We start from the raw sequence: 57,671 nt of genomic DNA, 5'->3' as shown, positions 1-57,671 counted from the left end.
AAGGAACACGTATCAGAGAAAGAGATCATCGGCATGGTGAAGGAATTATTACCGAGCTACCTTGTTCCGCAATATTGGATGGAATTGCAATCGTTTGCCATGGTCGGACCGAATAAAATCGACCGCAGTGCTTTGCCAGCCTTGAATGTCAACACGCCAAAGAGCTCCCGTACGGCTCCACCGCAAAATCGCATGGAAGAACTGCTCCTAAAAATATGGCAAGAAACATTAGGAAAAGAGCAGCTCGGAGTAGACGATGGATTTTTTGAGGTTGGTGGTCACTCGTTGATGTTGATGCAAGTTCAAAACAATCTGGAGAAGGAACTGCAAACAACGATTGAGATGGCCGATTTGTTCAAATATCCAACCATACGTTCGTTGGCTTTGTTTTTACAAGACAAGCAGCATAACAAAAATGATTATTTGCAGCAAAGCATGCAGCGGGGCGAGCTTAGAAAAAGCCTGCGCCAGCAACGGGGAAAACGGTAAAAGGCCATCGGGGAGACAGGAAATCGGGGCGCCTCGCGCTCCGGGTGACTCCTCCTGCTTTGGACATTTGAAGGGTAAAGGAGAAGGGTATGCAAAAAAGTGTCGTGTTTGACTTCGATGGAGTGATTATTGATTCGCTAGAAGTACAGCGTAAGGCATTCTTTGATAGCTTTCAGCTCGTTTCCGATGGTCCGCTTCCCTCTTTTGAGGAGTTTCTGGGACACAGTGGGGATTCCATTCCCAACATTTTCAGTAAAATGAACCTGCCACTTAGCATGGTTGAACATTATCGGAGAATAGCCAGCTCCAATATCCACCTGATTGAGATTGTGGAGGGGATGGAGGAGATTTTGCGCTTCATCCAAAACGAAGGATGGAAATGCGGATTATGTACAGGAAAAGATCGCAAGCGAACCATCCACATCCTGAAAGAATTCGAGCTGATTGATTATTTTGACACAGTAGTCTGTTCGGATGATGTAACCCATCCGAAGCCACATCCGGAAAGCCTTCTGCTCGCCATCGAGCAACTGCACTCCAATGTTGATCACTCTGTATTTGTTGGAGACGGAAAAAACGATCTCATCTGTGCCAGAGAGGCGCAAGTCAAAAGCATTGCGGTCGCATGGGGCCATAATTCAGTAGAAGTGCTCCAACAAGAATCGCCTAGCTATTTTGCCTATAGCGTCGATGAACTCAGACATGCGTTGCAAACCCTTTTTCATCATCCAAGAGTTTCATTATGAAAAGCGGGAGTGATGTGAGTGATGGATGAAGATGTAATCCATTCAAAAATTGCCATCATTGGCATGGCCTGCCGTGTTCCCGATGCCGACACCCCTTTGGCTTTTTGGCGAAATATCGTCAACGGTGTGGAATCCATCAAGACGTTTACAGATGAGGAGTTAAGGGATGCAGGTATTCCGGTCAATCTCCTCAACGACCCTCAGTATGTAAAGAGGGGAGCTATCCTCAAAGATACAGAGTATTTCGATGCAGGCTTTTTCCGTTATTCCGAAAAGGATGCAGAGATTACCGACCCGCAGCACCGTGTCTTTCTCGAATGTGCCTGGGAGGCGCTAGAAGATGCTAGCTGTGTGCAGGACATAGAGCAGCAAGTGGTAGGAGTTTACGCCAGCTCTTGTATCAGCAGCTATTTTTTACGTCTTTATTCAGATCCGGAACTTGTGCAAAGACTGGGGCACGTGCAAATCGGCATTGGCAATGAAAAAGATTTTTTGGCATCCAAAGTTTCGTTTAAATTGGGTTTGCGTGGGCCTTCCGTCAACGTGCAAACGGCATGCTCCTCCTCCTTGGTCGCAGTCCATTTAGCTAGTCAAAGTCTATTGAATGGCGAGTGTGACATTGCATTGGCAGGGGGCGTGACGATCCGAAGTGAGCAAACAGGAGGGTATGTCTTCCAAAAAGAAGGCATGGTCTCCCCAGATGGTCATTGTCGTGTCTTTGATACAGATTCCGCAGGCACTGTTTTTGGAAATGGGATCGGGATTGTTGTTTTGAAGCGCTTGGCGGATGCCATTCGTGATCGCGACAACATACAGGCTGTCATCTGCGGTACTGCCGTCAATAATGACGGAGATGAAAAGATTGGGTATACTGCGCCGAGTCCAATCGGACAAGCGCAAGTCATTCATGAGGCGCTGACGGTTGCCAACGTTTCTCCACGAGAAATCAGTTACATTGAAACGCATGGAACTGGGACTGAACTGGGTGACGCAGTTGAAATAAAGGCGCTTAAAGAAGTATTTCAAGCAGAAGCAACCCAGCCACAATTTTGCGCCATCGGGTCTGTCAAACCCAATATCGGCCACTTGGATACCGCAGCAGGCATCATTGGCTTGATCAAAACGACTCTTGCCTTGAAGCATCAAGTGATTCCGCCTTGCATTAACCATGAGCAGCCGAATCCCAAGCTGTCATTCGAGCAAAGTCCGTTTTATGTGAACACAAAGCCTCGTTTATGGAAAGAAGTGAGCCATTCCCCAAAGGGAGGCGTTAGTTCTTTTGGAATTGGAGGGACAAATGCCCACGTAATTTTGGAAGAGGCTCCTTCCTTTCTTTCAGATGCTTCTTTTAGGCAGCAGCATCTCTTATTGTTTTCAGCTAAAACGGAGAAGGCATTAGAGAATACTTGCAAGAAAATGGCGCAATTTTTCCGTGAGCATCCCCGACTTCCCCTTGCGGATGTGTCCTATTCATTGCAAACGGGGCGTGTTCATTTTCCTTATCGAAAAATGGTGGTTTGCTCTTCAGTCGCAGAAGCTGTTCACTCGCTTGAAACAGGAAGGGGCGACGTATCCAAAAGGGAAAAAGAAGAGCTGCGTACTGCGCTTCTGTTTTCGCCGCAAAGTCAAGCGATTCTCAAAATTGGGTACGAGCTGTACCGGACTGAAAAGGGATTTGCCCGTATCATTGATGGCTATCTCCATGCCTGGACAACATCAGGAACAGTTGATGTACCCAGCATCGAGAGCATCTTGAAGGGTAGTGGGCTTGATCATTATGAGGACAAGCTGGACTCTATGTATGTGGAAATGAGTCAGTTCATTTACCAAAGTGCATTGGCTGACTTTATGGTTTCTCTCGGAATCAAACCCCATGTAGCGATTGCGGAGGGGACAGGCATATTCTCCGCTGTCTATCACGCGAAGTTATTATCCATGAATGATCTGGTTAGAATCATTGTTCTAAAACACAAGTGGCTTCATTCTGCAAAGGAACAACAAAGCCGGATGGAAGAAGAACTCGCTTTTGTATTACGGACGATGAGAGTAGGGAGGAATGATCTGGAGGTTATATCCAGCGGATCTCCCATCACGAGCGAGCTGATTCGTGACACAGATTTTTGGTTGCACAACATGCAAAAACTCTCTGTTACATCCTCAACGGAGAACTACCTCATGGAGAGGGACATTCACCTTCTAATTGAGATGGGGATGAAGCATCGGGATTGGTCTGAATGCGAACCTCCACCTGTCATCCAATTGTTGCGTTCGCAAGAAATGACGGAATCGACAGAATGGTATTTTTATAACAGTCTAGGGGAGATATGGAAGCGAGGGGGCTCATTTCATTGGAAAGAACTGTATTCTGGCGAGAACAGAAACCGCCTGTCCCTCCCCACCTATGCCTTTGACAGAGACAAGTATTGGTTTGAGAAGAAAGATCGAGCGAAACAACAACATGCCATTCGCAAAAATGAGCTGGAGAATTGGTTGTATCGTCCCGTATGGAAACAGCTCAACGTATCGGGCCGTACACGTATGGACGAACAGTCTGATTCCTATTTAATCTTTACTGATACTAGCGGAATAGGAGAAGGAGTTAAGCAAGCCCTGTTAGCAAAAGGAAAACGGGTGTGCACCGTAAAGGCTGGCCGTACATTTTCCAAGCTGGCCCCACATGAGTACGAGATTCATCCGGAAGAGACCGAGCAGTATCTCACGTTGTTACGAGAAGTTTTTCAACCGGGACAGGTCTGGAAAATCGTTCACATGTGGAGTCTTTTAGATGAGCCCTCGTTCTTTGAAAAGGATGTCTCCCAGCATGTAAAGACGCCTACTTTTTACAGCTTATTGCATATGGGCAAATCTTTTGGGATGCTTGATCCCCAGCAGCCGATTCAGTTATTTGTTATCGCATCTGCGTCTCAGTCCATTATTGGGAACGAAGCTTTGTCGCCGTATTACGCTACTGCCTTCGGAGCTGTCCAGGTTATTCCACAAGAATTTGGAAATGTCCATTCTGCATATTTGGAAATTTCGGCGGAAGAGTTCCAGAAGCAGAAACAGATCGGCATGAAATTGCTCGTTGAGGAGCTGGTCAAACAAGACCCGGAAAAAATGATGGCCATCCGTTACCGTCACAAATGGGTACGAACGTACGAACCCATTCGCTTTGATCTGCCCGTTGCTTCCGATCGTAAAGCTAGAGGAGTTCATCTAGTTTTAGGAGGTTTGGGCGGGATTGGATTGACAGCAGCAAGCGCGCTGGCTCATCAGGGCCCAGCTACAATTATTTTGACTGGACGCTCACAGTTCCCTCGGGAAGAACAATGGCAGGAGTATCTGGCCAACTCTCCTGATAGCGATCCTACCCATCAGAAAATTCGCGAAGTCATGCAACTGAAAGCACTGGGCGCACAGGTTCATCTGTATCAGGTAGATGTAAGCGATGAAGCACAAATGAAGGCCCTATTGGAAGAGATCGACGAGAGGTTTGAACGGATTGACGGTGTTATCTTCTCAGCGGGCAGAGTCGTAAGCGATTTCTTCCAGCACTCGATTGCCCATATCAATCGGAACATGTGTGAAGCAGAGTTTTCTGTGAAAATAAGGGGTATCCTCATTCTTGAAAAGCTCATTAGAGATAGGGAGATTGCGTATTGCATGGTGAACTCTTCGCTCTCTTCGATTCTCGGTGGAATTGGACTGGTTGCCTATACGGCGGCCAACCAATTCATGGATAGTTTTGTCCAAAAGATGAATCAAGAGCAGAGTCAAACCAGATGGATGTCCGTCGGCTGGGATGCTTGGAACTTCTCGGTTTCTGATTCAGGCAATCGTACAGCTGCGAGTGAACGCATGGAACAACTGATCACTCCCGCAGAAGGTAGACAAATTTTTGCTTATTTGTTCTCTCTCATCCATCAAGAAGAGCATGTCATTGTTTCCACAACAGACCTGGAGCCAAGGCTCGCCCTCTGGGTCAACCGGCTCCGATACAAAGGGGAAGGGCTTAAGAATAAAGGGCGGAAAGAGTTGTCCATGGAGATGTTGCTGCAAGAAACGATTCAAGATTACATTGGGAATACGAAAATGGGCCTGGACGACAATTTCTTTGATGCAGGAATCACTTCGATGGATATTGTGGGGATCAATGATATCCTCCAGAAGAACATGGATAAGCCCGTTCTGATTTCTTCATGGTTTGAATATCCGACCATTCGCAAGCTGGCAGGATATTTGACAGGGCAAGACAAGGGAATGGAAGCAAATGATCACGGCTTTGATCGCTCCGAGATAGTCCATAAAGGGATCGATAAATTAAAAATGCTGCGAAAAAAGGGGAAGGAGGTTCGAAATGGCTGAGACTCGAAACTTCAACGGCTTGGAAATCGCCGTGATCGGCTTATCCTGCCGCTTTCCGGGAGCAAACAATCGCCAGCAATTCTGGAATAACATCAAGGATGGATTGGACTCTGTTACGTTTTTTACCGATGAGGAGCTCAAAGCAGAAGGAGTACCGCCTGAACTCATTCAGAACAAAAACTATGTAAAAGCCGGCGCGATCATCGATCAGTTTGAATATTTCGACGAGCGTTTTTTTGGATATAGCCCCAAAGATGCCCTGGTCATGGACCCGCAGGTTCGGCTGTTTCACGAGGTTGCCTGGGAAGCTATGGAAGACGCCGGTTATATTCCTGACAGTTATTCCGGATTAATCGGCGTTTTTGCAGGGGCATCGAGCAATTATAACTGGAATGCCAGAGTTTATTCCTATGAAGGAGAGCATCGCGATCTCTTCTCCGAAATCCAATTGAGCAACAAAGATTTTCTCGCCTCACGAATTTCCTACAAATTCAATTTAAAAGGACCCAGCTTGACACTAACGACCGCTTGCTCCACGTCGTTAACTGCCATTCATACTGCCTGCCGCAGTTTACTTAGTGGCGAATGTGACATGGCGCTCGCTGGGGGCATTTCCATTTTGATTCCGAATAAAAGCGGATATCTGTATGAAGAAGGGCTCTTTCTATCGAAAGACGGACGAATTCGTGCCTTTGACGAAAAGGCATCAGGCATCTTGTTTGGAAACGGGATCGGGGTGGTCGTGTTAAAGCCGCTAGAAAATGCACTGGCGGATAAAGACCATATTTGGGCCATTATCAAGGGAAGCGCCATCAACAACGATGGAAACCGTAAAGCGGGATATATGGCGCCAAGTGTTGAGGGACAGAGAGAAGTCATTCAAAGCGCATTGCAACTCTCCGATGTAGAGCCGGAGAGCATCTCGTACATTGAAACCCATGGGACCGGGACACAACTGGGTGATTCCATCGAGTTTACAGCGCTAAAACAAGTTTTTCCTGATCGGCAAACCAAATGTGTCTTGGGCTCGGTCAAAAACAATATTGGCCATCTGGATGCAGCATCGGGTGTGGCGGGCTTCATGAAGACCGTACTCGCTCTGAAACACCGCCAGATCCCTCCCATGATCCATTTTTCGAAGAGCAATCCGATTTTGGAAATGGAGAAAAGTCCGTTCACAATCAACACAAAGTTGAGTGAGTGGAGCGATGGGCCATTTCCGTTACGGGCAGGGATTAGCTCGTTTGGCGTTGGGGGGCAAAATGCGCATTTGGTTTTGGAGGAAGCCCCTGAGGCCGACGAGTCGGTGAAGGATGAGCAGCAGCCTCACCTTATTTTACTGTCCGCCCAAAACAGCGAATCGCTGGAAAAAATGGCCGAAAACCTGGCGAAGCATGTGGAGGAACATCCCCAGACAAGGTTGCGTGATATTGCCTATACATTGCAAATGGGGCGAAAATCCTTTGAATATCGCAAGCCAATCGTTTGCCAAAGCAGCGCGGAGCTGATCCGTGCTTTGAAAGATAAAAATCCCCATCAATCACAGACTTACCGGGCAGATGGACAGCCTGAACAAATCGTGTTTATGTTCTCCGGTCAAGGATCCCAATACGTCAGCATGGGACAAGAACTCTATGCAAAGGAGGAGATTTTCCGGAAGCACCTCGATCATTGTTTCGCTATCCTACAACGATACTCGGAGGTCGATTATCGATCCCTTCTGTTTCCAAAAGATAATGATCGGGATCAAGCTAGGGAAGCGATAGCCAGTTTGGATCATGGACAAGTCATTCTGTTTGCTTTTGAATACGCATTAGCCCGGTTATTGATGGAATGGGGAATACAACCAGATGTTGTGATCGGGTACAGTTTGGGCGAATATATCGCGGCGACGATTGCGGGGCTGTTTAGCCTAGAACAGGCGATTCAACTGGTTGTCAAACGTGGGCAGTTATTTCAGCTACTGCCGGATGGATTGATGCTCAGTATTCCGCTTTCGGTAGAGGAAGTGACTCCTTTCTTGTCTGAATCGCTGGAAATTGCGATTGATAACCAAGTGTCTTGCGTAGTTGGCGGACCCAAACATTTGGTATTGGACCTAGAAGAGAAGCTGAAACAAAACAAATGGATCTGCACACCTCTTCCTTTTCCGAAAGTGATTCATACCTCACGGGTCGAATCGATATTGGATGATTACCAGACGGCCTTTCAACCAGTTGCGTATCAGCAGATGCAGATTCCGTTTATCTCTAGTGTAACAGGAGACTGGGCAGGGCAAGAAGATCTGGGCACCAGCGAATATTGGATCAATCAGCTAAAAGATACGGTGCGGTTTACGAAGGCAATCCAGCTTCTAGCGGATCAACGTGCTGTTTTTATCGAAATCGGGCCGGGGCATGATTTGAGTGCTTTGGCAAAACGTACGTTGGGCTCAGATCCAGCTCCAAAAATACTGAACCTCATCCCGTTTGCAAACAGCAAAGTCTCGGAGCACCATCATTTATACAAGCGACTCGGCAAGCTGTGGCAATACGGGGTGACCATAGATTGGAACCAATTGAATCCACAGGGAACACGAATCCCATTGCCTACTTATCCATTTATGCGAAAGAAATTCTGGTTGGAAGGTACGGCGCTTCAAGCCAATGCTACAAATCAATCGAAACAGTTGGTTAGGAAAAACATCGAGGATTGGTATTACGTTCCGTCATGGAAGCGGCACACACCTATCCTTTCTTCTAAAAGCAATGTTCACAAAGAAAAGCGGCGATTGATTTTTGCCGAACAATCCCTGATCAGTAAGCTTTTGACGCAAAAAATAAAACAGTTGAGCGAACAATGTATCGTTGTTTATAAAAGCGAGCATCGACAGAAAATGAATGACAACGAATTTGCGATCAATCCGAGCAATGACGAGGATTATGGCTGGCTCTTTCAAGAATTGAAAGCGTGTTCGTTCACGCCAGATGAGACCATTCATATGTGGAGCTTGCTGCTTGAACAGGAAGAGGGCTTCACGCTATCCAATTTTGATACGTCTCTCGATAACGGGTACTATAGTTTGCTTGCCATTGCCAAGGAATTCGGCTTGCATTTCTATGAGCAATCGATGGAGTTGAAAGTCATATCAAATGGGGTCTGTGAGGTTACTGGCTTTGATGGGAAAGAACCGCAAAAGTCTATCATACTGGGACCAATCAAAGTAATTCCGCTTGAATACCCGGCGATTCGATGCAGCTTCTTTGATATTGACATCACACCGAGGTCCATGGATATGGACAAAGCTCTCGATTCATTCCTCCTGCCATTTCTTTCGCAAGATTGGAACGGTGTGGTTGCCTATCAAAACAAGTATTTTTGGCTGCCAGCATATGATGCCATCTCCACTCATGCCCAGGACGGCATAGAGCTGAAGCAAGGCGGCAAGTATTTAATAACAGGCGGTTTGGGCGGGATTGGCCTTGCCGTTGCCAAATTTTTGGCGCAAAAAGCGCAAGCGACCCTGATATTAGTGGGAAGGTCTGCATTTCCTCCGAAGGAAACATGGCAGGAGTGGCTTTCGGAACACCAGGCCGATGATGGGGTGAGCCGAACAATTCGCCAGTTATTGGAGATCGAGCGAGTTGGTGGGAACATTCACGTCATGAATGCTGATATCAGTGACAAGAGCCAAGTTCAAGAACTAATGAAAAAAGTTGATAGTCTACCTGGAGAACTGACAGGAGTGATCCATGCAGCAGGTGTGCCAGATGGGGAAATGATACAACGCTGCACACGAGAAAATGCTAAGAAGATGTTAGCAGCAAAGGTAGAAGGTACTTACTTTCTTTATGAGACTCTTCGCGAAAGGCCACTAGATTTTTTTATCCTGTTTTCATCACTGAGTGCATACATTCCCGCAATCGGGCAGGCGGGTTACTGCGCAGCAAACTCTTTCCTGGACTCATTTGCAATTTATTGCCATGGAAATAAAAGTAAATTACCTGTTCTGTCAATCAATTGGGAGAGATGGAGAGGGACCGGGATGGCCCGGCAAATTGAAGAGAAGCATAGGCAATTGACTGGTGAGGAGCTAGAGAATGCCATAACAGAAGAAGAAGGCCTGCACATCTTTTCCCGGATAGGCACGATTCAGCTTCCGCAGGTTGTCATTTCTGCCTATGACTTGAATGAACTCACGACCCGGTATCATGATGCGAAAATTCACCTTATTTCAGAGGAAATCGCCTTTGATTACCCTCAGCCTTGTAACACGGAGACGTATGAACGGCCTGATTTGACAACTGAATATACCGCTCCGCAAAACGAACGGGAACGAAAGATCACAGAGGTATGGGAAGCACAGTTTGGCGTGAGACCAATCGGGGTTCACGACAGTTTGTTTGAATTGGGTGGAGACTCCATTATGGCTCTCTCCATTCTGGGAAAAATCCAAAAGCTGTTCAACGAGCGCATTCCCATGGCGTATTTTCTTAACCATCCTACTGTTGGCGGCATTTCCGCCTATCTGCAACAAACCAATCCAAGTAGGGAGGGCGGGATACACTCTGTAGCGCGAAAGGACTACTATCCGCTGACATCGGTTCAAAAGCGAGTCTATTTCTTGCAAAAGATGCATCTTTTCACGACAGTATACAACAATCCCGGCGTGTATCAATTAGAGGGGGACATCGATCCGAACAGTATTGAGCAAATCTTTCAAAAGCTCATCGAACGTCATGAAATTTTCCGAACCTCCTTTGGCTTCGTAGGGCAAGAGGTAGTTCAGACTGTTCATGAAACCATTCCATTCACCATCGAGGAGCTGGTCCTGCCCGAGGAAGGAATGGATGCGGCAATCTCTGGGTTTATTCGGCCGTTTGAACCGGAAAAAGCGCCCCTTATTCGGATTGGCTATGAGCGAAATAAAAAGATGCTGCTCATAGATATGCATCATTTGATTTCAGACGAGATGTCCTATCAATTGTTGATCAGAGATTTCCTGTCTTTCTTTAAAGGTGAAGATTTGCCAGTTCTACCTGTGCAGTACAAGGATTACGCTGAATGGCAATCTTCGATGAAAGTAAGCCCTGCATTCGACAGACAGAAACAGTATTGGCTGGATCAATTCGCGAATGGTGAGCATGAGAATAAGCTCCAGTTGCCGACGGATTTCAAGCCGCCTCTCATTCAAAGTTTTGACGGGGACTTCATTCAGTTTCACATCGATGAACAAACAACAGAACGCTTCAAGCGTATGGTGAAAAAAGAAGCCGTTACAGTAAATATGGGTCTGCTGGCTCTTTATGCTGCTCTCCTATCCAAACTGTGCCAGCAAGAAATAGTAATCGTTGGAACACCTGTGTCTGGAAGGAAACAGACGGAGCTAGAGAACCTCATCGGACCCTTTGTTGATACGGTTGCCCTAAAACTATGCGTCGATCCAGCTACCTCCTTTTCAAAATTGCTGCAAGTCGTCAAGCAAACGATCTCTTCTGCATTGGATCATCAGGATTATCCATTTGAAGAGCTAATTAACAGCTTGGACATTCAGCGAGATTTGAGTAGGAACCCTTTATTTGAAACCATGTTCAGTTTTCGGGATGTCTACGACAAGACAGATCAGATCGGTGGAGTGAAGGAAATCACTTCGCTTTACAAGCATAAAACAGCCATGTTCAGCATTCGCTTTTCCGCTTGGGAGGAAGGTTCACAAATAGGTTGTGAGATTGAATATTCCACGAACCTGTTTGCAAGAAAAACGATGGAGCGTATGGCTCGTTATTTTGAAGATTTGATGAAACATGTTATAGACGAGCCATCAATAGCTTTGTCAGAAGTACAGATGGTGCCCGAGAACGAAAAACAGCAAGTGCTCGTAGGTTTTAACCAAACTCGACGTCAAGTAGACCCTGGGCAAAACGTCGTGTCGTTGTTTGAGAGCCAGGTTGAAAAAAATCCAGAAAAAATAGCGATAACCATAGGTACATCATCTTTAAGTTACCGAGAATTGCAACATGCGGCAAACAGGTTGGCTCGTTATTTGCAAAAAAAGGGAGGAATGCGGGGAAAACCAGTGGGAATATACATCGAGCGCTCATTGGAGATGGCCATCGCTATGATGGCTGTGTTGAAAGCGGGAGGCTCGTATGTTCCGATCGATGCCAGCATTCCTCTTCAGCGTCTGCAACAGATCAAAGAAGAAGCTGGATTAGACGTGATCATTTCCACCAGCGATTTGTTGGCAGACACCAAGCTCTATTTCCAAAGCACGGTGCTTCTAGATCAGGAGTGGGACGAAGTTTTGCAGGAGTCGTCTACTCCATTGAACATTACTGTCGAACCGTCACAGACGGCTTATATCATCTTTACATCCGGTTCCACAGGCAAGCCAAAAGGGGTCATGGTTCCGCATCGTGCATTAAGCAATTTTCTGCTATCCATGTCGAGAGAACCAGGCATGACAGCGGAGGATAAGCTTCTATCGGTAACAACCTTTTCCTTTGATATTTTTGGGCTGGAACTGTTCTTACCGCTCATTACCGGAGCAACGGTAATACTCGCAACCAAAACGGAAATGGGCGACGGCAACCAGTTAAGGTTATTACTCGAAACACACGGAATCACAGTAATGCAGGCGACACCAGCCACGTGGAAAATGATGATCATGTCGGGATGGTCAGGCAGTCCGCAATTGAAGGCTCTATGTGGCGGAGAAAGCCTGCCAACAGATTTGGCCCGGGAAATGCTCGAGAGGGTTGGATCTTTCTGGAATATGTATGGACCAACGGAAACCACAATATGGTCGACTGTTTCCGAGATTACAAATGCGGAACAGCAGACGATTGGCAAGCCCATTGACAATACGCAAATCTATATTTTAGACAGCTTCAATAAGCCCGTTCCATTGGGAGTATACGGGGAAATGTATATAGGCGGCATGGGTGTGGCCTCCGGGTATGTGAACAATCCGACGCTAACGGCTGAGAGGTTTGTAGCCAATCCATTCGATAGCGACCTGCACCCTAAGATGTACAGAACGGGAGACATCGCTCGGTTTTTGGCGGATGGCACTATTCAATGTGCGGGCAGGGTCGACGATCAGGTGAAGATCCGAGGTTTTCGCGTTGAGCTGTCCGAGATAAAAGCAATTATTTCCTCGTATCCAGGGATTCAGGACAATGTCGTGGTGCTAGATACGATAGTGGAAAGTGCCGGGAAATCCGGCGGGGTTGATGACAGGTGCTTAACAAGCTACCTGGTACTAGGGACAGATAAGGCTGTCAGTTTTGGTGAGCTGAAAGGGTTTTTGCTGGAGCGTTTGCCAGCTTATATGGTCCCGCAGCAATTTTTCGTCATTGAGAAAATCCCGTTGAACAGCAACCAAAAAATAGACAGGAAAAAGCTGAAATCCCTGCAACAAATCCAACTCGTCAGTTCCAATCCATTTAAACAGCCGACTACCGAAGTGGAAGAACAGCTTACTTCCATTTGGAAAGAGCTATTGCACTTGGAGAGAATCAGCACCGCAGATTCCTACTTCGATTTAGGTGGGACATCGCTTAGCGTTGTACTGATGCAGGAAAAAGTAAAAGAAGTTTTCGAGCTGCAAATCCATGTGGCGGATATTTTTACACATCCGACTATTGAAAAATTGGCTGCCTATATCGAGATGAGAATCTCAGCATCGCAAGGTGAGGAAATGCGTGGAGTGAAACTGCCCGTCAATTACTTCTTGTCAACAAATGATCGAGGTGAAAACCTTCCGTTGGCGTTGGAATTGGCCTCAACCACCGCACAGGGCTTATTCCAAATTTCCCGGTTCCATGAGATGCGGGTCGAGGAAGTCATGCTCTCTCTGCTTTTTTATTTGTTGAAACAAGTGTCAAATGAAGATTGCATTTCTATTCATCTGTTGAACAAGCATGAGCAGGTCCAGACAGTGACAATTGATTTTTCCAACATGACCGATTTTGACTCACTTTTCCTGACGGTCAAGGAAAGCATCAAAAACGATAATCGTCTGAATGTACTTGCAGATCCTTACCACATGGGACGGAAACAAGATAAAACCTTGTATTTCCTATATCCGTTAACCCCTTCTGTTCCTAGCAGAGCTTTGTCTTCATTTAATGCGATATGGAGATGGGAAGTGAACAATCAGGAAAGAATCAAGGTTTATCTGGACTACGACAGCTTGCAATTTAAAGCCACAGAATTGAAAAAATTGGTGCAAGGCTTTGCCCATTTGGCGAAGCAATTGGTTTCAAATGTTGTTAATACGTAACAGTGTTAGCCAAGTTGGGCACGTTCTCTTAAAAGCGTGCCCAGTATAACGTAACCATAAAGGGAGGAAACAGTTATGATTAAGATCGCCTTATTATTTCCAGGTCAAGGAAGTCAGTACAATATGATGGGGAAAGCTCTTTATGAAAGCTCTCCCGAGGTTAGGGAAATTTTTCATCGAACCAACGAAATTCTCGGATACGATTTGTTAGGCATAATCAACGAGGGGAATTTGGAAAAATTAACGCGGACTGAATATGCGCAGCCTGCGATTTTTGCATACAGCTATGCCATTTTCCAATCCATTTGCAAAGAGAAACAGTTTTTCCCTTCTTTTATGGCTGGTCACAGTCTTGGGGAATTTACGGCTCTTACGTGCGCGGAAGTATTCCGCTATGAGGATGCATTGCGATTGGTCATGGAAAGAGCAACGATCATGCAGCAAGCTACATCGGACGGGTTTGGCGGCATGGCTGCCATTAATGGCTTGCACCCACTTCTGGTCGAAGAGGAATGTGAGCGTGTATCGAACGGCGAGGATAAAATTGTCGTGGCCAATTACAATTCAACCAACCAGGTTGTGATTTCAGGCGCCAACTCTATAGTGAAAGTCGCCACGGAAAATCTGGCAAAAATCGGTGCCGTTACGATTCCATTGAAGGTCTCCGCTCCTTTCCACACACCGTATCTGGAGCTCAGCAATCAAATGTTCCAGAGGGCTATCGCTCAAACGCAAATGGCTGGGCTAAAATGGCCAGTTATCTCTAATGTGGACGCAAAACCATACTACAATCCAGCAGAAATCCGGGATAGGCTGAATGTACAAATGACCAGTGCAGTCAGATGGAAAGAGACCATCGATTATATGCTGAGACAAGGAGTGAACACCTTTATTGAGTTGGGGCCAAAAACAGCCTTGACTAATTTGATCAAACGCGACTTCTCTCATGTGCGTGCTTATTCCTATGAAGATAACTATGAGCAAATTATGTCTATTATCGATGAACAGGTGGCAGAAAAACGTCCATCCGTGGTTTCCCGTTCTTTAGGGATCGCTGTGTGCATGAGAAACGAAAACTGGGACGACGCAGAGTATCAAAAAGGCGTAATCGAACCGTACAGAAAAATACAGGCTTTGGGCAACAAACTAGAGGAAGAAGGAAGAGAAGAGTCCTTTGAGGATATAAAGCAAGCGATCGAGATGCTTCGTTCTGTGTTTGTGACGAAAAAAGTGCCGCTGGAAGAGCAAAAAGAGCGTTTCACACAAATTTTTGACGAGACGAAGAAGAGACATCTGTTTGATGACTTTGCCCCTATCATGTTTGCCGAAAAGGAGGTTGTCAATGAAAAGTAAGCCTCTATTTGACGATATCCACCTCAACTTTGAAGAGGATATCGCAGGTACTTGGGGGGAATTGGGGAAGTCGGCAGATGCTCCGAAAAAAGACGTAGCGATCATTGGGATAGCGGGAAAGCTGGCTGATGCGCGCAATGTCAGGGAGTTCTGGAGTAATCTTGTGCTTGGCAAGGATTCTATCCAACGAATCCCTTTGTCGCGTAAACAGGACTACGAAGAACTTCTGTCTTATTTTTTGCAGAAAGATGTTCGGAAAGAACAAAGTGAATATGCGGAAAGCGGATATTTGGATCAAGTTGATCTGTTTGATTGTGAGTACTTTTCTATCTCGCGAAAAGAAGCCAAGCTGATGGACCCGAATCAGCGGCTTTTTTTGCAAAGCTGTGTGGAAGCGATGGAAGATGCAGGGTATGGAAAAGCTCGGTTGCGCGGAAGTCAGACGGGTGTTTTTTTAGGATACAGCAGTGATTTTGGGGGAGAATACAAGCATTTTCTTGCTGTAGACAACGCAGAAATAGCAGACTTGGCGATGACTGGGAATATCAAATCGATCATGGCTGCCAGATTGGCTTATTTGCTCGATCTGCATGGTCCCAGCATGCTGATCGATACGGCATGCTCCTCCTCACTGGTTGCCGTTCATCTTGCGTGCCAATCGATTCGCCGTGATGAGTGCGAGATGGCCTTTGCCGGAGGAGTAAAAATTCAGTTTCAACCCTTTGAAAAGGCCAATACGGGGATCGGCATCGTATCCCCAACCTTCAGAGCGCGCACCTTTGATCGCGAGGCCGATGGTACCGGCTTGGGTGAAGGTGTGGGAGTAATCTTGCTGAAAGACGCGGAAAAGGCAATCCGAGATGGAGATCATATTTACGCCCTGATCAAGGGAAGTGCCATCAATCAGGATGGGCAATCCATTGGTATAACTGCGCCCAACTCCAAGGCCCAGGAAGACTTGATTATAAGGGCGTGGCAGGATGCAGGTATTCATCCAGAGACCATCTCACTGATCGAGGCTCACGGCACGGCAACCCGCTTGGGCGATCCGGTAGAGATAGAGGGCATCAAAAGAGCTTTTGACAGGTACACCACGAAAAAACAGTTTTGTGCGATTGGGTCGGTCAAAACCAATATCGGCCATTTGGATCATGCAGCCGGAATATCTGGCCTGTTGAAATGTATCCTCGCGTTGCAACACGAGATTGTGCCACCAACGTTGCACTTTCAAAGCCCAAACCAAGAAATCGATTTTGTGAATTCGCCTGTTTATGTGAACGACGAAGCCCGGTTGTGGAAAAAGGGGGAGCACCCCCGGAGATGCGGGATCAATTCTTTCGGGTTGAGCGGAACCAACTGCCATCTCATTCTGGAACAATATCACCAGACCGAAGAAGTGTCCTCACAAAAAAATAGAGAAGAACAATGGTACATGCTCGGGTTGTCAGCGAAAAACCCCACTGTGTTAGACAAGCTGGTCAGCGATTATGATCAGTGGGTCAAGCAGGCAGGAGACATCAATCTGGAGAGCTTATGCTACACAGCGAATGTTGGTCGGGATCACTTTGCCCATAAACTGGCGATCGTGTTTCAAGATCAAACCGATTTACTGGAAAAGTTGCATGCTGTTCGCAAATCCGGCGTCGAAAAGATTGTCAATGAGCATGTGTTTTATCGGGGGCTTTCGAGCCAGGAAGTAAGAGATGTCGACCTGGGTGGTAAAGAGAATCCCATTTTCGGCGAGATGATCCATTGGGCATTGAAGTACATCGAAGACGAACCAATTCCTTGGAACGACTTTTACACTGGTCAACGGCATCCATTGATCAGCTTGCCTACGTATCCGTTTCAGGATATTCGCTGCTGGATCGAGCCGAAAGATTTGGAGAAAAAACTCGCTTCTCTTGTCGACCAGTGCCTTGTAAGCAGTAATGGCGTTGATATTTATGAAACAAAGTTTTCAGTCGACACGCATTGGGTACTGGCGGAACATAAAATTGCTGAGCATTACGTTTTGCCTGGAACCGCTTATCTGGAAATGATGAGCCAGATTGTTCGAAAAACGATACCTCACCAGGACGTGTTGGCACTAGAAAACGTCATGTTTTTACAGCCGCTTCAAGTTAAAGAAGGGGAAAAAAAGAGCGTCCACATTGTCCTGCAAAAACAAAAGTCATCGTATGACGTCATGGTCACTTCGATGTTGGAACATTCGGACGAGTGGGTCGTTCACTGCCGAGCAAAAGTGCTTGTTCAGTCTGAACAGCAGCATCAGCAAAAGCATCTGTCTCTTCCCGAATTGCTGAGGGGAGCAAACAAGCAGTCGGTATCCGGGTATAAACCGGAGGCTGATGCCCCTGTTCAAACAGGCCCGCATTGGGAGTGCATGAAAGAGATTTATATGGATGCGGACAGAATTGTCGCCTTTTTTGAACTGCCTGTTCAATTTGCTCATGAGTTGCACACTTTTGTTCTTCATCCTTCTTTGTTGGATTGCGCGGTTAATATTCCGATCAGTCAAATTCGCGATGGATTGTTTTTGCCTTTTCGGTATAAAAAACTCATTTTTTCTGGGGCTATGCCGAGCAGATTTTACAGTTTGCTGCAAATGAAAGAGAAAGATGCGGCGACTATGCAGGAAGCAATCTCCTTTGATATCATGCTCCTCAACGAAAAAGGAGAGGTATTCGCTGAAATACAAGAATACACCTTGAAAAGAGTGAATATGGCAGAAGCATCTTCCGCCGCGCTCTCTTCCAAAGGGCTGTTTCATCAAATTGTTTGGGAAGCCAGGCCATTGCGTGAAGAAAATAAAAATCACGACACAACGCCACACACGCTTGTTTTTAGTGGTCATGACCCTTTCTCTCAACAACTGATGGAGGAACTCAAAAGGAACGGAACCCCTACTATTCTCGTTACGGTTGGTGATCATTTTGCCAAGCTCGATGACTTCCATTATGAGGTTACTGTCAATCAACAAGATTTCGATGCGCTATGGAAGGAAATCGGGAACAAGGCTGTGCAGCGCATCATCCACTGCTTTTCTCTGTCAAAGATCAACGGTGACCCGATTGGAGACGAAGGTTTGTTCAGTCTCTTCTATCTGACGAAGAGTTTGATTGCCTTAAACGTACGACACAAAATTGATCTGGTCCTGATTGGCGATCAGGCGTTTCCTGTTACAGATACGGAGCCTGCGCTAAATCCGATTCACAATGCTTTCTATCATCTCGGAAAAGTAGTCAGCAGTGAATGGTCTCACTTGCGCTGCCGTTCTATCGATCTGGATACAGATACAGATATCTCTGCGATTATTGCCGAACTGGAGCATCAGCCAGACAGTTACATTGCAGCGTACAGGAGCGGTCAGCGCTTCGTTCAAATAATGAAGGAGCTGGATCACCAGTCATCTCTACCACAAGAGCTCAGCCTGACTCAATCGGGCTGTTATTTGATCACAGGTGGAACGGGGGGATTAGGCTTGACCATTGCCTTGCACCTAGCAGGGAAGAAGCCGATCCATTTAGTCTTGATAAGCAGATCAGGCTTTCCGGCAGAAGGCGATTGGGAAGAGATTGTACAAAAAGGAGAGCAACAAGAAGTAATTCGAAGGATCAAGATGCTGCAAAAAATTACAGAGTTAGGCAGTACATATACGATCTACAGAGCGGATGTTGCGTGCAAAGAACAGCTAGCGGCCTTGCTCGAAGAAGTCAGAGAAACATTCGGCAGCATCAACGGAGTGATTCATGCAGCTGGAGTAGCCGGGGATCAATTTTTATTCAATAGGGAAGAGGATCGTTTTCGTGAGGTGATTCAAGCCAAAATAGCGGGGAGTTTGAATTTGGCCCAATTAATCACCGAGCCGCTGAAATTTTTCGTCTGCTTTTCATCTGTCTCTACGCTGGAAGGTACGCCAGGACAAGGTGATTATGTGGCGGCAAACGGCTTTTTGGACAGCTTCGTCCACAGCCTACCTGTCTATCAAAACGGAATTACGCTAAATTGGGCGCCGTGGGAAGAGATCGGTATGGCCTATGATTATGGAACCTTCCAAAAAGAGCTGATCTTCCACCTGCTGTCATCGAAAACTGCTGTTACTGCATTTGATGCTGCACTTGCCCTTGGCGAGAAACAAATAGTGATAGGTAGAATCAATAAAGAGGTGGCTATAAAGAATTTCCAAAGCAACTTCTTTTACGAGGGAAACAGACTGTTGATCGATTATGTGGAAAAGTCGAAGGGGCCTCGAGAAAACCATATTGCGCAGACGTCCCCAAGCGTGTTTCATGGGAATCCAAGGCACGCTTCCCTGCACGAAATCAAAGAGTTGATTCGCCAGTTATGGATCACACTGTTGGAATCTGATTCCATTCAAATGGATGATAATTTTACGTCCCTTGGAGGGAATTCCATTTTTGCTGTATATCTGCTCCAGGAATTGGAAAAATTCTTTCCAGATCAGCTGGGCATCTCGGATATTTTTACTTATCCCACGATTAATAAGATGGCCGAATATCTGTATTCCACAATGGGAAGTGAGCAACCACTAACATCCGGCAGTATGGGTCAGGAGGATGAAGATCAAAATCTCGATCAAATCTTGCATCGCTTAGCCAACGGTGAGCTCGATGTGGAAGAGATCGATCGATTGCTGGGAGAAGAGGAATGAAAGAAACGAGAAAATACATTTATCAGCAGATAAAGGATCAGCAATTAAGCGTCGAGAAGTCCAAGGTCATTCTGAAAGAGATCAAAAATGCAGGCTTGAAAAAAAACAAGGATATCGCGATTATCGGGATGGCTGGCCGCTTCCCGGGAGCTAGCAATCTAGATGAATACTGGCACAATTTGATCGCAGAGGTCGACTGCATCACGGATTTTCCGAAGAGCAGGCAAACGGGTGTCGAAGGATTTATCAGCAAGATGTATCAGGGAACTTCAGCAGATGTTGTCTATGAAAAGGGCGGATATTTGGACCATATTGATCATTTTGACGCGGAATATTTCAAGATTTCCAATAAGGAATCCGTCATGATGGACCCCATGCAACGCCTTCTCTTGACTACCGTTATGGAAACCGTGGAGGATGCTGGGTACGGAGGAAATCGAATCGTTTCATCCAAAACCGGCGTTTTTATTGGAAGAGACCACACTGTAGGGAACATGTACACGCATTTGTTGGACCAAACGGACGAGCTAGCGCTAACTGGTTCCTATACCGGCATTTTGGCCAGCCGGATTTCCTATTTTCTCGATTTAAAGGGACCTAGCGTGGTCGTGGATTCCGCTTGTTCATCAGGATTGTTAGCCATTCACAATGCGTGTCAAGCAATCAGGAACAACGAATGCGATATGGCGATTGCAGGCGGAGTCTCCCTGATTTTCTTCCCGGTTAAAAACCCTGCGTTTGGCTTGGTGGAATCCAAACTACATCTAGTTAAGCCTTTTGACAAAAATGCAGATGGAACGCTATGGGGAGAAGGGTTTGGGGCATTATTACTGAAGCCACTGGATAAAGCCATCCAGGATCGGGATCATATTCATGCCGTGATCAAAGGAAGTGCGGCTAATAACGACGGGAAATCGAATGGAATCACAGCACCCAATGCGATCGCTCAAGAACAAGTGTTCACAAAAGCCTGGATGAATGCCGAGATTCCACCCGAGACGATCCGATTTATTGAAGCACATGGTACAGGCACAGTTCTTGGCGATCCAATCGAAGTTCAAGCACTAAGCAATGCTTTTAAAAAATATACGTCGAAGAAACAATTTTGCGGAATCGGTTCGGTGAAGTCAAATATCGGTCATCTTGCGGCCGCTTCAGGGATCGCTTCTGTCTTTAAAGTAATTATGTCCCTCAAACATAAGAAGATGGTTAGCACCCTTCATTTTGACGATCCGAATCCTTTCATCGACTTTATGGGCTCTCCGCTCTATATGGTGGACAAGCTCCAGGAATGGCAGCGGGATCAACAGGATATTCCACTTCGCGCAGGTGTGAGTTCATTTGGTTTTAGCGGCACGAATTGCCATCTCGTACTGGAGGAAGCGCCGATTGAAAAAGCGGATGCCCCGCCAGTCCGTCCTTTTCAGATTTTTACCGCTTCGGCTAAAGATAAAGAGACCTTGTTGGAACTGATATCTCGCTATCGCCATTTTGTCAATCATCAGGAGAACTTGTCTTTGGAGGAGCTTTGTTTTACTTCGGTAATGGGTAGAGGACATTATACATGCCGTCTTGCCCTAATCGTTCGCAGTTTGCAAGAATTAAAAGAAAAGCTGAATCAGGTTTTTTTGGAGCGTCTTCCCTACAGTCGAGAAGTCGAAGGAATCTATTACAACGAGTTTAAGGTCGTTCCGGAAAGCAAATTGGATAAAGCAAATGGTGAGATTACCGAATCGGGCTTGCATCAGTTGCTGGATAAAGCTCGGCAAGTGATTACCAGCGTTTCCTCTGATGATTTTCAGGGGATGTCTGACATCTGCCAGTTCTATGTGCAGGGAGCGGAAATAGATTGGCGATATTTCTATCAGTCCGGGGAGTACCATCGATTGTCGTTGCCTCCTTATCCTTTTAAAAAGACCGTTTTTTGGCCGCAGGTGGATGTGGGTCAGGGAGGAGAGGCTCGAACGCTGATCCCGCAAAATAAGGAAGTCATTCCTGGCCCTAAAGTATTGGAATCCTATCGGCAGAGCATCTATGAAATGCCATTACGGATGGAAAATCAGTGGATTTTGCAAGAGCATCTCATGATGGGGTACCATATCGTGCCTGCGACCGCTTTCATGGAATGGGCGAGAAAAGCTGGATACAGTCATTATGGAAACGACGCTTTTGAGTTGCGGGATTTTCGGTTTATCAGTCCGTTGATAATCCCGGAGAAACAAGAGCATTTGGTCCATACGATTTTAGAAAGTCAAGATGATCAGATTCACTTACGTATAGTGAACCGTAGTTCTTCCCATCACGCGGGAGTTAATCACGAGTGGCAACTGAATGTGGAAGGAAAAATCATTCCTGTCGAAGCTGCAAAGGCTCCTTGGATGGATCTTCAGCGGATCAGGGAAGAAGGCGCTTGGGAGCAGGTAGAAGCGAAAATTGAAACCATACGTGGGCGTACCAAATTTGGTCCGCGATGGAACAATATTCATTCACTGACGAAATGCGAAGATCGTGTGCTGGTCCAGGTAAATTTGCCAGAAGCTTACCTAGATGATTTTTCGGTGTACGGCTTTCATCCAGCTTTACTAGATACCGGGCTAAATGCTGTAACAATGTTTATCTTGGAAAATCTCTACCTCCCCTTTTCCTTTAAGCGCATGAGCATCTACGGAAAAATGCCTTCCTCGTTTTACAGCTACCTGCGAAAGAGGGAAGCTCAGGGGGATAACCGAGAGACGGTTTCCTACGATATCAGCCTGATCGACGAGCAAGGAAATGTATTTGCGGAAGTAGAGAACTATACGTTGAAACGTGTCTCTTCTGCCATGGTCGCCCAAGATTTGTTTTATCAGATTCGTTGGGTACAAGCACCACTAGAAGAAAGACGGAATATCACAACGGATGGCAGCGTGCTGTTGTTCGGCAACGAAAACAGGATAACTCGGGAGTTGGTCAACCGCTGGGAAGAGAGTGGAGTCGAGCTGATTCAGGTCGCTCACGGCGATGGCTATCGAAAAGAGCAAGAAACGAAGTATGTGGTAGGCCACGAGGAAACCGATTATGAGCAACTCTTTTCCGATTTGAAAGAGCGGAAGATAAGCCAGATTGTTCATGCCTATGCCCTCGATGAAAACAGTCCAGCCCCCAGCCTTTCCAGACTGAAAACGATTCAGGCACACAGTATCCAAAGCTTGTTTTATTTGGTGAAATCACTCGTTCAGGCAAAATACAAGCAAGAGATGGAACTCGTCGTGCTGGGTCAAAACGGCTGGGAAGTGACAGGCAGTGAAGAAGAGATTGAGCCATGTCATACGGCACTGTTCCAATTAGGAAAAGTAGTGAATGCCGAGTATCCTCAAGTGAAGTGCCGCAGTATCGATCTCGACACGGGCACCGAGTGCGAAAATATTTTGGCAGAAATATACACGGAAACAGACGCTTACCAGGTTGCCTATCGTGGAAATGAACGGTATGTGGAGGAATTCGGCCGTAGTGCAGTTGAGAAGCCTGTGCAGCCACTGGAGCTGCAAGAAGACGGGTTGTATCTCATTACTGGCGGAACTGGCGGGATTGGACTGGAGATTGCCAAACATCTGGCATCCCGAAGCAAAATCCGCCTGGGCTTAATCAGTAGAAGCGGACTCCCCCCTCGTGAAGTCTGGGAGCAACTCAAGCAAAGCGACATGGATGCCAAGACGCGGCGAATCATTGAGAGTGTAGAAGAAATTGAGCAATCAGGCAGCAAAATCATGGTCTGCCCGTGCGATATAGCCGACGAGCAGCAGGTAGCAGCTACTTTGAAACAGCTACGGGAGGCATTCGGCGAGGTCAAAGGAATCATTCATGCGGCAGGAGTAGCAGGCAGCGGTTTTCTGTTTACGAAAACATGGTCCGACTTTACGAAGGTGACCAAGCCGAAAATCGAGGGCAGCTATTTGCTGTACAACTTGCTGGAAGAGCGCCCTGACTTCTTCGTTCTGTTTTCTTCCGTGGCGACCGTGGAGGGCAGCCCGGGACAGAGCGATTACATTGCCGCAAATGGGTATTTGGACGGCTTCGCCTCTTACTTGCGCAAGCGCGGCATTCGTGCCACGACGATCAATTGGACCGCGTGGGAAGAAACTGGCATGGCGGCTGACTATGGCGTGGCAAATAGCAATGGTCTGTTCAAGCCGTTGAAAACAAATGAAGCCACTGCTGCTTTTGAACAGGTACTGGCGATGAATCTTAGTCAAGTGGTGATCGCATCGGTCAACAAAGAATGGTTACGGGATAGACATGAAGGTCTATTTTTGAAACTAGATTCTGGTCTGGTAGAAAAGGTTGACTCCGGAGCTCCTTCTACTTCGCACAGTGTGAAGCGTACCTTTACGATCATTGGCCGAAAAGAGGAGACGTATGACGAAATCGAACAAAAGGTCTCCGGAATCTGGGCTGAGACCATGCACTTATCAACTGTCAACATCTATGACAGTTTTCTGGATGTGGGCGGGGATTCACTCATAGCAACCCAGTTGCTGAAAAAACTGGATAACGAGTTTCCGGGTGTTCTCGATTTGCCCGATTTGTTTACCTATTCTTCGGTAGCGGTACTAGCTGATTATATCAAGCAAGAGCAAGGCAGGCAGCAACGGAAGAAAGCCGAGGTGACAGAAAAAGTGGAAGAACGAAACGCAACCTCCATCGAATCGTTTGACCAACAGCTAGAATCCATCTTGGACAGCCTTTCATCCGGTGATCAATCTGTAGAAGATATGGTGGATCTTTTGTCGCAGCGGAGGAATCGGATAGATGAATAACATTGATCAAATCAATACACTTATCCTGGAAAGCGTAAAATCCAATCGCCTAGACAAAGAGCTTGCACGTAAGTTGCTACATCAATTGAATACAGGTCAGACTGAGGCCGATAAAAATACCAATGCGGATATCGCCATCATTGGCATTTCTTGCCGGTTTCCTTTTGCAGACAATCTAGAGCAGTATTGGGCCAATCTGCTAAACGGGATGAATTGTATAACTGATTTTCCACTCAAGCGACGCAGAGATACAGACCCCATGCTACAGAACCGATGGGGAGAGCCTGAATATGCGAAAGGCAGCTATCTAGAAGACATAGATCGATTTGACGCAGACTATTTTCGTGTCTCTCCGAAGGAAGCCGAGTTCATGGACCCGCATCAGCGCTTGATGCTGGAAGTCACAGCGGAAGCAATTGAAGATGCGGGATATATGGGTGAAAAAATATACGGTTCCCATACGGGAGTATTTATCGGAAGAGATCACCATTCTTCCGGTCTTTATCAACAATTCATCGATTCTTCCAACGAATTGGCCATGACCGGCAATCTGCCCAGTTTTCTCTCTGGCAGGATTGCCTTTTTCTTTAATCTTACCGGACCGAATCAAGTCATTGATACCGCTTGCTCATCTGGTTTAGTGGCGGTCCATCATGCCTGCGAATCCTTGATTAAAAAAGAATGTCAATTGGCCATCGCCGGAGGCATCAGTTTGAATTTGGTGCCAATTGCCAACTCCTCTTTTAAAATCGTGGAAAACAATGACGGCATCGTAAGGCCATTCGATAGCCAAGCCAAAGGAACCACATGGGGGGAAGGACTGTCGGCCATCCTTTTGAAGCCTTTGCGGGATGCCTTGAAAGATGGGGACCGGATTTACTCAGTGATCAAAGCCAGTGGAGTTAACAGCGACGGGGCTTCCAACTACATCACCGCTCCCAACCCGCAGGCACAGGAGCATCTCCTGATTGATGTGTGGAACAAGGCAGGGATTCATCCCGAAACCATTACCTACATCGAAACACACGGTACCGGTACCGTTATTGGCGATCCGATCGAAATAAAGGCAATGAGACACGCTTTTCATCAATATACGAGCAAAAAACAGTTTTGTGGAATTGGTTCCGTAAAATCTAACATCGGTCATCTGGTAGGTGCTTCCGGGATGGCTTCGCTGCTTAAAGTAGTTTTGTCGTTGAAGCATAAGCAACTCGTTCCCACGATAAATTTTGAGGAGCCAAATCCCTATATCCCTTTCTCCGAATCTCCATTTTATATGGTCGACCAGCCTATTGCCTGGAAAACCGGTGATGTGCCGCGTCGAGCTGGTATTAGCTCGTTTGGCTTCAGTGGCATGAATTGCCACGTGCTATTGGAGGAATGGAAACAAAATGATACGCAGAAGGACGAGCATGAGACACCCCACATTTTTACCGTGTCTGCCAAAAACCGTACAAATTTATTGGATTTATTGCAACGATACTGCCAATATTTGCAATCGAACCAGCAGGAAAGTTTCCGCAATCTCGTCTATACGGCACAGGTTGGACGGGAGCATTTTTCTCATCGCTTAGCGATTATTGCACAGAGCACAAGCGAACTGTTGAACAAAATCGCTTCGGTCCTCTCGCTGGACTTGGACAATTTGCCTGAAGTGCTCGGATATTATGGACATTCTCCTATCGCACAGAAAGCAAAAAATCATATGATTCAACCAGACGCATGGGAGAAAGAAAAACAACCAATCCATGAAAAAGCTAGCCAAATGATTCATAACTGGGCAGAAATCGGGGCAATGGCTAATGCCGACTCTCTCCATGAATTGGCGAAATTGTATGTACAAGGCGCCCGTGTTCACTGGAAGAAGCTATACGGAGGTCAAACACTCAAAACAGTCGAACTGCCTTTCTACCCATTCAGCAGGGTGAGGCATTGGCCGACCGATAAGAAGACAGAGACAGCTACTGAAAAAGGACAGTCATTAATGGGAGAGTGCGTTATCTCTACCGTCGGTTTGCGCGTTTACGCAGCGAAGGCATCGATGCGAGAGCTTTGGATGTTGCAGGAGCATCGCATTTTCGATAACGGAGTATTGCCAGGAGTGGCCTATCTGGAGATGGCAAAGTCCGCAAGCGAGTACTTTTTCCCGAAAACAACCGTGGCGATTAAGAATGTTACTTTGCAAAGTATGCTGACATGCTCTTTGGATGAAACAAGGATTGTCCATACAATCATCCGTGAAGAGCATGATCACATCACCTTTACGATCGCCAGTATGAAAGAAAATGATCCTACGGAGAGTTGGATCACACATGCACAAGGGGAAGTTCATCGGCAGGAAGATCGTAAAAATCAGACTCACTCGATTGAGCAGATCATCCGCAAGATGGATGAACAGGATGCAGAAAAATTCACCCCTCTCTATTCGGGATTCATTGAGTACGGTTCGCGATGGAAATGTATCGATCAATTTTATGAAAACGCAGGATCTGCACTGCTTCATGTCCGATTGGCGGATGAGCGAGAGCGTGGCCAGTATTCGCTTCATCCGGCAATGCTGGATACGGCACTGAGCTTCTGGCATCTGTTGAAACAGTCCGAAGAAACCCACGTGTCTTATTACTTCCCGTTTTATTACCAAGCGATCCATCTCTACCGGGACATGCCCACTTCTTTTTATAGTTATCTGCGAAAGAGGGAAGCTCGGGGGGATAACCGGGAGACTGTTTCCTACGATATCAGCCTGATCGACGACCAAGGAAATGTATTTGCGGAAGTAGAGAACTATACGTTGAAACGTGTCTCTTCTGCCATGGTCGCCCAAGATTTGTTTTATCAGATTCGCTGGGTGCAATCACCGCTTAAAGGAAGCGGGAATATCACAACGGATGGCAGCGTGCTGTTGTTCGGCAACGAAAACAGGATAACTCGAGAGTTGATGCAACGCTGGGAAGCGAGTGGAGTCGAACTGATTCAGGTCGCTCACGGCGATGGCTATCGAAAAGAGCAAGAAACGAAGTATGTGGTAGGCCACGAGGAAACAGATTATCATCAACTCTTTTCCGATTTGAAAGAGCGGAAGATAAGCCGGATTGTTCATGCCTATGCCCTCGACGAAAACAGTCCAGCCCCCAGCCTTTCCAGACTGAAAACGATTCAGGCACACAGTATCCAAAGCTTGTTTTATTTGGTGAAATCACTCGTCCAGGCAAAATACAAGCAAGAGCTGGAGCTTGTCGTGCTGGGTAAAAACGGCTGGGAAGTGACAGGCAGCGAAGAAGAGATTGAGCCGTGTCATACGGCACTGTTCCAACTGGGAAAAGTAGTGAATACGGAGTACCCTAATGTGAAGTGTCGCAGTATCGATCTCGACGTGGATACAGATTGTGGAAGTCTTTTGGCGGAAATATACAGGGAAACAGCCACTTACCAAGTTGCCTATCGTGGAAATAAACGGTATGTGGAGGAATTCGGCCGTTGCGCAGTTGAGGAGCCTGTTCAGCCACTGGAGCTGCAAGAAGACGGGTTGTATCTCATTACCGGAGGGACTGGCGGAATTGGACTGGAGATTGCCAAGCATCTGGCATCCCGAAGCAAAATCTGTCTGGGCTTAATCAGTAGAAGCGGATTTCCCCCTCGCGAAGTCTGGGAGCAACTCAAACAAAGCGACATGGATGTGAAAACGAGGCGAATCATTGAGAGTGTAGAAGAAATTGAGCGTTCAGGCAGCAAAATCATGGTCTGCTCGTGCGATATAGCCGACGAGCAGCAGGTAGCAGCTACTTTGAAACAGCTACGGGAGGCATTCGGCGAGGTCAAAGGAATCATTCATGCGGCAGGAGTAGCAGGCAGCGGTTTTCTGTTTACGAAAACATGGTCCGACTTTACGAAGGTGACCAAGCCGAAAATCGAGGGCAGCTATTTGCTGTACAACTTGCTGGAAGAGCGCCCTGACTTCTTCGTTCTGTTTTCCTCCGTGGCGACCGTGGAGGGCAGCCCGGGACAGAGCGATTACATTGCCGCGAATGGGTATCTGGACGGCTTCACCTCTTACCTGCGCAAGCGAGGCATTCGTGCCACGACGATCAATTGGACCGCGTGGGAAGAAACAGGCATGGCGGCGGACTATGGCGTGACAGACGGCAACGGACTGTTCAAGCCGCTGAAAACGGCTCAGGCCATTCAGGCATTTACCAATCTACCCGAGCATCCACGGGTAATCATCGCGGATATACGTTTAGAGCAGATAGATGAATCACTAGCCAAACGTTTCCCGTTGCAGCTGGCACCTGGCATGGTCCGGAAAGTTACCAATCGAGCAGCATCGTCTGCCACTGGGGATGCTCTTTCTATCGACATTTCCATTGTCGGAAAAAATCAAGATGAACTCACGGACACCGAGAAAAAATTGGCACACGTCTGGGCTAACACATTTGGGTTATCAGAGATTGATCTACAGAAAAGCTTCTACGAAGTCGGCGGAGACTCTATTATCGCTACGCAAATGGCGAATCTCTTAAATACGCATCTGAATAAGCCTATCTCTATCGCTGAAATTTTTGAATTTCCAACGATCCCTGAGCTTTCGGCTTATTTGGACCAATCTTTGCTACCATCGCAAGCGACACCTGTGAAGCCATCCGCAACAACTGAGCAAAGCAATGGGCATGATCTCTCCAAAGCACAGTATCGGATTTGGTTTTTGCAAAACTATGATCGACAAACGACCGCTTATCATTTACCAGTCATCAAACACGTGAAGATGGCGGTTGACCTGGATGTGCTGCAGCAAGCCCTAGACGTCTTGACGAAGCGCCACGCCTCGCTGCGTACCGTCTTCAAAAATGTCGATGGTCTTCCGAAACAATTCGTTTTACCTGATTGGAAAAATGTCATTCATTACAGAGATTATCAACAGGAACCTCTTCGAGAAGAGCTGTCAGCCAAACGACTGGATGAGCAGAATGCCACTCCGTTTGATTTTGAGCAACCATTGTTCAGGATGGAATTGCATCGTTTGTCTGCTGTTGAACATCGTATTTGTGTAAATATGCATCACATCATTTCGGATGGCTGGAGTGTCGGTTTATTTTTCCAGGAATTGATGGAGCTGTATGACCAAATCCGTTCGAAGCGTGCAATCCAGTTACCAGCTGTTCCTTTCCAGTATGCAAACTGGGTGGAGCAGGAGAGAAGATGGCTCGATTCTGAGGAATTCCAGCACATGGAAAACTATTGGATGAACGAGCTCGCTAAACCGCTTCCGGTACTCAACTTACCAACCGATTACGAACGCCCTTATTCTCTCGTCTACGACGGCAGTTACATCAAATTCATGGTATCGAAAGAGAAAACTCAACAATTACGTTTGCTTGCGAAAAATCGATCCACCACTTTGTATATGACAGTCTTGGCTGTCTATTTTCTTTTCCTGCACAAAATTAGCCAAGAAGACGATATCATTGTCGGGTTCCCAGTTTCCGGCAGGGAAAAACAGGAGTGGGAGAACGTCATCGGTTTATTTATGAACATGGTTTGCATTCGGGTCGATTTTGGTGGACTTTCCCGTTTTGATGAGGTTCTAGAGGCCATCAAACACAAATGTGTCCGAGCTTATGCTAATGGCCGATATCCGTTTAATACCCTCGTCGAGAAGCTGAACCCGGATAGAGATCAGAGCAGAACGCCTGTTTTCTCCACGATTTTCCAGCTATACGATAACGTCCCGCAAGATAATGACCGCATCAGCCTCTATGATCTGAGCTGCATTTGCAAAATGGAACAGGAGCAAATGGAAGTAAGGATGGAATACAAGACGACGCTGTTTGCAAAAGGGACTATCAAGAAATATGTTGACTATTTTTCATTTTTAATTGATCAGGTCATTGATAATCCGGAAGCCATGCTTAGCCGCTATGAGTTATTGGATGCCGAGCACAAGGCAAACATTTTTGGAATGTTCAACCCGTCCGCTGTCGTCATGGATGCCCCGAACCAGGTACATAGGTTAATTGAGGCGCAAGTGAAGAAAAATCCCGATCAGATCGCAGTAATTTTTGAGGGAAGGAGTCTTACCTACAAACAAATAAATGAGCAATCCAACCAATTGGCCGCATTCCTTACGCATATCATCGGGCAGGAGCCGCGGGAACCAATCGGCGTCTATTTGCCAAGAGGCATCGAGATGGTCATCGCGCTTTTGGGGATACTTAAGTCCGGTCGACCGTATATACCGTTGGATGTTGATTTTCCGAACGAACGCATTGCTTATATGATCCGTCATAGCCAACTGAAAACGGTTTTGTCAGAAAAGGGCTTCATTCCAACACTTGAGGAAATCGCAGGGACTCATCTGGAGACGATTGTGGATGTATCGGGGGATGTCTTATTAGCAGAAACGACTGGTCATCTTCGGTACTATGGCAATTTACATATCCGCAAGCAATCGACGGATACTGTTGATGGACCGGAATCTGAGTTAATGTACGTTATTTATACCTCAGGCTCGACTGGAACGCCGAAAGGGGTCATGGTTACCCAGCAAAATGTCATCAATTATCTCTTATGGAGTCAGCAGCAATTCCGTCTGGGATCTTCGAACAATATGATGCTGGTGACTTCTATCAGTTTTGATATTTCAGTTTTTGAAATGTTTGGCTGTTTGGCGAGTGGAGCAACCTTGCATATTGTGTCACCAGAGCGCTTAAGGGACCCCGCTTTGTTATTTTCCTATCTAGCGGAAAATCGGATTAATGTCTGGCATTCTGTTCCTACTTTGATCAGTCAATTCATGCTTGGTCTTGCTCAACAGGATGGGCAACAATTACCTTGCTTGCAACAGTTTGAAACTATTCTGATCGGCGGAGAAGCCTGGAGTCCCATGCTAGCCAAAGAGATTCGAAGCTATTTCCCCAATGCCAAACTGTATAACATGTATGGGCCGACGGAAGCAACCATTTGGGCTACGTGTTACGAAGTGGAAAGTGATTTGAAGGGAAAATCGATTGTCCCGCTTGGTCAGCCAATTCTGAACAACCAAATTTATATTTTGGACAAAGATGGCAATTTATGCGGAACTGGCGTATCGGGTGAAATTTGCATAAGTGGTGCTGGTGTTACCCCTGGGTATTTCCGTGACAGGGAGAAGACCGCACAAGCATTTCGCTCCCATCCCTTTACGGATCAGATCGTCTATCATACCGGAGATTTGGGCAAATATGGGATGGATGGACAGATTGAATATATTTCACGCAACGATGGAATGGTCAAAGTAAGAGGATACCGGATTGAAACGGGGGAAATCGAACATAAAATCGAAGCAATGCCAGGGATCAAGTCCGTTGTCGTTGTAGCTGTCAAAGAAAGTGAATCCAATAAATTGATTTGCTATTATACATCGACCCGAGACATCGGGGCTCCGGAATTTCAAGAATCTTTGCGTCAGTTGCTTCCTTCTTATATGATCCCGGCGAGATTTGTACGCCTGGAGGCGATGCCCGTCACCTCCAATCAAAAAATCGATCGAAAAACGTTGCAGGCTATGACTCTTCCACATGATTCCGTGGAGCAAGGTGAGATGCATGTGCCTGGAAATGAAGTGGAAAGCTTTTTGCTCCAGACATGGCGAGAATTGCTGGGCATCGAACAGATCGGGACAAAGCAGAACTTTTTTGATCTCGGAGGAAATTCGCATCTGATCGTTCAATTGCAAGCCAAAATTGAAGAGAGGTATCCGCAGCGAATCAAGGTCATCGATTTGTTCGAGTGCAAAACAATTAGTGCCATGGCGCAACACATCCAAAAAGTCCAGTCAGATCAAGGACAGCCAAGAGTGAAGAGGGAAGGGCAATCAGAAGAAATCGGCGATATTTTACAGCTATTGGATGAATTTAGCGAAGGGGAAGCATCGGTAGAAGATATCCTGAAAAAATTAGGAGAGTAAGCTTATGGCAAAAAAAGAAGAGATGTACTCCTATATCCTGAAGCATGTCGGCTCTGGCCAATTAGATAAAAACATTGCCGCCCACCTCATTCATTATTTGCGACAGGATCAGCAAAAGGAAGTAGAAAAAGATATTGCCATTGTGGGAATCGCTTCTCGGTTAGGTCATGCTGACAATGTTCACGGGATGGAAAAGCTTCTCCACTTGGGCATAGACTCCATCCAGGATATTCCGGCAAACCGGAGAGAAAATGCTGCCCTTTTCCTCCCGATGCTTCAGGTTGAAAAAGAAAAAGCCCGTTTTGACCGCGTGGGATATTTGTCAGAGATTGATCAATTTGATCCCAGTTTTTTTCAGATATCCCCACGAGAAGCCAGTTTAATGGATCCGAATCAACGCTTGTTTTTGCAATTGGTTTGGGAAGCAATCGAAGAAGCTGGCTACGGGGGCTTGAAGTTAGCAGGAAGCAAAACAGGTGTATTTATTGGCTATAGCACGGATTTTGGCGAAGTGTATAAGAGGGGGATTCAGCTCCTAGCACCGGAAGCAATGGGCATCGCAATTCCTGGCAATATCCAATCCATTATCGCCAGCCGTATTTCTTACCTGTTGGATTTGAAGGGGCCAGCCATCGCCATCGACACGGCGTGCTCGTCCTCTCTCGTCGCGATTCATTTTGCTTGCCGCCAACTCATCGAAGGGTCTTGTGACTTGGCATTGGCAGGGGGGATCAAGCTGAATCTGTTCCCTCTGAAAAGCAACGAGCATGTAAAAATCGGAATTGAATCATCTGACGAAAGAACCAAAACATTCGATGAGAGCTCCAATGGAACCGGAAAAGGCGAGGGAATGGGTGTCGTTCTACTAAAGCCGCTGAAAAAAGCTTTAGAGGACCGGGACCATATACATGCCATCATTAAAGGCAGCGCAATCAACCAGGACGGCAATTCGATCGGCATCACCGCCCCTAATTCCCAAGCGCAGGAGGAAGTCATCTGCCAGGCATGGGAGGATGCTGGAATCGACCCTGAGACCATCACCTATATCGAAGCACATGGAACAGGAACGAGGCTAGGCGATCCGATTGAAATAGAGGGAATTACACGTGCTTTTTCCCGCTATACAAAGAAAAAACAGTTTTGCGCCATCGGTTCCATTAAGACCAATATTGGACATCTCGATCATGCGGCCGGGATTGCCGGTTTAGTAAAAGTCATCTATTCCATGAAAAGCCAAAAGCTGTTCCCTTCTCTCCATTTTAACAAGCCGAATAAAAATATAGATTTTAGCTCGTCGGCTGTCTATGTGAACGACCAGCTACGAGAGTGGACGCCTTCTGGAGGACCCCGAACGGCTGGCATCAGTTCATTCGGATTAAGCGGGACCAATTGCCACATGGTATTGCAAGAGGCCCAGCCCGCACCTTTTAAGCAAAAAAACGGAGCGTCACTCTATTTGCTACCGTTATCTGCCAAGGAAGAACAGGTGCTAACGAGGCTAGTTGCGGAATATACCGCTTATTTATACCAAAACCGTCAAGTTGATCTAGAGGACCTTTGCTACACGGCAAGCACGGGACGCGGTCATTACAGCCATCGATTGGCGATCATTTTTACAGATCACAACGATCTGATCCGTAAACTGGAGCATCTGAAAAGACACGGTCTTGCATCGGGGGAGCAGGTGTTGTACCAGGTTCATGAAGGGGAGAGTGGCAACGTTACAGCAACGGTTCATGACGCTTCAGATAAAGATTTGTCTTCCTATCTGTCCTTGGGTGAGCTATACGTAGCGGGGGCCGCAATCCAATGGGAGCGTTTATTTGACGGGACCCCGTGCAACCGATTAAGTTTGCCGGTTTATCCGTTTCAGAAAATTCGTTGCTGGATTAATCAGGAGGATTATGCGGATAACAAGCTACTAAGCTCACCGAAGTCCCAGCATCCATTGCTCACAAGTTTGGGTGAAAATACTTCTGATCAAGTTACTTATGTAGTCAGATTGTCAGTCAAAGATGACTGGGTCCTGAACGAGCACATGGTCGGAAACCAATATGTGTTGCCTGGCACGGCGTACATCGAGATGCTGCTAGAGGTAGGAAGACAACAAGGCGAGTTCACTGTCATCAAGGACCTTGCTTTTTTGCAGCCTTTTTCACTTCAGCAATCTGAGAGTCATGAACTAAAAATTACGATGAAAAAAGAAGGCGACGAAAATCACTTCTCTATCGCTAGCAAGGCTCAAACAGATGGCTCCTGGCGCCAGCATGCGGAAGGAAAACTGTGCCGCTCGACGCGTGAGCAAAAGCGCTTAGACCTCTCTGCTCTGCAAAGGACGTTCCATGCGGTTCCCAGCACAACCGATGTGGAATCGAGCGGGGGCTATATTACGACAGGAGCACGCTGGAACAACATGAAGGAGCTGCAAACGGGCGAGACGGAATGTCTAGTTTCCATACAACTCGCAGATTCCTATCGCGAAGAAACGGCTCATTTCCACTATCATCCGGCCATGCTGGACAATGCCGCCAATATTGCGATACGGAGCATCGATGCTCATTTGTATCTGCCTTTTTACTATCAGGAGATTCGAGTCTATGCCCCTATACCACCTGACATTTACAGCTATGTGAAAAGGCGAGCACAAGGAGAAGGAAACCAAACGGCAACATTTGACATCGACATATTGAATCCCGATGGCGAGGTGCTCGTTGAAATTGAAGGGTATACCATTAAGCAGGTAAATGCCCAGATGACTACAGCGAGCTATTACGAAAAGGATTGGATTTGCAAGGAAGCTCTAACCCCATCCGATGAAAAGCAGAAAGCCGCTTCTGGCGAGACAGTGGCAGTGTTCAGAGGAAAAGGAGAGCTTGCCGAGCGGCTTCGGAAGTGTCTGAACAACGTCTATGAAGAAATCGTTGAAGTCTCCTACGGGGATGCAATTGGTCAAGTCAAGGATCGTGAGGACTATCACCGCTTGTGGTCGCAATGGCAGGCGAAAAAAATGAAAAAAGTCATCCATTTCATGAGCATGACGGATACGGAGATTCAGGATATAGGGGGACTCAACGAAGCGGAAGAAAGGGGCTTTTACAGTCTGTATTACTTGCTTGACAGTCTCTTTGTTCATTCTTCTGGAGAAGAGCTGGAAATCATCCTCGTGTGCGATCATGGCAATCGTGTTACGGGGGACGAAACGACCCTCCGTCCCGAACATGGGTGCTTGCTGGGCCTTGGTAAAGTAGGGCGGGAAGAATTCCCTCATGTCCGTATCCGTTTTATCGATGTCGATGCATATACCGAACCAAATTTGATCGTCGAAGAGTTTGCTGTAGCAGATGCGCCGTATCAAGTAGCCTACCGCAACAACAAGCGATATGTGGAACGATTAACGGAAACGACGCTGGAAGTAACAAGCGAAGAACCCGTTATTAAATCTGGCGGTGTGTATATGATTACTGGCGGGACTGGGGGATTAGGCCTGGAAATCGGCAAGCAGCTCAGCCGTCTAAATCAGGTAAACATCCACCTGATCAGCAGACAAGGATTGCCAGTCCGAGAGATGTGGGAGGACATCGTAACCAACGGAGGAGAGCTAAGACAAATTGAGCAGATCGCTGCCATCCGCGAAATGGAGAGTAACGGCGCGAGTGTTCAGATTCATGCAGCAGATATCAGTCAAGAGAGTCAGATGCGCCAAGTGATCGGAAAAATCCGCTCTGATTCAGGAGCTATCCACGGAGTGATCCATTGTGCGGGAGTGGCGGGAGAAGGACTGCTCGTTCGCAAGCCAGAAAGCCGCATCCGGGAAGTCATGGCGGCCAAAGTGAGCGGCACCTGGATATTGGATCAGCTCACAGGAGATGACGACCTTGATTTCTTTGTGATGTTTTCCAGCATGAACACGGTGACAGGCGGCGCTGGACAGAGCGATTATGTAGCGGCAAACAGTTACTTGGACATGTATGCAGCCTCCATGCGGCAAAGAGGCAGAAAGTCTCTTACCATCAACTGGCCACTGTGGCGAGACGTTGGAATGGGGAAAGTGTACGAGGTGGACAATCGACATAGCCCGTTCGAGAGCCTTGCGCCAAGACAGGGAGCAACGATTTTCACAGAGCTATTGCATACAGACCAAAATCAGGTGATTGTCGGTCAACTGAAACGCCGACTCACCAAGGAAGCCATTGGACACAGCCTGGGGCATGATTATGTGTTAAGCGACCAGTTAGCGAGCTTTTTACGAATGCAGTTGGAATCTCCGCAAGAGGAAAAAGCGGACCGTCCTGCTCAGAAAGAACATCTACACATCTTGGATAAAGATGAATCTGCCTTGTCGGCTACAGAAAGAGAAGTCGCCATGATTTGGGCACAAGTTCTCGGTGTCAAAGAAATACGCCTTTCTGCCAAATTTAATAGTCTGGGAGGCAATTCTATCCTGGCTGTCTATCTATTCAGGCTCTTGGAAGAAAAATACGGACCGATCTTGAATATCTCAGATGTGTTCACCTATTCGACGATCTCGGAAATGGCGGATTACATAGAGAAAAAGCACCAGCAACTCAACGGTAGTAATGTCAGTGCAGCAACGACACTGGATTTGTTGCAGCGATTAGCCAGTCAAGAATTATCCGTGCACGAAGCACTTGATGCCTACAAAAATAAGGGAGGAGGTGTGTAATGACGGCAGTAGAAAAACTTATTTTTGAACTAGTCGCTACCAAAAAAATGAATCCGACAGATGCAGCAACGCTATTGGAGCAGTGTCAGAAGCTTACAGAGCCGATGATCGACAAAGAAATTGCCATTGTCGGCATGGCAGGCAAATTTCCGAAAGGAGAGGACCTGGCTCACTTTTGGGAGCAACTGAAGCATCAGCAAAATTGCATCGATGAGTTTCCCGATTCACGCGTTCGGGATTGTATCGATGAACGTCTATTGGGGCAAGCGGAAAAAAATCAATGGTTCTTTAAGGGCGGGTATCTGGATCGCATTGATCAGTTTGACCCTGCTTTTTTCCAAATCTCTCCTGTCGAAGCAAAATTCATGGACCCGATGCAAAGATTGATGTTGGAGACTTCCTATCAAGCCCTGGAAGACGCCGGATACTATTACAAAGACATCAGCGGAACGAATACAGGCGTATATATCGGTACGGATCATACCTGGGGACAATGGTATCGAGACAATGCGGCGGAAAAAGATCCTTTGTTGCTATCTGGCACGTGGTCAGCCATTCTGTCTAGTCGAATTTCCTATTGGTTTAATTTAAAGGGTCCGAGCCTTGTCATCGATACTTCATGCTCGTCCGGACTGGTTGCTGTCCATGAAGCGTGCCGAGCCATTCTATCAGGTGTTTGCGACATGGCGATCGCAGGTGGGATTCACATTAATTACAGCCCAATCAAAAATCCGATGCTTGGTCTAGTCGAGTCGGAAGATTATTTGATCCGCACATTTGACAAACAGGCGAATGGAACAGTTTGGGGAGAAGGGGTGGGTGCCGTCATCCTCAAGCCTCTTCAGCATGCAATTCGGGATCGAGACCATATTTACGGCGTGATTAAAGGAAGCGCAGTAAACAACGATGGAACATCAGACGGGATCACGGCACCGAATGCTCGTGCGCAGGAAGAAGTCATTTGTCGAGCATGGCAGGAGGCGGGCATCGATGCCGAAGCGATTTCCTACATCGAAGCGCATGGAACTGGAACCCAATTGGGAGATTCGATTGAGATTGATGGTCTTGTCAAAGCTTTTTCCCGCTATACAAAGAAAAAGCAGTTTTGTGCCATTGGAACGGTTAAGACGAACATCGGACATACGGTCGGAGCATCAGGGCTAGCATCCTTGCTAAAAGTGTTGCTGGCTATGCGCCACCGCAAAATTCCGGCGAGCATCAACTTTCTGGAGGCGAATCCTTTTATTGATTTCTTTGCTTCGCCCGTCTATGTGAATGATCGTCTCCGGGATTGGACAACTTCGGGAGGACCACGAATCGCGGGTATCAGTTCGTTTGGCTTTAGCGGAACCAATTGCCACATGGTAGTAGAGGAGGCTCCAGAAGTTCAGCTGTACACGAAAAAGGCCGAGCCCTCTCTCTATTTGCTTCCGCTATCTGGAAAAGATGAGCAGGTACTATCCAAGCTGGTGGCAGACTATGTCGCTTATTTATACAAGAACAAGCAAATTGATTTGCAGGACCTGTGCTACACAGCGAGCACGGGACGCGGCCATTACAACCATCGATTGATGATCATCTTCACAGGTTACGACGATCTGCTCAGCAAGCTGGAATATCTGAAGAGACATGGTATTGCCTCTGGTGAGCAGGTATTATACCAGATTCACGAAGTGGTTGCCAGCAGAGGATCATCAGCCGATCATCCGCACGACCTGAAGAAGAAATGGACAGAGCGAGAAAAGCAGGAGTTGTCCTTGCAAGCTAGAGAATTGCTCACTTCTAAGGCTACCCGAGGAAAAGAAATGTCCTTCTATCTCTCTTTGGGCGAGCTATATGTATTGGGAGCGGCTATTGAATGGAAGCAATTATACGACCCGTCCATGTGCAATCGCCTAAGTCTCCCCGACTATCCGTTTCATAAAACTCGTTGCTGGGTAGAAAGCAGTAATCAAGGATATCGGCAGACCGCTCCACAAGCGTTAGGACACCCACTGCTTCGCGGATATACTTGCGACACTATCGAGCAGACGGTGTATACGACAGCCTTTTCTGTTACAACAGACTGGGTCTTCCACGAGCACATGGTGGGTAGCGAGTATGTCTTGCCCGGCACAGCGTATATTGAGATGCTGCTCGAAGTTGGCAGACAACAAGGCGGTCTCACTGTCATCAAGGACCTCGCCTTTTTGCAGCCCTTTTCGCTTCAGGTAGAGGAGAGCCATGAACTGCAAATCACGGTAAAAAAAGAGGGCGACGAAAATCAATTCTATATCGCCAGTAAGGATCAGACAGATGGCTCCTGGCGCAAGCATGCGGAGGGTAAACTGTGCCGTTCCACGCAGGAGCAAAAACGCGTAGACCTGCTGGCCTTGCAAAGTACGTTTGCTTCCAACACAACTGACCTGCAGCCGAGCGGTGGCTTTATTACGACAGGACCACACTGGAACAATATCAAAGGGCTTCGAATAGGAGCCACGGAATGTTTGGTTGCGATCCAACTCGCAGATTCCTATCGTGAAGAAACGGCTCACTACCACTATCATCCAGCTATGATGGACAATGCAGTCAATATCGCGATACGCAGTATGGATGACCTTCTGTATCTGCCTTTTTACTATCAGGAGATTCGGGTTCACGCCCCTATTCCTCCTGCTATTTACAGTTATGTAAAAAGGCGCGCGCAAGGAGAAGGAAACCAAACAGCAACTTTTGACATCGATGTTTTGAATGCCGATGGAGAGGTACTCGCTGAAATTGTTGGATATACCATCAAGCAGGTAAATGGCCAGATAACTAGGGCGAGCTATTACGAAAAGGATTGGATTCTCCAGGAGGCACCATCTTCCTCCCGTGAAAAGCAGCAGACTGTGCTTGACGAGGCCGTGGCAGTGTTCAAAGGGGAGGGAGAGATTGCAGAGCGACTTCAGGAGCATCTACGCGACATTTATGGAGAACTGAGCGAGATCGCTTTTAGCCAAGTCAAGGATCGTGAAGACTATCATTGCTTGTGGCCGCAATGGCAGGCGAAAAAGATTAAGAAAATTATCCATTTGATGAGCATGACGGAAACGGAGATTCAGGATGTTGACGGACTCAGCAAGGCGGAGGAAAGAGGCTTTTCCAGTCTGTATTACTTGCTAGACAGTCTCTTTGCTCATTCTGCTGGTGAAGAGTTAGAAATCATCCTCGTGTGCGATCAGGGCAACCGAGTAACGGGAGACGAGATGCCCCTTCACCCAGAGCATGGGTGCTTGCTGGGCCTTGGCAAAGTAGCACGAGAAGAATTCCCTCATGTACGTATCCGGTTCATTGATATCGATGCTTATACCGATCCGAAATTGATTATCGAAGAGTTTGCGGTCACAGATGCCCCGTACCAAGTTGCCTATCGCAACAACAAGCGGTATGTGGAGCGATTGAAGGAAACGACGTTGGCAGCCACAGGCAAGAATCCTGTGATCAATGCAGGCGGCGTATATGTGATTACAGGTGGGACCGGAGGATTGGGTTTGGAAATCGGTAAACAGATCAGTCGTTTGAGTCCTGCGAAAATCCACCTGATCAGTCGGCAAGGATTGCCTGTGCGAGACATGTGGGCAGACATCGTATCTAATGGGGAAGATCAGAGAAGGATCCAACAGATCGCCTCTATCCACGAGATGGAGAAAAACGGCGCGATCGTGCAGATTCATTCAGCAGATATTAGCGAAGAGGGCCAGATGCTTCAACTGATTGAGAAAATCCGCAAAGAGTCCGGAGCCATCCATGGCGTGATCCATTGTGCTGGGGTAGCAGGGGAAGGATTGCTCGTGCGCAAGCCAGAGAGCCGCATCCAGGAAGTTATGGCAGCGAAGGTGAGGGGCACCTGGATATTGGAGCGAATCACACGGGAAGACAATCTCGATTTCTTTGTGATGTTTTCCAGCATGCATACGCTGACTGGCGGCATCGGTCAAAGTGATTACGTGGCGGCGAACAGTTACATGGATCTGTATGCGGCCTATATGCGTCAAACAGGGAGAAAAGCGCTTACCATCAATTGGCCTCTGTGGCGGGATGTTGGAATGGGTCAAGCGTACGATACAGACAATCAGTACAACCTTTTCGAGAGCATCTCGCCAAGTCAGGGAGCGGCGATCTTCACAGAGCTTTTGGAAGCAGACCTTTGCCAGGTCATCCTCGGTCAATTGAAGCCAAAACTCACAAAGGAAACGATTGGATACAGCTTGGCAAAAGATTATGTGCTCGCGGAGAGTATCGAGAAGGCAATCGATCGCGCACTTGGCAGTAGTAGCACACTTGAACACTCGTCTATCCGAGAAACGGCGATCATAAAAGAAGCTGATCATGAGATAACGAAGTGGGATCAGGAAATCGCGCTCATCTTGGCAAAAGTGCTCGGTCTTGAGGAGATCAGCATCTTTGCCAACTTCGAAGATTTGGGCGGAAATTCACTGCTTGCGGTCAGGCTCCAAAAGGAATTGGATGCAGCCTATCCTGGTGTGTTTATGATCTCCGATATTTTCTCCTATCCGACCGTACATGATATGGCTGGCTATCTTGAGAGAAAACGAGCTACTCCGGTAAAACGGAACATGACGATTGAACAAATCATGAATGATTTGGAGCAAGGAAAAATAACAGCGGACGAAGCTGACCAGTTCATCAGAGAGATGAGTGAGCCGGTCTAGGATAAGCGTGGAGGTGTAGATTATTGGAAGCGTTTTCGCTCCCGGTGGAGCCCTTTAATGGAACATGGATAAATTGCGTCAATAACAATTTGATCTCGATCCTGATGAATCACGATAAAAATTTTGAGTATACCCCATGCTTAGCAGAAACAAAGTATCAGTTACATTCGCTGGAAGAAGACGATAGGGATGAAACGACGGAAAACAAAAGCCAAGCACAAGAAGAAGGAATGCTGCTACTAGATGTTGTTCGCGTGTTAGATCTTTCTTCCGTTTTAGACTTCCAAACCTATTCCTTTCCAAAAGAAGAAAGTGGTCATCCCGCTATCAAGGAATTTTTACGAAACGGCTACTATGTATTTGTGGATTTGGACCGCTTTTATTATCCCTCCGGTGTAGACTCGGAAAAACAGCATATCGTTCACCCTGCTTTTCTTTATGGTTACAACGAAGAGACGAAATCATATCTTTTGATCGAGGATTGCATGCAGCCAAGTAAAATGGAGAAATACATGCTTCCCTACGATTGTTTTGATCGGGCCTTTGCATCTGCACAGGCCCCGTCTCTCTTAGCGACGCGAATCAAAGAGCAAGAAGAGCAACAATTTTTTTCCAGATGTACAAAAGAACTGATAAAAGGGAATCTCCATTCTCTCCTTCTGGAAGAACGCACCCAAATCAAGGGGATACATTCGGAAAATTCACCAATTTATACAGACTATGGACTGTCAGCCATCAAGCGATTTGCAGATAGCATCGAGCAAAGATTGCTAGGGATATCCCTTCCGAATTTTCAGCGTAAGGCCGTGGCGATCAAAAATCCGTATTTCTTTCGGAAATCTACCATTCATTTGCCTCTGATTCTGTATAAAAATAACTGGGTGAATGAGACTGCATTCGACCGGTTGACCAGCGAATATAAAAAACTGTGTCATGATTGGGAACTATATGGAAACACGCTCATTAAGCTATATTACAAGTCCAGTTACAGCAGGGGCGCCAACCAATCGCACCAGAGCGAAATGGAGTCATTACGAGAACTACTTATGGGCATGTGCGAAAAAGAAAAAAGGGTGACTTCCTTCACGCTTGAACTGTTGACATAATCCATAGTACCAAGTTAGGATATGGTAAAATTTGATAAAAATGAAAAAACGTGAAGGGTAAATGTTTCCTAGAACCGAATGAGTCAAGAGCAGGAACATACGACAAATGAAAAGGATGAATGCTTTGGCCCAAAAGAGTCAGATTTCCATAGGGATCATTGGAGCTGGTTGGATCGCAGAATACGCACATCTCCCCAGTTTTATGTCGATGGATAACGTGTCAGTTAAAGCGATTTACGATACAGATGCAACTCGAGCTGGTCGTCTGGCGAAACAAACAGGCGCAATGGCGTGTTCCAGTCTTAGTGAGATTGGACAAGTTTCTTTGGATGCGGTGATTTTATGTACCCCCAATCATACTCATTTCGAATTGACGAAATTCTTCTTGGATAGAGGAATCCATGTCTTATGTGAAAAGCCGATGACGACGACAGCAGAAGACGCTGTAGCTCTGCGCCACATTGCGCAAGGAACCGGAACTGTTTTGTTGATGGGGTTCGTGAATCGTTACCGCGACGATATTCAGGAGTTGCGGTCAAGAATCCGGTCTGGACAGATCGGCAAGATTCAAATCTGTGAAGTCAGTTGGCGTCGAAAGAAAGGAATACCCCGTCCGGGTAGCTGGTTTACCCAAAAACAACTTTCCGGAGGCGGAGTCCTCATTGATTTGGGCAGCCATATGATTGACCAGTTGCTTTACCTGACAGAAGCCGATGATCCAGTTGCTTGTCTGGCCAGTATTTATACTCGCCCTGTTTCCACTCAGGAGGGGTATAGCAATTGGCTGGGCAGCTTTGAATCAGAAAAGGTTGAGGTGGAAGATACTGCAGTAGGCATGATTCAGTTTGCCAACGGCGTGCTCGGCAAGCTTCATGTAAGTTGGCAAGATGATGTGGAAGGGGATTTTGTGGAGATTCATCTGAAAGGCGAGCGGGGAAGCCTGACTCTACGCACCCTGTTCGGCTTTAGCGACCAGGGATTGTACAAGCAGCCCCATCTGCTTTTCACTCAAGCTGGTCAAAAAGCGCAGTATATACCTTTCTCTACGAAACCAGATCCGCTCCTTGCTTTTAAGCGCCAAGCTGATCATCTTGTGGCGTGTATCAGAGAAAAAAGTCAACCAGGCATCTCGGTAAGGGATGGGGAAAAAGTCGTTCAGCTGATCCAGCTTCTCTATCAATCTGCTCGTAAAGGACTTGTTGTCACATGAGAGAATGCCTCGTTACGATTGATCTTGGAGGCTCCACAGTAAGAATGGCTCTCGTTGATCTCGAGAGTGCAACGATGATGGAATCCATGAGGATCGATTTGGATAAGGACACGGGTCCGCTTCAAGCGATTTCGCAAATGGCTGGTGTAATCAATAATTGGGAAGAGCTGGCGCAAAGAGAAATCCGCGGTATTGTAGCTGGACTCGCTGCGTTGCATGATGCCTCAGGAACGATTGTCACCTGGCCGAATCGTCCCGAATGGAATGGCTTTGCTTTTCGTGATACGTTCGCAGCCTTGGTGGGCAAGCCTATCGTGCTGTTTGATGATGCCAATCTTGGAGCCTTGGGAGAATACGCATTTGGACTCGATCACTCGGTTCAACAACTCCTGTATGTAGTAGTTGGGACCGGGATCGGCAGCTCGCTGGTCTTACAGGGAAATTTGTATACGGGGGCAAGAGGAGCAAGCGGCGAGTTGGGCCATATAACGGTTGATCCTTGGGGAGAGCGCTGTCCTTGCGGAGGTATCGGTTGCTTGCAAATGTACGCATCTGGCAGGGCGATGGAACGAATAGCTCAATCCAAAGGACTGTCTATTACGAGAGCGAGCGAAGTATTTCATTTAGCCTCTCAGGGAAATGAAACTGCCCAGTGGATTGTAACCGATTCCCTTCGAATGCTGGCTATTGGTATTGCAAACGCTATACGTCTCTTTGACCCCGAAGTGGTGGTCGTGGGAGGCGGCATGGCGAGCAGATTCCCTGACCATTATCGATCCCTTGAGAAACACATTCAAGATTTCCTGGGGACTCTGCCGCAACGGAATGTCAGCGTAAAACTTTCCGCCCTGGGAGAGGATGCGGCGCTTTGGGGCGGTATTGCTTACGGTTTACGAATGTTTGGAAAAATCGAAGAATTGGAAGGTGTTCGCAAATGAGTAACCTGACAGAAAGATTCCCAAGCTGGCCGATGGCGAATGAAAGCGAAGAAAAAGAATTGTTGGAAGCCTTACGCAGTCATCAGTGGTGGCGCATGTCTGGCACTAAAGTAAAAGAATTTGAACGAGTGTTCGCCGAGATGCATCAAACGAAGCATGCTTTGGCCGTTACAAACGGTACACACGCGATCCAGCTGCTTATGTCGAGCTTGGGAGTAAAACCGGGGGATGAAGTGATTGTTCCCGCCTTTACCTTTATCTCGACCGCATTGCCTGTGATAAGCCTTGGGGCGATTCCTGTCCCTGTGGACGTCGATCCCGGTACTTTCTGCCTCGATCCCGAAAAAGTTCGGGAAGCTGTGACTAGTCGTACAGTAGGGATGATTCCGGTGCATATGGCAGGACATATGTGCGATATGGACCAACTCCAGCAGATTGCTGATGAGTTTCACCTGTTTATTATCGAAGACGCTTGCCATGCACACGGTGGAGAATGGAAGGGAAAACGAGCAGGTAGCATAGGAGATGCTGGGGTTTTCAGTTTCCAGCAGTTTAAATTGATGACGGCAGGGGAAGGCGGCGCGCTGACCACCAAATCACAGGATCTGTATGAACAGGCTTTTCTGTATCACAATGTCGGCCGACCTTTTGGAGATAAGAAATATCAGCACCTTGTCGAAGGCTCCAATTATCGGCTTTCAGAGTTCCAAGCAGCTGTCTTGTTGCCGCAAACCTCCCGTCTCACTGAACAAAACGAGCTTCGCGAGCGCAATGCTCTCATTCTTGATGAGGAAATGAAAAAGATCGAAGGAATCATTCCACAAAGCCGTCAAGAAGAGTGCACGATCCATACGCACTACATGTACATGTTCTACTACAATCCTCTAAAATTCGGCGGGATCCAAAGAGAGCGGTTTGTTGAAATGCTGAACGAGCAAGGCATTCCAGCCTTTATTGCATATACGCAGATTCACGATACGCCAATCTTCAAAGAATTCGTCGCCAGTCTGGGGGATACCTATACTTTCCCTAATCAGTTGAACTGCCCTGTTTCTAAAAAAGTAGCGGAAGAAGTGATCTGGATTCATCATCGCGCACTGTTGGGTGATGCAGAATCAGTAAAGGGTATCGCCCAAACTGTTAAGGAACTGCAAGCCGGTGCAGAAGCAAAGATATCATAGCAGTTGCATTTGCATGCTGTGCCTGATGGTTTGACGATAGCTGATGTGTTGGGAGAACGGGTACTGGAGCTATTGACTCTGGACCCGTTCCTTCTTTATCCAGCTATAAAAGGAGGAAATGCGGACGATGAACGGAACCACCCAGACAAAGCTTGATGATGTTGAAGAAAAACTAAAAGCGATTTGGATAGATGTTCTCCAACTAAATGACGTAGGCATTCAGGATAATTTTTTCGAAGTGGGTGGACACTCACTAAAAGCGTTGGAGCTTGAGGTCCGAATTGGTGTCGAATTTAATATCGAAATCTCTTTGGAAAATATCTTTAGCTACCTTACGATCAAGGAGCTGGCTGAATATATCCGCAATTCACAGGAAAACAAGTTTTCATTAATAAAACCTGTCCGAGACAGACCTTATTACCCTGTTTCCTGGATACAAAAAAAGATGTACTTGGCTTACTTCGACGGACTTGAGAATGCCGTTCTCGATTTTCGAAGACTATCGTATGAAATTGATCCTTATGTGCTTGAGAGGGCTTTTCAATACATAATCAAACGGCATAAATTGCTGCGTACCACAGTTGGGATCAAGGATGATGCCATCGTTCAGTTTGTTCACGATGAATCAGAATCGGATAAATTTCGCCTTTTCTACTGGGAAGCTCCTGGGGAAAAAGAGTTGCAGGAGGAGTTTATTCAAAAGTGCGTGGCAGAAATCAATCAGCCTTACACACTTGACCAGCTTCCACTCTTTCGTGTTGGTCTTATTCGTCTGCCGGGAGAAGGAAGTTTATTGATTCTTCATTTTCATCATATTATTTTTGATGCGTTTTCCCTGAAACTGGTGTATCACGAGTTGGATTGCATCAGCCAAGGAAGGTTGTTGCCTCAGCTCCATCTGCAATATGCCGATTACTGCGTATGGCAAACCGAACTCGAGCACACGGAAGCCTACGAAGAAAAGAAAGCTTTCTGGCTGGATATGTTTTCCGACGATCTGCCAGTTTTGAATCTGCCGCTAGACCGTCCCCGTAGCAATGGTCTGATAGCTACCTATGGAAACAAAAACTTCTTCCTAGATGAATCAACTGCAAAGGCTATTCAGAACGTCGCCAAACAGTATCAAGTCACGCCAAGTATTTTGTTGACAGCAATCTATGGGCTCCTTCTTTCCAAATACACCGCTCAAAGTGACATCACCATGGGCATTCTATCGTCGCGTAGATACAGCGGACTCGAGAACAGTATCGGTGTGTTTATTCGAACTGTTCCGATTCGCGTCCAAATTACGTCGGAACAAACACTGCCTGAATATTTACAGCAGGTGAAGAAAATCTGGATCAGCGCCCTCGAACATCAGGAATGCGACATCGATGAAATGGAAGAAATCATTTGCCGACAGCATCTTCTCTCCAAGACGGATCATCCCTTGTACCGTGTCTCGATGAACATCCATACCGAAATGGACTCGGTCACGGAATCCATCATTGGAGGGGAGGGAGATACGTTGCAGAGTGGAAACAGGCAAGATATTGCCTGCGGAGTCTACTTTCTCGATTCCGGAAGAATCTGCTTAAACATGGAATACAACATGGAATTGTTTGATCCAAGCACAATGCAGCGAATGGGCGAACACTTCATCGGTCTACTTCAATCTATCCTGTCGGAACCTGAACGCAGAATAGGCGAGTTTAGTCTGTTGACAGAGGACGAGAAAGACAAAATTTTGCATCACTTCAACAGGAAGATTTCCGATTTTTCCACCGAACAAACACTGCAAGCGATCTTCGAACATAAGGTCCAAACATACGCAGACAATATTGCGGTTGTTTGTGCCGATCAATCGCTTACGTATCGGGAACTGAACAGGAAAACCAACCAATTAGCGAGAGTGCTTGTGGAAAGGGGTGTTGGACCCGGCGTAACGGTAGGCGTAATGCTGGAGAGGTCTGTTGACATGATGGTAGCCCTTCTGGCGATTTTGAAAGCAGGTGGTGCGTACCTGCCGATTAGCCCGGACTATCCGCAAGATCGCGTGCAGTTTATGCTAGAGGACAGCCAGGCCAGGATCGTGCTTGTCAATCAAGACACTTTGGAAGACAGCCACCAAAAAGAGAAGATGTACCTAAATGTTCAGAACCCTGCACTGTATTTAGGTGATGATTGCAATCTTGTACCGAGAAGCAGTCCAACTGATTTAGCTTATATTATGTATACATCTGGTTCCACCGGCAATCCAAAAGGAGTCATGATTGAGCACCACTCAGTAATTAACAGACTAGACTGGATGCATAAGCAGTTTCTCATTACAGAAGATGACTGCTTTTTGCAGAAGACACCTTTTACCTTCGATGTTTCCGTATGGGAACTCTTTGGATGGTATTTTCAAGGGGCGAGTGTTTGCTTTCTGGAGCCGGGCAAGGAGAAAGATCCCGAAGCCATTCTCGCAACGATTGCTCGTGAGCGAATCACGCTGCTGCACTTTGTTCCATCCATGTTGAGCAGCTTTCTTTCCTACGTAGAGCCTCGCATGGAGCGGGAGTTAGAGCGACTGTCCAGTCTTCGCTTCATGTTTGCGAGCGGAGAAGCCCTGCTCCCAAGTGCAGTCAACACATTCAATCGAATCATTCATGAGCGGAGCGGAACAAGGCTCATCAATCTATACGGTCCGACAGAAACCACCGTTGAAGTCTCTTGGTTTGATTGTTCCGAAGGCTATGGGACACAACCACCGCGAACGATCATTCCAATCGGAAAACCCATTGACAATATCCGTCTGTACATTGTGGACAAGGAAGACACCCTCCAGCCGATGGGCATTCCAGGTGAGCTGATGATTTCAGGGGTTGGAGTGGGAAGAGGTTATTTGAATCAACCTGAGATCACTGCACAAAAATTTATCAACGATCCGTGGAATCCAGGTAACAGAATGTATCGAAGCGGAGATTTGGTTCGCTGGATGCCGGATGGAGCTATCGAGTATTTGGGCCGAAAGGATGAGCAGGTCAAAATCAGAGGCGTGCGCATTGAATTGGGCGAAATTGAAAATGTGTTACTCGAATTGCCAGAGATTGAGGCAGCCGTTGCATCCATAATGATAAGCCAAGCAGAAGAGAAGCTGCTGTGCCTTTATTATGTGTCTTCTAACATGTTGGACTCCGATGTGCTGAAAAGCTATCTAACCAGTAGACTGCCACGCTTCATGGTACCGGATGCGATTATGGCGATACAGGAGATTCCCTTAAACTCCAGTGGAAAAGTAAACAGAAAACGGTTGCCTGCCCCTGTTGTTGAAGTAGATCAAGCAACAGATGGGCTGCCTACTAGCGACGTAGAAATAAAGCTGACAAACATATGTCAAAAGATATTGCGTATCGATCAGCTTGGCATTCGAACAAATCTGTTCTCAGTTGGGGCTAATTCGCTGAAAATCATCTTGATTGCAAGCCAAATTCGCCAAGAGATGAACGTGGACATTCCTGTTAGTCATGTTTACACCCATCCAACAATCGCAGAAATCGCTTCTTACATTCAATTGGAATCTTTGCCTGTCTCGGCTAATGGCGATCATGGCCTCGTTTTAATCAACAAACGATCGACGGAGGCTCCCAACCTCTTTTTGATTCACGACATTAGCGGTAGTATCGACGCTTATTTTGACCTTGTAAACCACCTTGGTGACAGATTCACTTGCTATGGCATTCCAGCAGAAATGAGCAATGGCGAAAGTAGCCAAGATGTCACCATCGAGGGGCTAGCAAAGAAATACCTGGAAAAAATGAAAAAAATCCAAAACGACGGCCCTTACTTTTTAGCTGGTTGGAGTCTAGGTGGCCTATTGGCATTTGAAATCACGAAGCAGCTAGAAGCTACAGGAGATGAGGTGGAGATGCTTGTTCTCATCGATTCTTCCTCACCGCTGCTGCACCAGCATCTCCAAATTCCAGATGCATCGGTTGTAGACTCATTCAGACAGCAGATTACACAAGTATTGTCTGCTCCTGAACTGATTTTTCAGATGGAGAATGAATCGACGCTATATGGTTTGTATAAAAAGACTGCTCAGTACATGGAAGCGCACAACCTTACGTATGAAGCATTGGAAATCCTGATGCCCAAAGAGATTCTGCAAGCAATTCCAGCATATGCACAGAGTAGTCAAGTAGACTTTTACCGCTATTTAAATTTGTTCATCGACTTCCAGAACGCCTATGTCCACTATCATCCGCAGCGAAAAGTTTTTGCACAGGCTCATTTGATCAAAGCGAAAGAATCTTCGATAGAAGAGAAGCAATGGAACGCATTTTTTTATAGTCCAGTCATTCTACATGAAATGGAGGGGGATCACTTTTCCATTTTCAGAGATCCTGGCGTTAAAGAGATGGCTTCATTCTTTGAAGCGCTTGCCCCCAAAAACGGGTGATACGAAGGAAAAAAGATGATCCTCTAATCCTGATGCCAAAGGAGAGCAACTTAATGATTCAGAAGCTTGCTGGAACTGCCAACAGGAACGGCCAACTACCTGGAGACGTCGAACAGAGGCTGTGTGATTGGCAAGTGGATGATTATTGGAGACACATATTGGCAAACCGTGAACAAACATTAAACATGCCATTAGATTGTGTTCGCCCAGCCGTTAAAAGCATGGAGAAAGGGTATGTCGCACGAAAGACAAGCCTCGAGTTAAAGAGAAAGCTGGAGCTTATTGAAGAGAAAGAAGCCGTATCCATGGAAATCATGCTTTTGGCTGCTTTCATACTACTGCTCTCCAAATATTCTGGCCAAGACCAAATCTTCGTAGGGTGGACGTCTGATTCGTTTCAACAATCTGGTGGAAGCCAAGCATCTTGCACCTCTGTAATCGCTGGCCACGTGGATCAGGATATCACTTGGCGTGAGTATGTAGCCATCATCGAGCAAGTGTGCTTACAGGCTCTTGCTCCGAAACGCTTCTCATACGAAGAACTGGTGAAAACACTCGATTTGGACCAAGATCCGAGTAGAAATCCGCTCTTTGATGTTCTCTTCAAAAAGAAAAATGAAGAGATTGAATGGAAGAAGTATGACTTTTCGTTAGAAATCGATGCAGAAAAAGAGGGCATCTTTGTCAAGGTTCAATACGATACAAACCTCTTTTTCAAAAGCACAATGGAAAAATTGCTTTGCCATTATTTCAATCTGATGGAGCAACTGGTTCGTGATGCCGACCAATGTATCGCAGATATGGATATGCTCTCAGCAGATGAACGAGAGCACCTTGTCTATGGCTTGAATAAGACCACCACTGAATATCCATTTGATCAAAGCATCGCGCACATGCTGGAGAAACAGGTTGAACAGCGTCCCGAGGAGATCGCTGTCGTGTTCGGTACACAACGCCTCACTTACCGTCAACTACATGCGTCTTCCAACCGTATTGCTCATGCCCTGCATCACAGGGGAATCGGAGAGGGAGATGTCGTTGTCGTTATGGCCGAGCGTTCGCTGGAACTCATTACAGGCCTACTTGGAGTCCTAAAAGCCGGAGCTGCCTATACCCCGGTTGACCCCGGCTATCCAGCGGAGCGTCTTCGTTACTTGCTACGCAATTCGAGTGCGAAGTTACTACTCGTCCAGCGTACGTTTCAAGACCGTATTACCGACACGGATGCAGATATTGTTGCGGTGGAAGACCTGCTAGCAGCTGAGTTGCCTAGCGAAAACCTACCACTTCCCTATCATCCTGAACAATTGATGTACGTGCTTTATACCTCTGGATCAACAGGAAATCCGAAGGGAGCCATGATCCGTTCGCATGCATTTGTTAATTTGCTCCATTGGTATACCCAAGAGTTTACGTTTACCGAAAACGATCGGGTTCTGCTTATTGCTTCAGCCAGCTTTGATCTGGCGCAAAAAAATCTATACGCGCCGTTGATTACTGGCGGACGCTTAATCCTTTTTGAACCGGGTTTGTATGATTACGAGCAGATGTCGGCGACCATTGAACGCGAGGACATTACCGTGATTAACTGCACACCTAGCGCGTTTTACCCGTTGCTCGAGGAGAATGCAGACGACGACTACAAAAAACTGAAAAGCTTGCGGTGGGTATTTTTGGGCGGAGAACCGATCCACATGACCAAGCTGGGTCCATGGCTGCGCAGCGAGAACTGCCAGGCGGAGATCGTCAATACCTACGGCCCGACTGAATGTACTGATATTGCCTCCTATTACCGTATGCGCAGCGAAGACTGGCAAGGCGAAGCCGAACTGCCGATTGGCAAGCCAATTGACAATGTCCGGCTGTATGTAGTGGACAAAGAGATGAAGATTGTCCCGGAAGGTATGGAAGGCGAGCTTTGCATCGGAGGAGTCGGAGTCGGCCTTGGCTATTACAATGCTCCCGAGTTGACCCAAGAACGCTTTGTACAGAGCAATGAGTTGCCCGAGAGAGTCGTGTACAAGACGGGGGACGTAGTCAAGCGGTTACCAGATGGCAACGTTGCGTTCATTGGAAGGGTGGACCACCAAGTCAAAATACGTGGATTCCGTATAGAAATTGAAGAGATTGAGAAAAAGCTCCTCGACCATCCACATGTGAAGGAAGCCGTAATCACTGCTGTACAAGATGCAGATGGAGACACATCACTCCGGGCATATGTAGTGCCGGTCGTTAGCTTGACTATCGACCAAATCCGTGATTACCTGCAGATGGAACTGCCAGCGTATATGGTCCCGCAGTTTTTCATATTGCTAGAGTCATTACCGCTGACTCCAAACGGCAAAATCGACCGCAAAGCGCTGCCCTTGCCATCGGAGAAAATGAGGCCAACAGAGGAACCTGATCTCAACGATGAGATAGAGCAACGATTGGTCGCCCTATGGCAGGAAGTGCTTGGGATCCGCAAGATAGGCTTCCAAGACAGCTTCTTTCGTTTGGGAGGGCACTCGTTAAAAGCGATTGCTCTCCTCTCTCGAATCAAAAAAACATTTGGTGTGTCCATTCCGATTCAAACTTTATTTCGATCGCCGACTGTTCAGCAACTTGCCGAGGTCATCCGGCGATCTCCTAAAACTAACGTCGTATCGATTCCTACTGCTGAGAGCCAAGAATATCATCGGCTTTCCTCGGAGCAAGAAAGGCTCTATGTTTTGGAACAGTTTGAGGATGTAGGCACTGCCTACAACGTGCCATGGGCGGCTCACGTATATGGCCCATTGGACGCTCACCGCTGTCACGAAGCATTTACCTCGTTAAGCCGTCGGCATGAATCACTTCGCACATGCTTTGAGATGATTGGCGATACGGTTTTTCAAAAAGTGTTGAAAGAAGTGAAAGGCTTCTTCACCTATGAAGAAGTGATCGGTGGGGTGGCTGACCAACTAATCAGGCAGTTCGTGCGTCCATTCGATCTGAGTGTAGGTCCGTTGTTCCGAGTGAAACTCATCCGGCTCGGCACAAACGAACATCTGTTTCTACTGGACATGCATCACATTATTGCAGATGGTATTTCTATTCAGATTTTATTGAAAGAATTTTCCGCCCTCTATGAAGGGAAAGCTCTGAACCCACTGCCGACGCAGTACAAAGATTATGCCAATTGGCAAAACAAAAGGCAGGAGACTTTGCAAGAACAGGAGCAGTATTGGCTCGACTTGCTACAAGGGGAGCTACCCGTACTGAATCTCCCCCTAGATCACCCACGGCCACCGTTACAAAGCTTCGAGGGCGACAAAGTGAGCGCCCGCCTGGACGCTCCACTTGTGAAAAAGCTAAGACAGGTAGCGGAGGAAACGGGAACCACCCTGTATATGGTTTTGCTCGCGTCGTATCAAGTGTTGTTACACAAGTATACGGGACAAACCGATATTATCGTAGGCTCACCAATCGGGGGAAGGCAACAGGCTGAATTTGAAAATATAGTGGGAATGTTCGTCAACACACTGGCTCTGCGGAACTTCCCGCACCCAGCCAAGTCATTCCGTGCCTTTCTTACAGAAGTACGAGAGTATTGTCTGAAAGCCTATGAACATCCGGAATGGCCGTTTGAGAAGCTGGTGGAGAAATTACAGTTCTCTCGGGATTTAAGCCGCAATCCGTTGTTTGACACCATGTTCGTGCTGCAAAACATGGAGAGCTACCTTCCAAGTATGGAAGGGGTAAAGATGGTAACTCATCCGATCAACGCCCATGTCTCTCAGTTTGATCTGATGCTGGAAGCAATCGAAAGAGGAAATGACACCATTCATTTGAATCTGGAGTTCTGCGTCAAGCTGTTTGCCAAAAATACGATGGAGAGGTTGCTGCGCCATTACCTCAATCTGCTGGAGCAACTGGTCCATAATGTCGACCAACGTGTGGAAGAAATTGACATGCTGTCAGCAGATGAACGAGAGCGCCTTGTCCATGGCTTGAATCAGACCACCACCGATTTTCCTTCTGAGCTAAGCATTGCACACATGCTGGAGAAACAGGTCGAACAACGCCCCGAGGAGATCGCTGTCGTGTTCGGTGAACAACGCCTCACTTACCGTCAACTGCATGCGTCCTCCAACCGTATCGCTCATGCCCTGCATCACAGGGGAATCGGAGAGAGAGACGTTGTTGTCGTGATGGCCGAGCGTTCCCTGGAACTGATTACAAGTTTGCTCGGAGTGCTGAAAGCCGGGGCTGCCTATACCCCAGTTGACCCCGGTTATCCAGCGGAGCGTCTTCGTTACTTGCTACGCAATTCCAGTGCGAAGTTGTTGCTCGTCCAGCGTGCGTTTCAAGACCGTATTGCCGACACGGATGCAGATATTGTTGCGGTGGAAGACCTTCTAGCAGCTGAGTTTTCAAGTGAAAACCTGCTGCTTCCATATGATCCTGAGCGATTGATGTACGTACTTTATACCTCTGGATCAACAGGAAATCCGAAGGGAGCCATGATCCGGTCTCATGCCTTTGTCAATTTGCTTCATTGGTACACCCAAGAGTTTACATTTACCGAAAACGAACGAGTTCTGCTCATTGCTTCAGCCAGCTTTGATCTGGCCCAAAAAAATCTATACGCGCCGTTGATCACAGGTGGACGTCTGATTCTTTTCGAACCGGGTCTGTATGATTACGAACAAATGTCTAGCATTATTGAACGTGAGGGCATTACCGTGATCAACTGCACACCTAGCGCGTTTTACCCGTTGCTCGAGGAGAATGCAGACGACGGCTACAAAAAATTGAAAAGCTTGCGCTGGGTATTTTTGGGCGGAGAACCGATCCACATGACCCATCTGGGTCCATGGCTGCGCAGCCCGCACTGCCAGGCGGAGATCGTCAATACCTACGGCCCGACCGAATGTACCGACATCGCTTCCTATTACCGCATGCACAACGAAAACTGGCAGGGTGAAGTCGAGCTGCCAATCGGCAAGCCAATTAACAACACCCGGTTGTATGTGGTGGATAAAGAGATGAAAATCGTGCCAGAAGGTATGGAAGGTGAGTTGTGCATCGGGGGTGTGGGGGTCGGTCTTGGCTATTACAATGCTCCCGAGTTGACGGAGGAACGATTTGTACAGAGCAACGAGTTGCCCGAGAGACTCGTGTACAAAACGGGGGACATCGTCAAGCGATTACCAGATGGCAACATAATGTTCATAGGAAGGGTAGACCACCAAGTCAAAATACGTGGATTCCGCATTGAGATTGAAGAAATCGAAAAGAAACTCCTCGATCACCATCAAGTAAAAGAGGCAGTGGTTACGGCTGTACAAGATGCAAGCGGAGACACGACGCTCCGTGCATATGTAGTGCCGATCACTAACCTGACCACCGACCAAATCTGCAATTACCTCCAGATGGAACTGCCAGCATATATGGTCCCGCAGTTGGTAATGATCCTCGAGGCATTGCCACTGACTCCGAACGGTAAAATCGACCGCAAAGCGCTGCCCTTGCCTACTCAGCAAATCGAGCGAACGGAGGAAAACGATCCCAGCGGTGAGACAGAGCAACGATTGGCGACACTGTGGGAGGATGTTCTTGGCATTAGCAAGGTTAGCCTCCAAGACAGTTTCTTTCGTTTGGGAGGACACTCCTTAAAAGCCATTGCCCTTCTCTCTCGAATCAAAAAGACATTTGGTGTGTCCATCCCGATTCAAACTTTATTTCGATCGCCGACTGTTCAACAGCTTGCCGAGGTCATTCGACAAACCCCCAAGACAAGCATCGTATCCATTCCTACAGCAGGAGGGCAAGGATATCATCGGCTTTCCTCGGAGCAAGAGAGGCTCTATGTTTTGGAACAGTTTGAGGGTGTAGGCACTGCCTATAACGTGCCATGGGCGGCTCACGTATATGGCCCATTGGACGCTGCCCGCTGTCACGAAGCATTTACCTCGTTAAGCCGTCGGCATGAATCGCTTCGCACATGCTTTGAGATGATTGGCGATACGGTTTTTCAAAAAGTACTGAAAGAAGTAAACGGCTTCTTCACCTATGAGGAAGTGATCGGTGGAGTGCCTGACCAACTAATCAGGCAGTTCGTGCGTCCATTCCATCTGAGTGTAGGTCCGTTGTTCCGAGTGAAAGTCATCCGGCTCGGCACAAACGAACATTTGTTTCTACTGGATATGCATCACATTATTGCAGATGGTATTTCTATTCAGATTTTATTGAAAGAATTTTCCGCCCTTTATGAAGGAGAAGTACTGGAATCATTGCCGATGCAGTACAAGGATTATGCGAGTTGGCAAAACAAAAGACGAGAGACCTTGCAAGAACAGGAGCAGTATTGGCTAGACGCGCTACAAGGCGAGCTACCGGTATTGAATCTTCCGTTGGATCATCCACGGCCACCGATACAAAGCTTCGAAGGCGACAAGGTAAGCATCCACGTGGACGCCTCACTGGCAAAAAAGCTGGGACAGGTAGCCGAAGAAACAGGATCCACCCTGTATATGGTTTTGCTTGCTGCGTATCAAGTGTTGTTGTACAAGTATACGGGACAAACCGATATCATTGTCGGATCACCAATCGGGGGAAGGCAACAAGCTGAATTTGAAAATACCGTGGGAATGTTCGTCAACACACTGGCCCTGCGAAGCTTCCCGCACCCAGACAAGTCACTCCGTGCCTTTCTTACAGAAGTACGAGAGTGTTGTCTGAAAGCCTATGAACATCAGGAATGGCCGTTTGAGAAGCTGGTCGAGAAACTAGAGTTCTCCCGGGATTTAAGCCGCAATCCGTTCTTTGATACCATGTTC

16 protein-coding genes (2 of these 16 only partly in view) are annotated in these 57,671 nt (G+C 47.0%); all 16 read left to right on the top strand.

What is annotated here, in order from left to right:
* Positions 1-489, top strand: partial view of an SDR family NAD(P)-dependent oxidoreductase gene (locus ACUUHJ_RS15925; RefSeq protein WP_472299319.1) — the 3' end only. The gene continues 7,914 nt to the left of window position 1, outside the view; only the last 489 of its 8,403 coding nucleotides appear in the window; its start codon lies beyond the left edge, outside the window; it ends in the stop codon at positions 487-489.
* Between the two features lie 89 nt (positions 490-578).
* The gene (locus tag ACUUHJ_RS15920; protein ID WP_472299318.1) at positions 579-1,235 is read left to right on the top strand and encodes an HAD family hydrolase; all 657 of its coding nucleotides are present in this window, start codon (positions 579-581) and stop codon (positions 1,233-1,235) included.
* A 21-nt stretch (positions 1,236-1,256) separates the two neighbouring features.
* Positions 1,257-5,600: a type I polyketide synthase gene (locus ACUUHJ_RS15915; RefSeq protein WP_472301202.1), complete on the top strand. Its 4,344-nt coding sequence runs from the start codon at positions 1,257-1,259 to the stop codon at positions 5,598-5,600.
* Positions 5,593-13,866: an amino acid adenylation domain-containing protein gene (locus tag ACUUHJ_RS15910; protein ID WP_472299317.1), complete on the top strand. Its 8,274-nt coding sequence runs from the start codon at positions 5,593-5,595 to the stop codon at positions 13,864-13,866. Before ACUUHJ_RS15915 ends, ACUUHJ_RS15910 begins: the two co-directional genes overlap by 8 nt.
* A gap of 75 nt (positions 13,867-13,941) precedes the next feature.
* The gene (gene fabD, locus ACUUHJ_RS15905; RefSeq protein ID WP_472299316.1) at positions 13,942-15,219 is read left to right on the top strand and encodes an ACP S-malonyltransferase; all 1,278 of its coding nucleotides are present in this window, start codon (positions 13,942-13,944) and stop codon (positions 15,217-15,219) included.
* Positions 15,209-19,894, top strand: coding sequence for a type I polyketide synthase (locus ACUUHJ_RS15900; RefSeq protein WP_472299315.1), 4,686 nt, complete (start codon positions 15,209-15,211; stop codon positions 19,892-19,894). Before fabD ends, ACUUHJ_RS15900 begins: the two co-directional genes overlap by 11 nt.
* Positions 19,891-24,690: an SDR family NAD(P)-dependent oxidoreductase gene (locus ACUUHJ_RS15895; protein WP_472299314.1), complete on the top strand. Its 4,800-nt coding sequence runs from the start codon at positions 19,891-19,893 to the stop codon at positions 24,688-24,690. The genes ACUUHJ_RS15900 and ACUUHJ_RS15895 overlap by 4 nt, the downstream gene beginning before the upstream one ends.
* Complete coding sequence (locus tag ACUUHJ_RS15890; protein WP_472299313.1) at positions 24,683-32,632, top strand: amino acid adenylation domain-containing protein; 7,950 nt, start codon at positions 24,683-24,685, stop codon at positions 32,630-32,632. Before ACUUHJ_RS15895 ends, ACUUHJ_RS15890 begins: the two co-directional genes overlap by 8 nt.
* A 4-nt stretch (positions 32,633-32,636) precedes the next feature.
* Entirely contained in the window at positions 32,637-37,316 is a 4,680-nt protein-coding gene (locus ACUUHJ_RS15885; RefSeq protein ID WP_472299312.1) for a type I polyketide synthase, read from the top strand.
* Positions 37,316-42,010: a type I polyketide synthase gene (locus tag ACUUHJ_RS15880; RefSeq protein ID WP_472299311.1), complete on the top strand. Its 4,695-nt coding sequence runs from the start codon at positions 37,316-37,318 to the stop codon at positions 42,008-42,010. Before ACUUHJ_RS15885 ends, ACUUHJ_RS15880 begins: the two co-directional genes overlap by 1 nt.
* 23 nt (positions 42,011-42,033) lie before the next feature.
* Positions 42,034-43,116, top strand: a complete 1,083-nt coding sequence (locus ACUUHJ_RS15875) for a hypothetical protein (RefSeq protein WP_472299310.1) — start codon at positions 42,034-42,036, stop codon at positions 43,114-43,116.
* Positions 43,117-43,222: 106 nt separating this feature from the next.
* Positions 43,223-44,326: a Gfo/Idh/MocA family protein gene (locus tag ACUUHJ_RS15870; RefSeq protein ID WP_472299309.1), complete on the top strand. Its 1,104-nt coding sequence runs from the start codon at positions 43,223-43,225 to the stop codon at positions 44,324-44,326.
* On the top strand, positions 44,323-45,264 hold the full coding sequence (locus ACUUHJ_RS15865; protein WP_472299308.1) for an ROK family protein: 942 nt from the start codon (positions 44,323-44,325) through the stop codon (positions 45,262-45,264). Before ACUUHJ_RS15870 ends, ACUUHJ_RS15865 begins: the two co-directional genes overlap by 4 nt.
* Entirely contained in the window at positions 45,261-46,445 is a 1,185-nt protein-coding gene (locus tag ACUUHJ_RS15860) for a DegT/DnrJ/EryC1/StrS family aminotransferase (protein WP_047067191.1), read from the top strand. The genes ACUUHJ_RS15865 and ACUUHJ_RS15860 overlap by 4 nt, the downstream gene beginning before the upstream one ends.
* Positions 46,446-46,572: 127 nt before the next feature.
* Complete coding sequence (locus tag ACUUHJ_RS15855) at positions 46,573-50,868, top strand: amino acid adenylation domain-containing protein (protein WP_472299307.1); 4,296 nt, start codon at positions 46,573-46,575, stop codon at positions 50,866-50,868.
* Between the two features lie 53 nt (positions 50,869-50,921).
* Positions 50,922-57,671 carry the 5' portion of a non-ribosomal peptide synthetase gene (locus ACUUHJ_RS15850; RefSeq protein ID WP_472299306.1) on the top strand. Its footprint extends 3,417 nt past the window's final position, so only the first 6,750 of its 10,167 coding nucleotides appear in the window; the start codon lies at positions 50,922-50,924; the stop codon falls past the right edge of the window.

Source organism: Brevibacillus schisleri, assembly GCF_055685845.1.
Note: the sequence above shows the minus strand (reverse complement) of the source record. Positions and strands in the feature narration are given on the sequence as shown.

Bases quoted from the DNA above. Each gene is read 5' to 3' on its own strand.
- ACUUHJ_RS15860 (WP_047067191.1), top strand. From the start codon at position 45,261: ATGAGTAACCTGACAGAAAGATTCCCAAGCTGGCCGATGGCGAATGAA.
- ACUUHJ_RS15895 (WP_472299314.1), top strand. From the start codon at position 19,891: ATGAAAGAAACGAGAAAATACATTTATCAGCAGATAAAGGATCAGCAA.
- fabD (WP_472299316.1), top strand. From the start codon at position 13,942: ATGATTAAGATCGCCTTATTATTTCCAGGTCAAGGAAGTCAGTACAAT.
- ACUUHJ_RS15885 (WP_472299312.1), top strand. From the start codon at position 32,637: ATGGCAAAAAAAGAAGAGATGTACTCCTATATCCTGAAGCATGTCGGC.
- ACUUHJ_RS15920 (WP_472299318.1), top strand. From the start codon at position 579: ATGCAAAAAAGTGTCGTGTTTGACTTCGATGGAGTGATTATTGATTCG.
- ACUUHJ_RS15915 (WP_472301202.1), top strand. From the start codon at position 1,257: ATGGATGAAGATGTAATCCATTCAAAAATTGCCATCATTGGCATGGCC.
- ACUUHJ_RS15870 (WP_472299309.1), top strand. From the start codon at position 43,223: ATGAAAAGGATGAATGCTTTGGCCCAAAAGAGTCAGATTTCCATAGGG.
- ACUUHJ_RS15880 (WP_472299311.1), top strand. From the start codon at position 37,316: ATGACGGCAGTAGAAAAACTTATTTTTGAACTAGTCGCTACCAAAAAA.
- ACUUHJ_RS15890 (WP_472299313.1), top strand. From the start codon at position 24,683: ATGAATAACATTGATCAAATCAATACACTTATCCTGGAAAGCGTAAAA.
- ACUUHJ_RS15910 (WP_472299317.1), top strand. From the start codon at position 5,593: ATGGCTGAGACTCGAAACTTCAACGGCTTGGAAATCGCCGTGATCGGC.
- ACUUHJ_RS15855 (WP_472299307.1), top strand. From the start codon at position 46,573: ATGAACGGAACCACCCAGACAAAGCTTGATGATGTTGAAGAAAAACTA.
- ACUUHJ_RS15865 (WP_472299308.1), top strand. From the start codon at position 44,323: ATGAGAGAATGCCTCGTTACGATTGATCTTGGAGGCTCCACAGTAAGA.
- ACUUHJ_RS15900 (WP_472299315.1), top strand. From the start codon at position 15,209: ATGAAAAGTAAGCCTCTATTTGACGATATCCACCTCAACTTTGAAGAG.